Below are 57671 nucleotides of genomic sequence, written 5' to 3' on the forward strand. Positions count from 1 at the left end.
CGGCCTCGCCGTGACCGCGCCCCCGCTCGCCCTCGCCGTGCTGCTGGCCCTGCCGCTGCTGGTGGCCGGCTGCCGCTGGTACTTCAAGCGCGCCCCCTCCGCCTACCGCTCGGAGTCCGCCGGATACGCCGCCGTCGCCGCCGTGCTCGCGGAGACCGTGGACGCCGGCCGCACCGTCGAGGCCCACCGCCTGGGCACCCGCCGCATCGAGCTGTCCGACCAGCGGATCCGCGAGTGGACCGCATGGGAGCGGTACACCCTGTGGCTGCGGTCGGTGCTCTTCCCGGTCCTCAACTTCACCCACGCCACGGTCCTCGGCTCGGTCCTGGTCATCGGCGGGGTGTTCGTCCTCCAGGGCCGGCTCGGGCTCGGCCAGCTGACCACGGGCGCGCTCATCGCCCAGATGCTCGTCGACCCGATCAACCTGATCCTGCGCTGGTACGACGAGCTGCAGGTCGCCGAGGTGTCGCTGGCCCGCCTCGTCGGCGTCCGGGACATCGAGCCGGACGCCGGCGACCCGGAGGTGACCCCCGAGGGTCGCCATGTCCACGCCGATGAGGTGCGCTTCGGGTACCGCGAGGGCGTCGACGTGCTGCGCAAGGTGTCCCTGGAGGTCGCGCCCGGCACCCGGCTCGCACTGGTCGGCCCGTCCGGCGCCGGCAAGTCGACCCTGGGCCGGCTCCTCGCCGGGATCTACGCGCCCCGCGACGGCCGGATCACCCTCGGTGGCGCCGAACTGTCCCGGATGCCCGCCGAGGACGTCCGCTCCCATGTGGCGCTGGTCAACCAGGAACACCATGTGTTCGTCGGCTCCCTGCGCGACAACCTGCTCCTCGCCCGCACGAGTGCCCAGGACGCCGAGCTGTGGGCGGCGCTGGGCGCGGTCGACGCCGATGTCTGGGCGCGGGCGCTGGACGAGGGGCTGGACACCGAGGTCGGCTCCGGCGGCCTCGCGCTCACCCCGGCGCAGGCCCAGCAGATCGCGCTGGCCCGGCTGGTCCTCGCCGACCCGCACACGCTGGTCCTGGACGAGGCGACCTCCCTCCTCGACCCGCGCGCGGCCCGCCATCTGGAACGCTCCCTCGCCCGTGTCCTCGACGGCCGCACCGTCGTCGCCATCGCCCACCGGCTGCACACCGCCCACGACGCCGACGTCATCGCCGTCGTCGAGAAAGGCCGCATCAGCGAACTGGGCAGCCACGACGATCTCGTCGAGGCGGACGGGGCGTACGCGGCCCTGTGGAGGTCCTGGCACGGCTGACCGTGAAGGGGCGCCCTCCGGCCCGCGCCCGGCGGCCCTTGGACCTCTGCCGTTGCGCGGTGCCGAACGCGAGTGGAAGGCTGGTGGTGGGCACTGATTCGGGGGACGCCCGTGAACCGCCCGGTTCACGGGGTTCGGGCCGTCGCCCAGCGGCCCGCGCGTCCACCGTCGCCGAGCGGTGGCACCGGGCCCGTCCCACCACTGGAGGTACCCGTGGACACAGTCGGCGGCTGGGGAGACGACGTCTACCAGCCAGACGGATCCGAGATCCAGGACGACGCGGGGCTGCTGGACGCCGAGGACACCCTGATCACCGACGGCGTGGCCGACCCCCTCGACCGGGGCTGGTCCCCGCCGGAGCGTCCCTGGGCGGTGGAGCACTCCGGGGTGACCGCCGCCGAGCGGTTGCGCGGCGAGACCCTGGATCAGCGCCTCGCCGAGGAGCTTCCGGACATCGCCTACCCCGACGGGGACGGCATCGGCGACTCCCCGGACAGCGACGGAGAACCCCTGGACAACGAGGTGGGCGATCTCCGCTCCGGCCGTCTCGTCGCCCCCGACGAGGGTGCGCACGAGGACGAGGAGAGCGGGCTCATCGCCACCGACGTGGGCATCGACGGGGCCGCCGCCTCCGCCGAGGAGGCGGCCATGCACATCGTGGACGAGGGCTCCCCGTAGGGCAGGCCCCGTCCTGAGGGCCTCAGCCGGTACCGGGGCCGCGAGCCGGGCCAGGGCCGGACGACCGCCACCGAGGCGGCGGTGCCCGCGGCGCGTCAGATGACGTTCAGCGCCGCCGCCGCGCCCACTCCCCCGAGCACCATGAACACCGGCATCAGCACCCGCAGCTCCACCCAGCTGCCGGCCCGGAACCGCATCACCTTCGGCGGGCCCAGCGGGTACCAGCGCTTGCGCCCGATCGGTATCGGCCACAGGATCGGGCAGCCCGACACGGTCAGCGAGTCCCCGATGTCGTGCACCAGCGCGCCGAGCACGATCGGCAGACCGAGCCACAGATACTCCTGGCCCGGCTGGGTGAACAGCCAGTCCGCGCCGTTGCCCGGCTTGTCCAGCACCCCCGCGAGGATCCAGGCACTGGTCGCCGCCAGCAGCCACACCAGTACATCGCTGCTGGAGCCCCGGGCCGCCCGCCACAGCAGTCCTTCGATGGCCAGCACCAGGTGCACGAAGAGGATGGCGAGCACCGCCCAGCGGCCCCCCGTGATGGCGATGGCGGAGGCGCCGGCCCCGAGCAGGGCCGCCCACAGCCAGGTGTGGGTGAGCGTGCGATGCCCGCCCGAGCGGCGCGGGTCGCCCTGCTTCTTCGTCGCCTTGTAGACGGCGTACGAGAGCTTGTCGACGATCTCGCAGACCCAGCGCGACAGCGGACCGAAGGAGCGCGAGATCGTGGCCGCCTTGTGGTCCAGGTCGGGGGCGAGCGCCGCGCCCGCGCAGATCAGCGCGCCGACCAGGAGGACCGGCCAGGGCATCGTGTGCCCGGCGGCGGCCGCCGCCGCCCCTACTCCGAGCCAGGCCGCGGCTCCCGACAGTGAGTGTGCTGGTCCCATCATGGCCGTGCCCCGTCCCATTCCGTTCGTGCCGCTGTCCAGGTGCCTTGTGCCGCTGTCCAGTTGTCCAGGTGCGCTGACGTTCCGTCGGCGCCACAGCGTAGCGTTCGCGATCTTCGGTCCGGCAGCCGATTCCCCCATCGGGTGCGCGGGCAGGCAAGATGGGGGCGTGACCCTCATCGATCAGCTGCCGCGGACCGCCGACCCCGACGCCCTCTACGAAGCCTTCGAGTCGTGGGCCCGGGAACGCGGTCTCACCCTCTATCCCCACCAGGAGGAGGCGCTCATCGAGGTGGTCTCCGGCGCGAACGTGATCGTGTCGACTCCCACCGGCTCCGGCAAGAGCATGATCGCGGCGGGCGCCCACTTCGCGGCCCTCGCCCGTGACGAGGTCACCTTCTACACCGCCCCGATCAAGGCGCTGGTCTCGGAGAAGTTCTTCGAGCTGTGCAAGATCTTCGGCACCGAGAACGTCGGCATGCTCACCGGCGACGCCTCGGTGAACGCCGACGCCCCCGTCATCTGCTGCACCGCCGAGGTCCTGGCCTCCATCGCGCTGCGCGACGGCAAGCACGCCGATGTCGGCCAGGTCGTGATGGACGAGTTCCACTTCTACGCGGAGGCCGACCGCGGCTGGGCGTGGCAGATCCCGATCCTGGAGCTGCCGCAGGCGCAGTTCATCCTGATGTCGGCCACGCTCGGCGACGTCTCGATGTTCGAGCAGGACCTCACGAGGCGCACCGGCCGCCCCACTTCGGTGGTCCGCTCGGCGACCCGCCCGGTGCCGCTCTCCTACGAGTACGTGCTGACCCCGCTGACGGAGACGCTCACGGAGCTGCTCGCCACCAAGCAGGCTCCCGTCTACATCGTGCACTTCACCCAGGCGCAGGCCGTGGAGCGGGCGCAGGCGCTGATGAGCATCAACATGTGCACGCGGGAGGAGAAGGACCAGATCGCCGAGCTGATCGGCAACTTCCGCTTCACCACCAAGTTCGGCCGCAACCTCTCCCGTTACGTGCGGCACGGCATCGGGGTGCACCACGCCGGCATGCTGCCCAAGTACCGGCGGCTGGTGGAGAAGCTGGCCCAGGCCGGTCTGCTGAAGGTCATCTGCGGTACGGACACCCTCGGTGTCGGTGTCAACGTCCCCATCCGTACCGTGCTGTTCACCGCGCTCACCAAGTACGACGGCAACCGGGTACGGACGCTGCGGGCCCGTGAGTTCCACCAGATCGCGGGCCGCGCGGGGCGGGCCGGATTCGACACGGCGGGCTACGTGGTGGGGCAGGCGCCCGAGCACGTCATCGAGAACGAGAAGGCGCTCGCCAAGGCCGGTGACGACCCGAAGAAGCGCCGCAAGGTGGTCCGCAAGAAGGCTCCTGAGGGGTTCGTCGGCTGGAGCGACGGCACGTTCGAAAAGCTCATCGCCTCCGACCCGGAACCGCTCACCTCCCGCTTCCGCGTCACCCACACGATGCTGCTGTCGGTGATCGCCCGGCCGGGCAACGCCTTCGAGGCGATGCGCCATCTGCTGGAGGACAACCACGAGCCGCGCAAGCAGCAGCTGCGGCACATCCGCCGTGCCATCGCGATCTACCGTTCGCTCCTCGACGGCGGCATCGTGGAGAAGCTCGACGAGCCGGACGCCGAGGGCCGTATCGTCCGGCTGACGGTCGACCTCCAGCAGGACTTCGCGCTCAACCAGCCGCTGTCCACCTTCGCGCTGGCCGCGTTCGAACTGCTGGACCCGGAGTCCCCGTCGTACGCCCTCGACATGGTGTCCGTGGTCGAGTCGACGCTCGACGATCCGCGGCAGATCCTCGCCGCCCAGCAGAACAAGGCGCGCGGTGAGGCCGTGGCCGCGATGAAGGCGGACGGCGTCGAGTACGAGGAGCGCATGGAGCGGCTCCAGGACGTCAGCTACCCCAAACCGCTGGAGGAGTTGCTCTTCCACGCGTACAACACGTACCGCAAGAGCCACCCGTGGGTCGGTGACCATCCGCTGTCGCCGAAGTCGGTGATCCGGGACATGTACGAACGGGCCATGTCCTTCACGGAGTTGACCTCGTACTACGAGCTCGCGCGCACCGAGGGCATCGTGCTGCGCTACCTGGCCGGCGCCTTCAAGGCCCTCGATCACACCGTCCCCGACGACCTGAAGTCGGACGATCTGGAGGATCTGATCGCCTGGCTCGGCGAGATGGTGCGCCAGGTGGACTCCAGCCTCCTCGACGAGTGGGAGCAGCTGGCCAATCCCGAGGAGATGACGGCCGAGGAGGCACAGGAGCGGGCCGACCAGGTCAAGCCGGTCACCGCCAACGCACGCGCCTTCCGGGTCCTCGTCCGCAACGCCCTGTTCCGCCGGGTCGAACTCGCCGCCCTCGATCAGGTCGGGGAGCTGGGCGAGATGGACGCCGAGTCCGGCTGGGACGCCGAGCGGTGGGGCGAGGCGATGGACAAGTACTGGGACGAGTACGAGGACCTGGGTACCGGTCCCGACGCCCGCGGTCCGCGGCTGCTGATGATCGAGGAGGAGCCGCAGAACGGGCTGTGGCGCGTCCGGCAGACCTTCGCCGACCCCAACGGCGATCATGACTGGGGCATCAGCGCGGAGATCGACCTGGCGGCCTCCGACACCGAGGGCCGTGCCGTGGTCAAGGTCACCGACGTCGGTCAGCTGTGAGCACAGGAGAGGCCAGCACATGACGACCAACCCCGCCGAGCGGCTCGTCGACCTGCTCGACCTGGAGCAGATCGAGGTCAACATCTTCCGCGGCCGCAGCCCGCAGGAGTCCCTGCAGCGGGTCTTCGGCGGCCAGGTCGCCGGCCAGGCGCTGGTGGCCGCCGGGCGCACCACCGAGGGCGACCGGCCGGTGCACTCACTGCACGCGTACTTCCTGCGTCCGGGCCGTCCGGGCGTGCCGATCGTGTACCAGGTCGAACGGGTCCGCGACGGGCGGTCGTTCACCACGCGCCGGGTCACCGCCGTGCAGCAGGGCCGCACGATCTTCAATCTGACCGCCTCCTTTCACAAGCCTGAAGAGGGGAGCTTCGAGCACCAGCTGCCGCCGGCCCGGAAGGTGCCGGACCCGGAGTCGCTGCCGACGGTGTCGCAGGAGATCACCGAGCATCTCGGCGCGCTCCCGGAGCAGTTGGAGCGCATGGCCCGGCGGCAGCCCTTCGACATCCGGTATGTCGACCGGTTGCGCTGGACCCCCGAGGAGGTCGAGCACGCCGAGCCGCGCAGCGCGGTGTGGATGCGGGCCGTGGGCACCCTGGGGGACGACCCGCTCGTGCACACCTGCGCGTTGACGTACGCCAGCGACATGACTCTGCTGGACGCCGTCCGTATCCCGGTCGAGCCCCTGTGGGGTCCGCGTGGCTTCGACATGGCGTCGCTGGACCACGCCATGTGGTTCCACCGGCCGTTCCGCGCGGACGAGTGGTTCCTGTACGACCAGGAGTCCCCGATCGCGGTGGGCGGTCGCGGACTGGCCCGCGGGCGTATCTACGACCTGGAAGGGCGTCTGCTCGTATCGGTCGTCCAGGAAGGGCTGTTCCGCAAGCTCGGCGCCTGACCGGCGGTCAGCGGTTTCCGCGCCGGAGCCAGCCCAGCAGGCCGCGTCGCCCCTCGGGCGCCGTGCCGGCCGTCGGCCGGGCCTTCCCGGGACGCCGCCCTCCTTGAGGGGGCACGGTGCGCCGGGGCCTCGGGGCGAGCCGGTGGGCACGGGCCTCGGCGAGGAGCTGCCGGAGGTTCGCCGTCAGCCATGCGATCTCATCGGGGTCGTCCGCCGTCATGATCCGCGCGGTGATCTGTGCGGCGGGGGCGTCGGGCGGGCCGTGGTCGGCCCGCGCGGGCAGGTGGCGGTTCAAGTGGGCGCGCTCGTAGGGATCCTGGACGATCTCGGCGACCTGGACCGGATCGAGCAGGGCGGCCGGGGCGGCGGCCCGCTGCCAGGGGTCGTCGGCCTGTCGCAGGAGGATTCCGAGTCGGCGGCCACGCCAGTTCCGGGGGCGCAGGTCCAGCCCGGCGTCCAGCTGACGCCTCAGCTCTTCCGGGACACGGCCGGTCAGCCAGGGTGCGTTCTGCTCGTCGGCCGCGAACTCCCGTAGATCGGCCGCCAGATAGAGCCAGACCACGGCGCGGTAGCGGTTCAGGTAGAACTTGACGGGTGTGACCACCCCCAGGCGTGCGAGCCGCATGAACCGTGAGACCGGTACGCCCAGGATCTCGGCGCTGTCGGCGGAGCCCAGGGCGTCGACGCGTGCGCGCAGTGTCTCGGGGAAGCCCTGCTCGGCGCGGAGCCGGTCGATCTCCGCCTGGGCGACCCGACGGGCTCCCCCTCCGTCGTCGATCACAGTCCGCAGGCAGCCCAGTTGTACGGCGAGGTCGAGTTGGCTTCGTTTCAGGCCCAGCTCCCGGGCGGCGCGGCCGAGCGCGAGCGTACGGCGGGCCGCTCCGGTGCTCGCCCGGAGGCCGCTCGACGGGGTGCGCGGGTCGGGCCGGGTGGCCGTGGCATGGGTGGCGGGTGGTGTGACGGTGTGGTCGGACATGGTGGTCTCCCCCGTGCGGTGCGGTGCTCGCGCCGGACTCGCGCTCGCCTCGGGAAAAACCGTAGCCCGTTCGCCGAAAGTCGGGGCGGGCCTGTGGATAACTCCACCCGCAACCGATGAACCCGCAGGTCAGCGATCCATCACCGCGGAACGTTCGGGCCGGCGGGCGTCGACCCCGAGATGTTCTCCGACGCGGTTCACCAGCAGAGTCATCTCGTAGGCGATCTGACCGATGTCCGCCTCGGCGGCGCTGAGCACGCACAGACAGCTGCCCGGTCCCGCCGCGGTGACGAAGAGCACCGCGTCGTCGAACTCGATCATCGTCTGCCGGACGTCACCGGCGCCGAAGTGGCGGCCCGAGCCCTTGGCCAGGCTGTGCAGCCCCGAGGAGACCGCGGCGAGGTGTTCGGAGTCCTCGCGCCGCAGACCGGTGCTCGCCGCGGTGACGAGTCCGTCGTTGGACAGCACCACGGCGTGCCGTACGGGTTCCACGCGCTCGGTCAGGTCGTCCAGCAGCCAACCGAGTCCCGCGTTCTGAGCCATCGCTCGTACTCCCCGTTGTGTCGTTCTCCCTGGCAAGGAGGATCCGACGATTCAGCCTTCCCCACTGCCGCCGCCGGAGCAAGCAGCAGGGGGACATGGCAGGGAAGATGACCGACAAGGAATGGCGGGCCTTCTTCGCGAAGGGCGACAACGGGGGCTTCCCCACCCGAAACAGCACTGTCAAGGGACGGAAACCGGCCAGGCAGAGGCAGGTTGACGCCGCTTCAGCCCACGGAGTCGAGCAGTCGGGCGGTGTGCATCCGTCCGGCGTATTCGACGAGCCGTATCAGCACTTCCTTCCCGGAGTCGCGGTCCCGGGCGTCGCAGAGGACCACGGGAGTGCCCTGGTCGAGGTCGAGGGCACGGGTGACGTCGGGAACGCCGTAGGCGCGGGCGCCGGTGAAACAGTTGACGGCGACCACGAACGGGATGTGGCGGTGCTCGAAGTAGTCGACGGCCGGGAAGCAGTCCTGGAGTCGCCTCGTGTCCGCGAGGACGACGGCGCCCAACGCCCCCTGCGCCAACTCGTCCCACAGGAACCAGAACCGGTCCTGGCCCGGGGTGCCGAACAGATACAGCGAGAGCCCGGACCTGATGGTGATGCGTCCGAAGTCCATGGCGACGGTGGTGGTGACCTTCTGGTCCACCCCGTCGGTGTCGTCCACGGACTGGCCCACCTCGCTCAGCAGTTCCTCGGTGCGCAGCGGCCTGATCTCGCTGACGGCGCCGACCAGCGTGGTCTTGCCCACGCCGAATCCGCCGGCGACGAGGATCTTCAGTGCCAGGGCGCCCGTGTCGCCGTCTGTCTCATCGGAGTGCTCGGAGACCATCGATCACTTCTCTCGGGAGTGTCGGCCGCGGTCGACATGGGTTCGGCGGTGGGAAGTCAGCATCATGGCAACTGCCACTCGTCCGTGTGGCGTTGGACCGGTTTTTCCTGTCGCTGACCGCTTCGCGCATATTCGGTGCCGGGTTGGATGCGCAAGTCGATACGGGTCGGCCCCATGGGCTTGTTCATCTACAGCGCTCTCAGCCCCTCGATCACCTCGCGCAGGATCCGTTCGTCCGGCAGTTGCGCGGGCGGGACGGGGCGGCTGACGGTGACGCGGCCCAGTTCCAGGAGGTCGCCGAGGAGCACCCGCACCACGCCGACGGGCAGGTCCGCGCCGGCGGCGAGTTCGGCGACCGACTGGGTCTCGGTCCGGCACAGTTCCACGAGCGAACGGTGTTCCGGGCCGAGCGGGGTGTCGTCGCCGGCCCCGGGCGCGCCAGTGTCGAGGGAGACCAGGGCGATCAGGTCGAAGCGGGCACCGCTCGGCCCGGGCCTGGTGCGTCCGCCCGTCATGGCGTAGGGGCGGACGAGGGGCCCGGCCTCGCTGTCGTACCACCGGCTGCCCGACGGCTCGTGCGAGGCGCCTGCGCTGCCCTCGGTCATGAGTGCGACCCGTCCCTGGTTCATCCGGCCGCAGGCGGGCGGGCGCCGGTGCGGGTCGGTGTGAACAGGTGCTCCCCGACGCGCTTCACCAGCCGTGCCATCTCGTAGGCCACCAGGCCGATGTCGGCCGTGACGGAGGTGAGGACGGCCAGGCAGGAGCCGTCTCCCGCGGCGGCCACGAAGAGGAAGCCGTCGTCCATCTCCACCATGGTCTGGCGTACGCCGCCGGCACCGAAGTGACGGCCCGTGCCCTTGGCGAGGCTGTGGAAACCGGAGGCGACAGCGGCGAGGTGCTCGGCGTCCTCGCGCTTGAGGTCGCTGGAGGCACCGACCGCGAGCCCGTCGTTGGACAGCACCACGGCGTGCCGTACCTCGCGCACGCGCAGTACCAAGTCGTCCAGCAGCCAGTCGAGTTCACCGGACCGTTCGGTGGCCCTGGTGCTCGGGTCCTGGATCATGCGGGGTCTCCTTCGCTGCTGTCGCTGCCCGTCACGGGGCCGGGGGTGACGCCTTTGCCGGGTGCCCTGCCGCCGCCTCGGGCCCAGCCGTCGCGGTAGGCCGTCATACGGTCGCGTACGAGTTCCGGGGTGCGTACGTCGTCCGCCGGGGCGGTGGCGGCCTGGGCGGGTTGCCCGGTGTGCTGTTCGCGCAGCTGCGGGGCGAGGTGCGCCTGGCGTACACGGCGCGGCAGTTCGTCGGGGTGTTCCGGTTCGGGCTGGTGTCGGTGGGGTCGCAGGGCGGTGACGCCGGGAGGTGGCTCGGGCGGGCCGTCCGCCGTAGTCCGACCGGGTGTGGTGGAGGCGACGGGGGCCATGAGGGCGCGCCGGTCGGCGGCCCGCTCGACGGGTTCCTGGTGCCCGGCGGCCACGCGCGCGTACGCGCGTTCCTCGCTCCGTGGAGAGGCCTCGGCGGCGGCGCGGGGGGAACGTTCCGGCACGCCGCTGTTCAGCAGGGCGGTGGGCAGGAGGACCACCGCGGTGGTGCCGCCGTAGGGCGAGGTCCGCAGATGGACCTTGACGCCGTGGCGGGCGGAGAGCCTGCTCACCACGAACAGGCCGAGGCGGTCGCTGTCGAACAGGTCGAGGGCCTCGGACTGTTCGATGCGGCGGTTGGCCTCGGTGCGGGTCTCCTTGCCCATGCCGAGCCCGCGGTCCTCGACCTCCACGACGTATCCGTTGCCCACCGGCTCCCCGGTGATCCGCACGCGTGTGTGGGGCGGGGAGAACTGGGCCGCGTTCTCCACCAGTTCCGCCAGGAGGTGGGTGAGGTCGGCGACCGCCGTACCGACGATCTTCGCCTCGGGGAGCTGCCGTACCTCCACGCGCGCGTAGTCCTCGATCTCGGAGACGGCCGCGCGGACCACGTTCGTCAGGGAGACGGGCATGCGCCACGCCCTGCCCGGCGCGGCTCCGGAGAGGATGATCAGGCTCTCCGCGTGGCGCCGCATCCGGGTGGTGAGGTGGTCGAGGCGGAAGAGGTCGCTGAGTTCGTCGGGGTCGTCGGAGCGGCGTTCCATGCTGTCGAGCAGGCTCAGTTGGCGGTGTACGAGGATCTGGCTGCGGCGGGCGAGGTTCACGAAGACGCCGGAGATGCCGCCGGCGAGTTCGGCGCGCTCGACCGCGGCGCGGAGGGCCGCCCGGTGCACGGTGCCGAGGGCCTCGGCGACCTGGCCGGTCTCGTCCTCGGCGGGAGGTCCGGGCGGGGCCTCGGCGTCGACGTCGATCTCCTCACCGGCCCGCAGTCTCCGCATGGCGTGGGGCAGTTTGCGGCGGGCGATCTCCAGGGCGCCGTTGCGCAGGCCGACCAGCTCGACGACGAGCCCTCGTCCGATGCGCACGGAGATGACGAGCGAGGCGACGACGGCGGCGAGACCGAGGAGGACCGCGGCGCCCGCCGGGGTGAGCAGGGCGCGGGTGAACGGGTCGGCCCGGTCGGCGGCTTCGTGTCCGGCGGCGGCCTCGATGCCGCGCATGTCGTCGCGCACGCGCGCGTGGGCGGACGTCCAGGCCGCTTCGGGAGCGGCGCGGAGCGCGCGGACGCCCGGGTGGCTCGTGAGCACCTTGTCCTCGACGGCGCGCAGGTCGGCATAGGCGCTCTCGTGGGCGAGTTCCTGCCAGGCGGCGCGTTCGGGGCCGCGCAGATCCGCACCGGCGGCCTCGGCCAGGGTGCGGCGGGTGTCGACGGCTCCGGTGAACAGGCGCAGCCGCTCACGGTCGAGGGTTCCGGCCAGGCGGGCGCCGGCCAGGAGTGAGTCCTCCTGGGCCAGGGCCTCGCCCGCGCGGGAGAACTCCAGCAGCACGCGCGCGTCGGAGCCGAGGCCGGGGTCCTGGACGCCGGTGAGCGCGCCTCCCACGCCGAAGGCGGTGGAAACGGTCCTGGTGTACCGCTCGTAGGTCTCGGCCCAGCCGCTGCGGTGGTCGAGCACCGAGGTCCGCAGCGCGCGCAGTTGTTCGGCTCCGGTCACGAAGGCGGCGAGGCGTTCGGCCACCGCCGGGGGCAGGTCGGTGCCGTCGGCGATGGTGTGCCGGTCGCCGAGGCGCAGCGCGTCGACCGCCCGTTCGGTGCGCTGGGACAGCCTCCGCAGCGCGCTCTCCCGTTCCGCCGAGGGCGCGGTGGCGTACCGTACGGCGGCCACGCGCTCTTCCTGGAGCGCTTCGACGGCGTCGGCGACCGGGCCGCGCACGGAGGCGTCGACGCGCTGTGTCTGCCGGAAGCCGGCCACGTCCTGGGCGGTGGTGACGGTGGCGTACGCCCACAGGGCGAGCAGGGAGACGACGGGCACCATCAGCAGGCAGACGATCTTGGCCCGGACGGTGCGGGGGCGCAGATGCCATCGCCCCGCGCGCGTGGGCGGCCCGAGGGTCACGGCCTCCGCCTCGTCGGGGTCGAGGCGTTCGTCGGCCGGAGGGCCCGCGTGGGCTCGGCGGCCGCGTATCGCGGGCTGGGACGGCGCCTCGGCGCCGGCTGTCGGGGTCCTGCGGGGTGTACGCATGGCCTCCTCGATCGGAGTGGTTCGGAGCGGTCTCGCAGGCAGCCGCGCACGGCTGACGGACGGAGCTCGGAGAGGACCGCGCGACTAGTGGGCGGCGGCGTTCCCGACCGGCCGCTGGGCCGACGCGGATGCCTCACGTTCCCCGGCCGTGGGTGACAGCGCGACGAACGCCGAGGTGAGGAAGAGGTAGGACCCGAGGCCGACGGCGAGGGGGAAGATGAACTGCATCGCCGTGGCCCCGGGCAGCACCGCCCCCGACGGGGCGACCTCCACCCGCACCGCCCACATCGCGGTGTAGTGCATGCTGCTCACCGCTCCTCCCATGACCAGGGAGGCGGCGGTGACCGCGACGGGCGACTCGATGTTGAGCGCCGCCCAGAGGGCGGCGGTCGCGGCGACCACGGCGATCACGACGGAGAGCGCGACCAGCGCCGGGTCGTAGGTCACGTCGCCGTGCAGGCGTACGGCCGCCATGCCCAGGTAGTGCATGCTGGCGACGCCCAGGCCGGTGGTGAGCCCGCCGAGCAGCAGCGCGCGGGCGCGGTTCGGGCTGTAGCCGACGGCGAAGACCCCGGCGCAGACCACGATCATGGCGACGAGCAGGCTCAGGACGGTCAGCGGCACGTCGTAGCGGATCTCGGTGCCGCTGACACCGAAGCCGAGCATCGCCACGAAGTGCATGGTCCAGATGCCGGTACCGATGGCCGAGGCCGCGGTGACGAGCCAGTTGCGGCGGGACCTCCCGGTGGCGCCGAGCGCGCGGACCGTGCAGCGCAGTCCGAGCGCGGCACCGATGGAGGCCATGACGTACGACAGCACGGGGGTCAGCCAGCCGAAGGTGGCGTGGTCCAGGTGTCCCATGGCTCAGGGACGCTAGTGGGAGCACAGGAGCACACAGGGGGCGCATTTCGAAAGGTTCTGGAATGTGGCGCATATATGCACTGGAACGATCGCCTGCCGCCCGAACATGCGCGTCAGTCCATGCGCCGTTCCGGTGAGGGATCATGCGGAGCATGAGCGACGACCACACACACGTCCAGGAGTTCTTCACGGCGCGGGCCGCGCACTGGGACGCCCGGTTCCCCGACGACGGGCCCGCCTACGCCGCCGCGGTCGCCGAACTCGGTCTGGGCGCGGGTGACCGGGTGCTCGACGCGGGATGCGGCACGGGACGGGCCCTGACACCGTTGCGCGCGGCCGTGGGGCCTGCCGGGGTGGTGCTCGGGGCCGATCTGACACCCGCCATGCTGGAGGCGGCCGCAAGGGCCGGACGGGACGGCGACGGGCAGTTGCTGGTCGCCGACGTGGCCGCGCTGCCGGTGCGGACGGAGTCCCTCGACGCGGTGTTCGCCGCGGGACTCGTGGCGCATCTCCCGAACCCCACCGAGAACCTGCGGGAGCTGGCACGAGTGGTCCGGCCGGGCGGCACACTGGCGCTCTTCCACCCCATCGGCCGGGCCGCGCTCGCCGCGCGGCAGGGACGGCGGCTCACCCCCGGGGACCTGCGAGCAGAGGTGAACCTCGGGCCGCTGCTGGCCGGCGCGGGCTGGCACATGACGTCGTACGCCGACGAGGAGACCCGCTTCCTCGCGCTCGCCGCGCGCGTCGGCTGACCCCCGGCACCGGCCGGGACATGCCGTCCCGAGTCCTGAATGTGCCGTTCGCAGCGCTTCACCCCGCACTCCCCCTTCTGTGGCCGCACCTCGGTCTCTAGGTTGAGAGGACGAGCTGTGACACCGACACGGGGGTAGGTAGCCCATATGTTCGGCAGCGTTCGCAAGTCCTTCGGCAGATTTCTCGACTCGTTGCGCACGGAGACCACCTCGCGGGAGGCCAAGCGCACCCACAACCTGTTCGAGGCGGCCGCCGTCTACATCTCGGCGTGCGCCGACGACGACCAGGAGCAGATCGACGAGGCGGTCACCTGGGTGTCGCCCGAGGCCCTGTCGTTCGGGGTCAGCGAGCTGGCGTGCCGGGCGGTGATCGCACTCGCACGGGAGCGGGACGAGTCTCCGCAGACGGTCGCCCGGTCGCTCCTGGGGCTACCCGCCGCCTGAAGGGGTGAGGGTCTCCGGTCGATTCGCCCTGTCCGCCCGGACATCCGCAGCTCCGCACGGGGTTCACGCTCGTGACAAGGGCCCGTCGGGCGCATTAGGGTGCGCCGACGGACGAGCGAGAGCAATGGGAGGCCGGCATGGCCGGGACGGACGACGATGCCGTCACCGCCGGGGACGACGACGCGCTGTATGTGCTGACGGCGGTACTGCTCACGCCCGCGAACTTCCCGAGCGTGCTGGGCGACGACTACCCGGAGGCCTGCGCGGCCCTCGGCCTCGCCCCGCTCGCCGACGGGTACGGCATCGTCCTGGGCCAGGACGGTGAGGGTGCCCGGTGGACGGTGGCGGTGGACGACGTGTCGCTGGTCGCGGTGGCCATCGCGTCGTGGGACTGCGGTATGGAGTACGACCTGTCGCCCGACGAGGACTCGGTCGTGGCCGCGCTGCCGGGCTGGCCTCTCGCGGTCGCCGTGGCGGCCCCGGGGGTGCCGGCCCCGCACGACCCCGATCCGGAGGTTTCGGACCTGCCCCCGCTGAGCCCGCCGGACACCGGCGTCTGGGGCCCCGCGCAGCGGCGCCTGGGTGCCGACGAGATCGCGCTGCAGTGGGCGATGTGGCGGGAGCAGATCGACGACGACGCCTTCGCCGGACAGGACGGCTCCGGCCGGCCGGCGGCCGGTGACGCCGGGCAGGCCACAGGGGCCTCCGGCTCCGGTCAGAACGAGGGCACGCCTCGCACGGGCATCCGCCGTGTGCTCGCGGAGGCACGCGCCTATGTCGACTCCCCACCGCCCCTTGGCCGGGTCCGCTCCTCGTTCGCGCCGGGAGGTGCCCGGACCCTGCGTGCCGACGGTCCCGGCTGGTCGATGGTGGCCAGGACCGACGACATCGCGTTCGTGCTTCTCGACGAGGAACCCGGCGAGGTGCTGCCCGTGGGCCGGGGACCGGAACTGCCCGGCCTCCTGGAATCCCTCGACAAGATCGCCGTACGCCCGAACTGATCCCTCGGCCCGAGCCTCATGCGCCGCACCGGCCCGCGCCCGCGGGCCGGTGACGGCTCAGCGGCCGAGCTCCTTGCGGCCGACCCCGCGCAGCCTGCGGCGCTGCGAGGGGTCCAGCGCGAGGTACGCGGCCGTGGGGATCCCCAGGACTATCAGGAGATTGGCCCAGAAGGGGAACGGCAGCAGGATCAGCAGGACGATCCCGATGGCCGCACCCCCCGCGACGATCTTCGTGCTCTTCGACATCTCCGTCGCCTCCTTCGCGGCCACTGCCGCTCTCTGTCCTGAAAACGGGAGCGGACCGCCCGCAGTTCCGGACCACGACCCTGACACGTCCCTGAGTCGAACCCCCGTACAACCCTGAGATGCCCCCGCCGCCGAGCGGGAAAAGTGACCCGCGTCACCTCACAGCATGCCCCTCGGAGGTTTGGGATGAGGTACTCTCGGCGATTCTGGCTACGGTAGTCAAATTTGAGGAGTTCAGTATCCCTGTGCCGACGAACCCCGTGCCAACCCCCTCCACCCCGGTGGCGACCCCCTCCGAAGTCTCCGCGCTCGCCGGCTGCCGTGCCGTCTTCGTGGCCGCGGACCCCGCCCGCACCGGCCGTGTCGCCTTCTGGCGGGAGGACGGCGCCTCACCGCCCGAGGTCACCCACGGATCGCCCGGGGAGCTGACGGTCGTGCTGCCCGGGGAGGAAGGCGTCCGGCTGGTGACGGTGCCCGCCGTCTCGCTGCCGGTGCGCGCCGCGCTGCCGGTGCTCACACGCGCGCGTGCCGCCACGGGCGCCCACCGGTCGACGGCGTTCTGGGGGGCGGCCGCCGTACTGGCGCTCCAGTTCGCCGCACGCGGGCTGCTGTTGCCCGGCGTGACAGCGACCGGCCACGACGCCTGGCGGGCCGGCCCACTGCGGGCGGAGGACGTGGACCTGGTGAGGGAACTGGCCGCCGCGATGCCACCCGAGGCACACGCGGTACCGGTGGATCACGACGAGCCGTTGCGGCTGCCCGATCCGGAGCGGCTGCTGCGCGACTTCCTCGACGCCGTCCTGGACGCGTTGCCCCGCTCGCCCGCCGCGGGCGTCGCGGCGGGCGGCCCCGCCTTCGCCGTGCGGGAACCGCACCAGGTGCCCGAGCAGCGCGCCTGGGCCGCCGACGTCGCGGCCGGACACGACGCGGGGGTCCGGGTGTCGCTGCGGATCGAGATCCCCGGACTCGCCTCCGTCGCGGCCGACGAGGGGGACGGGGCGGAGCCGCGGTTCCGTGCCGTCCCGCAGGTGCACAGTGTGAGCGACCCCGCGCTCGTCGCGGACGCGTCCGCCGTGTGGGCCGGTGCCGAGGCGTTCGGCCCGCGCGCGCGGATGGACGCCCTGGTGGCGCTGCGCCGCGCGGCCCGCGCCTGGGCCCCGCTCACCCCACTGCTCTCCGCGGCGGTGCCCGACGCGGTGGAACTCGCGGACGAGGAGGTCACCGAACTGCTCGGCGAGGGCGCCCGGCTGCTGGCTGCGGCCGGCGTCGACGTGCACTGGCCCAGGGAGCTGGCCCGCAAGCTGACGGCCCGCGCGGTGATCGGCCCGCCCGACGACGAGCAGGGCCCCGGCAGAGCCGCGTCGGACACACCCTCGTACCTCTCCTCGGACGCCCTGCTCGCCTTCGACTGGTGGTTCGCCCTGGGCGACCGGCGGCTCACCCGGCAGGAGCTGGACCTGCTCGCGGAGGCGAACCGTCCCATGGTGCGGCTGCGCGACCAGTGGGTGCTGGTGGATCCGGAGGAGATCCACCGCGCGCGTGCCCAGCGCGACCGCAAGGTGTCGCCGGTCGACGCGCTCGGTGCCGCTCTGACGGGCTCGACGGAGGTCGACGGCCGGACCGTCGAGGTGCGGCCGACGGGGTGGCTGGCGACGTTGCGGGAGCGTCTGTCGGACCCCGAGGGGCAGGAGCCGGTGGGGCAACCGGCCGGACTCGCCGCGACCCTGCGGGACTATCAGCTGCGTGGCCTCACCTGGCTGGCCCGGATGACCTCCCTGGGGCTCGGCGGCTGCCTCGCCGACGACATGGGCCTCGGCAAGACGATCACCCTGATCGCCCTGCATCTGCACCGGCAGACCGACGCCGCGTCGGCGGGCCCCACCCTCGTGGTCTGTCCTGCCTCCCTGATGGGCAACTGGCAGCGGGAGATCGAGAAGTTCGCGCCGGGTGTGCCGGTGCGCCGCTTCCACGGGTCCCGACGCGGCCTGGACGATCTCGCCGGCGGAGAGTTCGTCCTGACCACGTACGGCACGATGCGGCTCGACGCGCCGCGGCTCGCGGAGGTGCCGTGGGGCATGGTCGTGGCGGACGAGGCACAGCATGTGAAGAACCCCTACTCGGCCACGGCGAAGGAACTCCGGACGATCGGGGCACGCGCGCGTGTGGCGCTCACCGGCACTCCGGTGGAGAACAACCTCTCCGAACTGTGGGCGATCCTCGACTGGACCACACCGGGTCTCCTCGGCACGCTCGGCGCCTTCCGCAGCCGGTACGCGCAGTTGGTCGAGGGCAGCCGGGATCCGGCCGCGGCGGAGCGGCTGTCCCGTCTCGTCCGGCCGTTCCTGCTGCGCCGTCGCAAGTCCGACCCGGGCATCGCGCCGGAGCTGCCGCCGAAGACCGAGACCGATCGCGCCGTGTCCCTCACCAGGGAACAGGCGGGGCTGTACGAGGCGTTGGTCCGCGAGACCATGGCGGAGATCGCCGCGGCCGACGGCATGGAACGGCGCGGACTGATCGTGAAGCTGCTGACCGGGCTCAAGCAGATCTGCAACCACCCCGCGCAGTTCCTCAAGGAGGAACGGCCCAGGATCGCGGGCAGGTCGGGGAAGTTGGAGCTGCTGGACGAATTGCTGGACACCATCCTCGCCGAGGACGCGAGCGTTCTGGTGTTCACCCAGTACGTCCGGATGGCACGACTCCTGGAACGCCACCTCGCGGCACGCGGCGTGCCCACGCGCTTTCTGCACGGCGGGACACCGGTCCCCGAGCGGGAGGCGATGGTCGAACGCTTCCAGGAGGGGGAAGTGCCCGTCTTCCTGCTGTCGTTGAAGGCCGCCGGCACGGGGCTGAACCTGACCCGTGCCGAGCATGTCGTGCACTACGACCGCTGGTGGAACCCGGCCGTCGAGGCGCAGGCCACGGACCGGGCGTACCGCATCGGTCAGACACGGCCGGTGCAGGTGCACCGGCTGATCGCGGAGGGAACGATCGAGGACCGCATCGCGGACATGCTGCTGCGCAAGCGGGAGCTGGCCGACGCGGTGCTGGGCGCGGGCGACACGGCACTGACCGAGTTGTCCGACGCCGATCTGGCGGACCTGGTGGAACTTCGGGGGGAGGCGCGATGACGGGGCGCACGGGACATGACGAGGAACGGACGTTCGCGGCGTCGGCACCCGCGCACGGGCGGGGTTTCGCGCGGACGTGGTGGGGCCGGGCCTGGCTGAAGGCACTCGAGGACGCGGCGCTCGACGGACAGCAGGTGAAGGCGGGGCGCAGGCTCGCGCGCGCGGGAGCCGTCGGCGCGGTGTCGGTGCGCCCCGGACGTGTCACCGCCGTCGTCCAGGACCGCGACGGCACCGCCCACCGCGCCGACGTGCTGCTGCAGGAGCTGTCCGCCGACCACTGGGACCGCTTCCTGGACATGACGGTCGAGCGGGCCGGGCACATCGCCGCCCTGCTGGACCGTGAGATGCCCACGCATCTGGTCGAGGACGCCGCGACCCACGGAGTGGAACTGCTGCCCGGGCTCGGCGATCTGGAGGCGCGCTGCGACTGCGGCGCCTGGGACCACTGCGGGCACACCGCGGCCCTGTGCTACCAGGTGGCCAGGCTCCTGGACGAGGACCCCTTCGTGCTGCTGCTGATGCGGGGCCGCGCCGAGCGCGCGCTCCTGGACGAACTCCAGGTCCGCAGCGTCGCGCCCGCAGCGGAGGCGGCGCCGGCATGCCTCCAGGACGGCCGCCAGGGCGGTCTGGAGGCCGCCGAGGCGTTCGCGGCGGGCGGGATCCTTCCCCCGCTCCCCGAGCCGCCCCCACCGCCCGTGGAGCCCGGTCTGCCGGCCTCCCTGGACACCGAGGTCCCGCCCGCGCCCGGGGTGGACCCGAGCGCCCTGGAGTTCCTGGCGGCGCAGACGGCACGGGAGGCGCGCCGGATGCTGGCCGACGCCCTCCGTCCCGGACACGAGCGGCAGCCGCTGGAGCAGGAGCCGACGCTCGACCAGGACGCGGTGCGGCTGGCGTCGGGTGATCCGGAGCCGGGCGTCGGGGCACGGCTGGCGCGGGGTTCCGAGCGGGGCCGGGAAGGGCTGGCGCTCGCCGTCCGCGCGTGGCGCTACGGCGGGCCGGCCGCTCTCGCCGTGCTCGACGAGGAATGGCACGTCCAGGCGGAATCGCTCGCCCGCGCGCGTGCCGCCCTGGAGACGGCCTGGGACGACGGCGAGCGGCCCGCCCTGCGGGCCGCGCACAACCGTTGGACGGTGGTCGGCGGCTCGGCCCAGCTGCGGCTGGGGCGGGACGGCCGCTGGTGGCCCTATCGCAAGGAGCGGGGCCGCTGGGCGCCCGCAGGGCCAGCGGCCCACGACCCGGCGACGGCCCTGGCTTCGGTAGACGCCGAGCCCGGCGTCTGAGGCTTGCGGCCCACCGGTGCCGGGTGCGGCGGCCCACCCGTGGCGGGTGCGCGCGCCGCACGCCGGTACGCGCGCGTGGGGCTCCGGGTCCCACCCCTGTGGTGCGGTCGGGTGGTCCTCGTCACCCGGTGTCGTCGGCCGGGGCCGGGAAGAGCGAGTCGAGGCCGCTGGGAAAGCCACTGGGGAGTTCGCTCGGGAAGCCGCTGGGCAGGTCGCTCGGGAACCCCGAGGGAAGCGTCGGAAGGCCGCTGGGCAGCCGGGACGGGAGGCTCAGCGACGGGGTGGGCGAGGGGCTCGTGCTGCCGCCCGGCGGCGCCTCGTCCGGCGATCCCTCATCCCCGGTGGTCACCAGCACCACGGCGAGGACGGCCCCGACGACGAGCACCGCGAGCGCGATGAGCAGAACCTTGCGGCGCCCGCCCGGAGGTGGTCCACCGGGCGGATCGGGTGACTGCCAGCCCCCGCCCTGACCCGGGGGCTGGTAGCCACCACCTCCCCCGGTCGGATCGCCCGGTGGAGGGCCGTGACCCCCTGGAGGGGGGCCGAACCCCGAGCCGTTCGACGGCGGTGTGCCGCCCGGGATCCGAGGCGGCTGGGACGGTGGCGGCGGCATGCCCATACCGTCCAGAGTCGCCGCGAAACGGCCAGGGCGCGAGCCCTGCGCGGGAGTTGATACGGACTCATGCCATGGATCGCACGATTCCGGAGAACTCCGCGCAGGGATCGATCGGGAGAGGCGAAGGAGCCGGCCGAGACGGACATCGGCCGGACGGGGAGCCCCTCCACCGCGCCGGGCGGAAAGGGCCTCCCCCGCGCGCGTGCGTCAGCCGCGCGCGCCCAGCAGGTGGTCCATCGCCAGCTGGTCGAGCTGCTCGAAGGCCATGCCGCGAGCGGCGGCGGCCTCGGCGTCGAACTCCTCGAAGGCCGTACGGTCCGCGAGCAGGGCCTGCAGACCGTCGGCGGCCGTGGCCCGGGCCAGCTGGTCCAGTCGGGCCGCGCGCAGCGCCTCCTGGACCGCCGGGTCCGCGCGGAAGGCGGCCGCGCGCTCCTTGAGGATGAGGTAGTTGCGCATGCAGCCCGCGGCCGACGCCCACACGCCGTCGAAGTCCTCGGTGCGCGGCGGCTTGAAGTCGAAGTGCTTCGGGCCCGCGTAACCGGCGCTCTCCAGCAGGTCGACCAGCCAGAACGCCGAGCGCAGATCGCCCGCGCCGAAGCGGAGGTCCTGGTCGTACTTGATGCCGGACTGGCCGTTGAGGTCGATGTGGAAGAGCTTGCCCGCCCACAGGGCCTGGGCGATGCCGTGCGGGAAGTTGAGCCCGGCCATCTGCTCGTGGCCGACCTCGGGGTTGACGCCGTACAGCTCCGGGCGCTCCAGGCGCTCGATGAAGGCCAGGGCGTGGCCGACTGTGGGGAGCAGGATGTCGCCGCGCGGCTCGTTCGGCTTGGGCTCGATCGCGAACCTCAGGTCGTAGCCCTGTGAGGTCACGTACTCGCCGAGGAGGTCGAAGGCCTCCTTCATCCGGTCGAGCGCGTCCCGGACGTCCTTGGCGGCGCCGGACTCGGCGCCCTCGCGGCCGCCCCAGGCGACGTAGATCTTGGCGCCCAGCTCGACCGCCAGGTCGATGTTGCGGATCGTCTTGCGCAGCGCGTAGCGGCGGACGTCGCGGTCGTTGGCGGTGAACGCGCCGTCCTTGAAGACGGGGTGCGTGAAGAGGTTGGTGGTGGCCATCGGCACGGTCATGCCGGTGGCGTCCAGGGCGGCGCGGAACCGCTTGACGTGCTCCTCGCGCTCGCCGTCCGAGGACCCGAAGGGGATCAGGTCGTCGTCGTGGAACGTCACGCCGTAGGCGCCGAGCTCCGCCAGACGCTGCACCGACTCGACCGGGTCGAGGGCGCGCCGGGTGGCGTCGCCGAACGGGTCCCGTCCCTGCCAGCCGACGGTCCACAGGCCGAAGGTGAACCTGTCGTCGGGGGTGGGCTGGTAGTTCATGCCGCGGCTCCTTGCGCTCCGACTATTTCGTCATGGCGATTTACAAATTAGTATGCGGACGCGTCTCTGGGAAGACAAGATGTCGCCCGACGAGACGTCGGCCGCGTCAGCGGCAGCCACCAGCCGTGTGAGAGGGAGAGCCCGATGTCAGCAGCCGAGGGTCCGCTCGTCGTCGGTGTGGACTCGTCCACACAGTCCACCAAGGCCCTGGTCGTCGACGCGTCGACGGGACGGGTGGTGGCGAGCGGGCAGGCGCCGCACACCGTGTCCTCCGGTGCCGGGCGGGAGAGCGATCCCCGCCAGTGGTGGGACGCGCTGTGCGAGGCCCTGCGGCAGTGCGGGGAGGCGGCACGCGAGGCCTCGGCGGTCTCGATCGGCGGCCAGCAGCACGGCCTCGTCACCCTCGACGCCCGGGGCGAGCCGGTCCGTCCGGCGCTGCTGTGGAACGACGTGCGTTCGGCGCCGCAGGCCGCCCGTCTGGTGGAGGAGCTGGGCGGCGCGAAGGCCTGGGCGGAGCGCGCCGGCAGTGTGCCGGGCCCGTCCTTCACCGTCACGAAATGGGCCTGGCTGGCCGAGCACGAGCCCGAGGCCGTCCGCGCGACCGCCGCCGTACGCCTGCCGCACGACTACCTCACCGAACGCCTCACCGGTCAGGGCACGACCGACCGCGGCGACGCCTCCGGCACCGGATGGTGGGCGTCGGCCACCGAGGCGTACGACGCGGAGGTCCTCGCCCATGTGGGGCTGGACCCGGCGCTGCTGCCCCGTGTGGTCCGGCCGGGCGAGGTCGCCGGAACCGTACGGGACGCCCATGAGCTGCCGTTCGCCAAGGGCACCCTGGTCGCCGCCGGTACGGGGGACAACGCGGCCGCCGCCATGGGGCTCGGTCTGCGCCCCGGGACCCCGGTGCTGAGCCTCGGCACCTCCGGCACGGTGTACGCGGTCTCCCGGCACCGGCCCGCGGACCCGACCGGCACGGTGGCCGGCTTCGCCGACGCGCACGGGGACTGGCTGCCGCTGGCCTGCACGCTGAACTGCACCCAGGCCGTCGACCGGGTCGCCGCGCTGCTGGGCCTGGACCGTGAGGCCGTGGAGCCCGGCACGGGCGTCACCCTCCTGCCCTACCTGGACGGCGAGCGCACCCCGGCCCTGCCGCACGCCTCGGGCCTGCTGCACGGACTGCGTCACGACACGACCGGCGGTCAGCTGCTCCAGGCCGCGTACGACGGCGCCGTCCACTCGCTGCTCGGCGCCCTGGATCTGGTGCTCGACGCGGACGCGGACACCTCCGCTCCGCTGCTGCTCATCGGCGGGGGCGCACGGGGCACGGCCTGGCAGGAGACCGTACGGCGGCTGTCCGGGCGGGCCGTACAGGTCCCCGAGGCCAAGGAGCTGGTCGCGCTGGGCGCCGCCGCGCAGGCCGCCGGGCTGCTCACCGGCGAGGACCCGGCCGCGGTCGCCCGCCGCTGGGACACCACCCGGGGGCCGGTGCTGGAGGCCGTGGAGCGGGACGAGGAGACGCTCGGCAGGATCTCCGGGGTGCTGGCCGACGCGGCACCGCTCCTCGAGCGCGGACCGGACGCCGGCTGAACCCGGGGCCGCCGGTCGGGGCCGCCGATCAGGACCGGGGACCGGACCCGGGACCGGAGCGGGTACCGGACCGGGGACAGGACCGGGGTGCCCGACGTGGGAAAATCCGATTCCGGCATGATCTACATGGGTCATGATCTGCACAGGTCGCAGGAGACACCCACCAGGAAATCCGCCAGGCCACACCGACGGGAGTCGAGGGAGGCATGACCGCAGCACCGCACGAGACCCACACGGGCGGCTCCGGCCGTCGTGTGCCCGACAACCAGCAGGGCATGCGCCGCCGCAACCTCTCCCGGGTCCTGCACAGCGTCAACGCCGAGGGGCCGCTGTCCCGGGCCGCCGTCGCCTCGCGCATCGGCCTGACCCGGGCCGCCGTGTCGACGTTGGTGGACGAGCTGATCCGCTCCGGGCTCCTGGAGGAACTGGGCCCCGAGCGACCCGGCCGGGTCGGGCGGCCCGGCTCGGCGCTCGCCCTCAGCGGTCGCGGGCCCGCCGGGATCGGCGCGGAGATCGGCGTCGACCATCTCGCGGTCTGCGCCGTGGACCTGCGCGGTGAGGTGCGGGCCAGGGCGGTGCGGCACGGCACCAATCGCGGCCGGGCGGCGGAGCCGGTCATCGACGAGCTGACCGAGCTGGTCCGTCGGGTGGTCGCGGAGGCGGAGGGCGAGGGCCTGTGGCCCGCGGGGCTGGCGGTCGCCGTGCCCGGCCTGGTGGCCGGTGACGCCCGGACCGTGGTCCGCGCCCCGAACCTCGACTGGCACGACACGGACCTGGGCGCCCTCCTGCCGGGCGGACTGCCGGTGACCGTGGACAACGAGGCCAACTTCGGCGGTCTCGCCGAACTCTGGCTCGGCGAGGGCACACCGTCCGACTTCCTGCACGTCTCCGCGGAGATCGGTATCGGCGGCGCGGTCGTCGTGGACGGCCGGCTGCTCCGCGGCACCCAGGGATTCGCGGGCGAGCTGGGGCATGTCCCCGTGCGCCCCGAGGGCCCCGACTGCGCGTGCGGCGGACGCGGCTGTCTGGAGCAGTACGCCGGTGAGGAGGCTGTGCTGCGGGCGGCCGGACTGGAACCGGGAGAACACCGCGTCGAGTTCCTCGCCGAGCGGGCCGCCGCCGGTGACAAGGACGTGCACCGGGCCCTGCGCGGCGCCGGCACGGCGCTCGGCATCGCGCTGACCGGCGCCGTCAATCTGCTGGACCCGGAGACCGTGGTGCTGGGCGGCGCCCTGGCCGCGCTCGCGCCCTGGCTGCTGCCCTCGCTGGAGCGGGAGTTGGCACGGCGGACGGCCGGTCCGGCCTGTGCCGTGACCGTGTCCCGCCTGGGCTCCGAGGGACCGTTGCTGGGTGCGGCCCACTCGGTGGTGCGGAGTGTGCTGGACGATCCGGCGACGGCCGGGGTAAGGCCGTAACGCGGTCGGCCTGCCTCGCCGTGCACGGGCCTGTCGTGTCGGCCACCCGCACCCCTGGCCACTTCCCCCCTGACCACTTCCCCTGGCCACACCCCTCGTGACCCCTCGTGTGAGTGACGAAGTTATCCACAACTCGCCGCTTTTCCACCGTTTTCCACATGCTCGATCACCCCGACCCCCAATCGCCGTACCGTGATCCACGTGAGGCGCAGTCATTCGACCCGTGGACGCGTCTTCGACCACGACCCCTGAGAGGCGGAACCAGATGGAGCGAGCCAGGCCGTCGCCCAGCAGGCGGCGGCTGCTGCAGGGCACCGCCCTCGCCGCGATCCCCTACGCGTTGCTCCCGACCCCCCGGGCCGACGCCCGGTCACCGGCCCTCGACCACACACCCGCCCGCTGGGACCCGGCGAGCCCGGCCAACTACACCGCGGCCGACCGCCCGGCCGGCCGGCCGATCGACCTGGTGATCATCCATGTGACACAGACGACGTACAAGAACACCCTGCCGGTCTTCTGGAACCCGGCGAAGCAGGTCTCCGCGCACTATGTGCTCAGGTCGGCCGACGGGCGGGTCACCCAGTGCGTCCGTGAGCGGGACATCGCCTGGCACGCGGGCAATTGGGACTACAACGCGCGGAGCATAGGCATCGAGCACGAGGGCTGGGTGGACCGGCCCGAGTACTTCACCGCCGCCATGTACGAGCAGTCGGCGGCCCTCACCTCGGCGGTCTGCGACCGGTACGGCATACCGAAGGACCGCGCCCACATCATCGGCCACCACGAGGTGCCGGGCACCGACCACACCGATCCGGGGCCGCACTGGGACTGGGACCACTACATACGCCTGGTGGACGCCGGCTGAGGTTGCGGCGGGCGCGCGGCTTGTCGGGGCGTGGGTCCTGCGGTGACGATGGGTGCAGCCGTGAGCGCTTTTCCGGGAGGCCGAGTTGACCGATCCATGGGTGGCTCTGGAGCCGGGAGCCGACCCCGTCGAGCGGGTGCGGGTGCTGCGCCGCGCCCATGAGACGTTCACGCAGCAGGGCACGGTGGTACGGCCGGTGCGTTCGGTGGTCGCGGACTCGTGGCGGCGTTCGGCGAGGGCGGGCGTCGGGCCGGAGGGCACCGCGCGGGTGGAGCTGACGGACGGCGACCTCGGTTCCTACCGTGCGGAGCATCCGCTGGCCCGGGTGATGCCGCTGGTCCGGGAGTTGCTGGGCACGTTCGCGTCGGACGGCGAGCATCTGCTGGCGGTGTGCGACGCGCAGGGCAGACTGCTGTGGGTGGAGGGGGACGCGGCGACCAGGCGGCGGGCGGACCGGATGAACTTCGTACCGGGGGCGCGCTGGGCGGAGTCCGCGGTGGGGACGAACGCTCCGGGTACGGCGGTCGCCGTGGACCGGCCGGTGCAGGTGTTCGCGGCCGAGCACTTCATCCGGCGGGTACAGCCGTGGACGTGCGCGGCGGCGCCGGTGCACGATCCGCGCACCGGACGGGTGCTCGGCGCGATCGACATCACCGGCGGCGACGGCCTGGCGCATCCGCACAGCCTCGGCTTCGTCCGGGCGGTGGCCAGGGCCGCCGAGTCCCAACTCGCCCTGCTCGCCCCGCCCGGGGCCGCGGCCGACGCGCTCGACCTGGCGGCTCTGGGCCGCGACGAGGCCCAACTCGTCGTCGGGGGACGGAAGATCCGGCTCAGTCGGCGGCACAGCGAGATCCTGGTGCTGCTCGCCCGGCACCCGGAGGGACTCTCCGGTGACGAACTGCTCTGCGCGCTGTACGAGGACGAGTCGGTGACGCCGGTGACGCTGCGGGCCGAGCTGGCCCGGCTGCGCCGGCTGCTCGGGCCGGGGCTGCTGGGGTCGCGGCCGTACCGGCTGACGGTTCCGGTCGAGTCCGACGCGGCGGCCGTGGAGCGGTGGCTGGAGACGGGTGCGGTGACGGCTGCCGCGTCGGCCTACGCGGGTCCGCTGCTGCCGGGTTCCCGGGCGCCGGCGGTCGTACGGCTGCGGCACCGGCTCGCCGACGGGCTGCGCAGCGCCCTGACAGCCCGCCGCGACCCCGATCTCCTGGCGGACTGGGCGCACTCCCCCTGGGGCGAGGACGACCTGGAGGTGTGGCGGGCGCTCGCGACCGTACGGCCCGCACCGGCCGTACGGGCCCGGCTGCGCGAGTTGGAGGCGGAGCTGTCGGCACCACCGGGGTGGGGGCGCCTTCGGAGTCCGTGAGGGATGCCTCGGGCGCCCTTTCCCGCGTCTAGAAGAAGCCGAGCTTCTTCGGCGAGTACGACACGAGGAGGTTCTTGGTCTGCTGGTAGTGGTCCAGCATCATCTTGTGGGTCTCGCGGCCGATGCCCGAGCCCTTGTAGCCGCCGAACGCGGCGTGGGCCGGGTAGGCGTGGTAGCAGTTGGTCCAGACGCGGCCCGCCTGGATGGAACGGCCCGCGCGGTAGGCGGTGTTGGTGTCCCGCGTCCAGACGCCGGCGCCCAGACCGTACAGCGTGTCGTTGGCGATCTTGATGGCGTCGTCGAAGTCGTCGAAGGAGGTCACGGAGACCACGGGGCCGAAGATCTCCTCCTGGAAGATCCGCATGCGGTTGTCGCCCTCGAAGATCGTCGGCTGGACGTAGTAGCCGCCCTTCAACTCGCCGTCGTGTTCGATGCGTTCACCACCGGTGAGGATCTTGGCTCCCTCCTGTCGGCCGATGTCCAGGTAGGAGAGGATCTTCTCCAGCTGGTCGTTGGAGGCTTGGGCGCCGATCATGGTGTCGGTGTCCAGCGGGTGCCCGGTCTTGATCTGCTCGGTGCGGGCGACGGCCGCCTCCATGAACTCGGCGTAGTTGCCGCGCTGCACCAGCGCCCGCGACGGGCAGGTGCACACCTCGCCCTGGTTGAGGGCGAACATGGTGAAGCCCTCGAGGGCCTTGTCGCGGAAGTCGTCGTTCGCGGACCACACGTCGTCGAAGAAGATGTTGGGCGACTTGCCGCCGAGTTCGAGGGTCACCGGGGTGATGTTCTCCGAGGCGTACTGCATGATCAGCCGCCCGGTCGTCGTCTCGCCCGTGAACGCCACCTTCGCCACCCGCGGACTCGACGCCAGCGGCTTGCCGGCCTCCACCCCGAAGCCGTTGACGATGTTCACCACGCCCGGCGGCAGCAGGTCGGCCACCAGGCTCATCCAGACATGGATGGACGCCGGGGTCTGCTCGGCCGGCTTGAGCACGACCGCGTTGCCCGCCGCCAGCGCGGGTGCGAGCTTCCAGGTCGCCATCAGGATCGGGAAGTTCCACGGGATGATCTGGGCGACCACACCCAACGGCTCGTGGAAGTGGTACGCGACCGTGTCGTCGTCCAGCTCCGCCAGCGAACCCTCCTGCGCGCGGATCGCCCCCGCGAAGTACCGGAAGTGGTCGATGGCGAGCGGGATGTCGGCGGCCAGGGTCTCCCGTACCGGTTTGCCGTTCTCCCAGCTCTCCGCGACCGCCAGCCTCTCCAGATTCGCCTCCATCCGGTCGGCGATCTTCCGCAGGACGTCCGAGCGCTCGGTCACGGACGTACGCCCCCAGCCGGGCGCGGCCGCGTGCGCCGCGTCCAGGGCGCGCTCCACGTCCTCGCTGGTACCGCGCGCGATCTCGGTGAACGGCAGCCCGTTCACCGGACTCGGGTTCTCGAAGTACAGCCCGCGCGCCGGCGGCACGTACTCGCCGCCGATGAAGTGGTCGTAACGCGCCTCGTAGGAGACGACCGCGCCGTCCGTGCCGGGCGCTGCGAAACGGGTCATGAGTACCTGCCTCCCGAGAAGCGCCACCCGCCGTTGGGCGGCTCTCGCAGGCAGGCTAGGAACCGGAATGTTGCAACGACGTTGCGCGATCGCGCGCATGATCCCGGTTCTAGGACTTCTAGGACTCCTTGGGCTTCTAGGACTCCTTGGGCTTCTCGGAGTTCTTGGGCTTCTCGGGGATCTCGCAGGTGATTTCGTCGCGAGGGGTGTAGTGGGTGTGGAACGGCTCCCGCCGCACTTCCCTGCCGCCGTCGTAGAAGACCCGTTCCACGGTGACGTCGAAGCCCTCCAGCGGGGTCTGGGGTACGCACTTCTCGTCGGTGCTCACCTTCTTCGCCGGGGGTTCGACGTGGGTCCGGGGGCCCTTCACCGACTTGATCTCGTCGTAGCGCTTGGTGCCGATGAAGGTGACGGTCACCGATGTGTCGGTGGACTCGGCCTTGATGTACATGGCGTGGCCCGAGTCGTTGGCGAACCTGAGGTCGAGGCTGCCCCAGGCGACCGTCGCCTCACGGCCCTCGGGGTAGCGCTCGATGTAGAAGGAGTGGGCGCCGTGCTCCACCGGCTCGACCCCGGCGAAGAACATCGCGTTGTACACGGTCGTGGCCAGGGCGGAGACCCCGCCGCCGGACGCCTTGGTGAACTGGTCGTCGAGGATCATGATGCCTTCGACGAAGCCGTTGGCCTCGGTGCGCTGCCCCACGGTCCGGTTGAAGCTCCAGGTCTTGTCGGGCATGACGACGGAGCCGTTGATGAGCTGCGCGGCCCGGCCGATGTTCTTCGTGCGGTACGCGGCCGGTTCGAAGTTGACGGTGAAGGAGGACATCTTCTCCGTCAGGCCCAGGCCCGCAGCGTTCTCACGGGTCACCTCCGGCTGGATCCGTCGCACGGCCACGTCCCCGGTACGGGCCGCCGCGTCCGCCCCGGTGAGCAGCGGGAGTACGGCCTCGCTCAGCGCCGTGTCGGTGACCTCGACGCCGGTCCGGGCGTCGTGGGTCACCACGGCCCGGTCGCCGTCCACATCCAGTCCGGCGTTCTCGGCCGTGGCGGTGACACCGGCCAGGGGGCGGGCGGCCTCGGGGGCGGAGCGCAGTCCCTTGCCGTCCAGCTTCGGGGTCAGTCGGCCGGAGGCGTCCGGCCGCATCGTCAGGTGTTCGCCCAGCACGTCCGGGCCGAGCGTGAACCGTCTGCCGTCGGCGGTGAGGGTGACGGGCGCCGACATGGCCGGCCGGGCGAACTCGCGCACCGCCCGTCGTACCTCCTCGGCCGCCACCTTCGGCTCGGCGTCGCGGGTGGGCAGGGCCGTGACCGTGTCCGCCGTGGTGTGCAGGAAGGAGGTCCGGAGGGTGTCGACGGCGGCGTCCACGTCCAGTGCGTAGCCCCGGCGCGGAGCGACCTGTTCGACATGGCCGTGCTCGAAGGTCACGGCTCCGTCGCGGACCTTCTGGTCGAGGTCGCGCGCCAGTTTTCCGAGGACGGTGCGGGCCTTGTCCTCGTCGACGTGTACGACCGGCTCGACGGCGCCCCCCGAGCGGAAGAACGCGCCGAGCACGCCGGCCGGATCGGAGGCCGTGCGCGTCGCCCGGTCGACGGTCCGCTCGGCGTCGAAGCTGAGTCCGGCCTGCCGCGGGTCGACGGTCCCGGCGCGGTCGCCGACCTTCACGGCCAGCTCCCGCGAGGCGGCCACCGTCAGGTGTTCGTCCAGCTTGCGGATGGCTTCGGTGCGGCTGAGGCCCCCGATGTCCACCCCGTCCACGGTCGTACCGGATTCGATCTCACCGCCCGTGACGAGCAGCCCCGTCAGATAGAGGCCGCCGAGGCCGACGGTCAGCGCACCGCCCGTCAGGGCGAGGGGTCGCACGGAGGCTATTCGAGGGCGCATGGGTCTCCCGGGCCGGGGATCGGTGGGCGGTGCGTTCGACGACGCGGCGCCACGGGCGGGGCGAGCACCTCAAGCTACCCATAACGGGTGACATGGTGATATGTCGCAGATCACTTGCCCTGCGGGAGCGCCCTGCGCGAGCGGCATCGGCACCTCGCAGCGTGACCGCCCGTGACAGCCGGCCACCTTCGGTGACATCCGGTCGTCCCCACGCGAAAGGGCGCCTGGCCCGGGTGGATACCCGGGCCAGGCGCCCTTCGATGCCTAGATGCCTAGATGCCTAGATGCCTACCGGTGAGGATCAGCCGGTCACGGGCTCGAGCTTGGCGCGGAAGTGCCTCAGGATCGGCGACTGCTCGAAGATGCGGTAGCCGTGGACGGAGTCGGCGTCCTTGGCGATGCGCTCCAGGGTCCTGCCGACGTGGTCGTAGTGGCTGCGGGTGTAGACGCGGCGCGGCAGTGCGAGCCGGACCAGCTCGTAGGGAGCGCTCTTGGTGGGGTTGCCGTCCTCGTCCTCCTCGCCGAGGTACAGGGAACCGAGCTCGGCCGAGCGGATGCCGCCTTCGAGGTAGAGGCGGCAGGCGAGGGCGTGACCCGGGTAGTGGTGGGGCGGTATGTGCGGGAGCAGACGGCCCGCGTTGAGGTAGAGGGCGTGCAGGCCCGGGGGTTCGAGGATGTCGACGCCCGCCGAGCGGACCCGGTCGGCGAGGTGGGAGGCGACGTCGGCCCGTTCCGCGAGGTACGCGGGCTCGGTCACCTCCAGCAGACCGGTGGCCATCATGTCGAGGTCGCGGCCCGCGAGTCCGCCGTAGGTGGCGAAGCCCTCGGTGGCGATGAGGAGCCGTTCGCACTTCTCGGCGAGTTCGGGGTCGTTGAGGCCGATGAAGCCGCCGATGTGGACGATGCCGTCCTTCTTGGCGCTCATGACACAGCCGTCGGCCAGCCGGAACGCTTCTTCGGCGACCTGGCGCGGGGTGCGGTCGCGGTAGCCCTCCTCGTGGCGGGTCACGAGCCAGGCGTTCTCGGCGAACCGGGCGGCGTCCAGGATCATCGGGACGCCGTGGCGGCGGCAGATCTCGGCGGTCTGTTTCAGGTTCTCCATGGAGACGGGCTGGCCACCGCCGCCGTTGTTGGTGATCGTCATGATCACCACGCGGACACGGGAGCCGTCCGGGCCTTCGAGCGTGGCGCGGAGCCTGTCCAGGTCGATGTTGCCCTTGAAGGGCAGCTCGCTGTCGAGGTCGCGCGCCTCGGCGCATGGGATGTCATGGGCCTGACACCCGGAAAGTTCCACGTTGGCACGCGTGGTGTCGAAGTGGGTGTTGGCCAGGACGATGCCGCCCGGTTCGAGCAGCGTGTTGAACAGGATGCGCTCGGCGGCGCGTCCCTGATGCGCCGGCAGGATGTGCCGGTAGCCGGTCAGTTCGGTCACGGTCTCGTGGAAGCGGTAGAACGAGCGCGAGCCCGCGTAGGACTCGTCCCCCTCCATGCCCGCCGCGAGTTGCGCGGCGGAGATGGCGCCGGTGCCCGAGTCGCTGAGCAGATCGATGGTCACCTCCTCGGCGCGCAGGTCGAAGAGGTTGTAGTGCACCCGCTCCAGCGCCGCCTCGCGCTGTTCCCGGGTGGTGAGCGCGATGGGCTCGACGACCTTGATGCGGTAGGGCTCCATACAGATCCTTGCTCCTGACGTACTGCGGATTGCTTCGCCGCCGATGGGCCGGCGATCTGGCTCGTGCGGGATGTTCGGGGGCCGGACCTCGTAGGCCTCCGACGAGATGTACGTGGTCACCCGGGGCGGTCGCTCGTGTTCGTGGACCAGTGCCACGTACGCGATGAGCCCGACACCGTCCCGCGGCGGCCGTGAGGTGACGGTCTCCAGCGACCGGCCGAGGGAACCGGTGGGCAGCCCCTGGCGGCCGAGGACGGTCCGGGCCCGCCGGAGCGCCTCCTCGTCGTCCCGGGCGTAGTCCCTGACGGGGACGTGGACGGTGAACCCGGTGGGGCCACCGGTGGTCCTGGTGAAGGAGTGGCAGGTGAGGACGGGCCGCCGGTCGAAGCGGGCCACCGGGTCGGGCGGGTGCCCCGCCGTGCCGTCGAAACCGCCCACGGTACGGAGGAACTCCTCCAGCAGCGCGCCGTCGGGGCGGTTCTCCGTCCGGCACAGTTCACCGGCGGCCGTCACCGGGAGCCCGTGATGCGTGGCGTAGATCTTCACCCGGGGCGCCGCCCAGTCGCCCAGGTCGAGTGCGAAGAACGGATAGGCGTCGGCCGGCGGCAGCGCGTCGAAGGCGTGCCGGTGGCCCAGTCGGTCCAGTGCCTCCCGTATCGTTTCGGCGGCTCTCGAAGCGCCGGCCGCGGCCGGGTTGAGATACACCTTGACCTTGGGCACACCGCCGGGGCGCAACTCCAGCGCGACCCAGAGGGCCAGGGGCCCCTGGGGGTCCGCGGGGAAGAACAGGTCCTCCAGTGCGTCGAGCCGATCGGTGGCGAAGCCCCAGCGCCGGGCCATCGACCGGACGGCGTCCAGGCCGACGCGGCCGTTCTCCCGAAGGTCGTCGGCCCCGTATCCCGGTTCCAGCAGCACACGTACCGCCGGTGGCGCGTCCGGTGTGAAGGAGAGCGAGAACTCCACCGGGGTGGAGTCGTCCGACAGGAACGTCCGCGAGGGGGGCGGGAGTTCGAGGGGCCGCTCGGCCACCGCGCCCAGGGAGTCGGTCAGTAGACGCGCGTAGGTCTCGGCGTCGGAGCGGGTGAGACCCGACTCCTGGCAGAGCCGCAGCAGTTGGCCGCTGACGAGGTCGCCGAGCGTCCGGTCCTCCCGGGTCCTCCCGGTGCCGGACCCGGTGGCGCTCACCGGTGCTCCCGCCGCTGCTCGCCGTGCGAGGGCGGGACGGGGGGCGGGGCCGGGGGCGAGGATCCCGCCCCGGGGGTGCCGAGCGTGCGAGAGGACACAGAAAGATACCCGCCGACCTCGGCGGGTATCTCGTCTCGCGGCGACTGATGGCGGGTCACGCCCCTGGTGGCCACCGCGTGGGGTAAGGCGGCGTCTCGTCGGGAGCGGCGGGAAATGTCCGGATGTCGAGCAGAAGCGGCGCCGGTGGATATGTGGTCCACGACACCTCCCTTTGTTCGTTGGTCACCACGAATGCCGCCGCGTTACTACCCCTTTGGTTGAATACTCATGCAGTGCGTTCTGTTACAGAGTGTTGCGTGCGTCACCCCTTCAACCAGGACAGGAAGGAGCCCCACACACCTCGCTCCGCCTTGCGGCCCGCCGGAGCGCTCTCGCCTCGCGCCGAAGGCTCCGTCATACGGGGCGCGTTCGGCCGCTGGACGACCTGCGGGGTGAAGCGGCAGGGCAGCGCGGCCAGCGCGCGGTGGAAGGGGCCCGGACGCCACGTCAGGCTGTCCTCGGGCACCGCGAGTTCGATGTCGTGCAGCCGGTTGAGCAGGTTCTCGATGGCCACCATCGTGACGAGCCGGGCGAGTTCCTTGGAGGGGCAGGCGTGCGGGCCGGCGCTCCAGGACAGATGGGCGCGACCGCCGCCGGCCCGACGGGCGGCCGCCAGTGCCGGGTCGGTGTTCGCGGCCGTCATGCTGACGAGGACCAGGTCACCGGCCCGCAGCTTGGTGCCGCCGAACTCCATGTCGGCCGCGGGGTAGTGCGGCGCGTAGTTCGCCATGGGCGGGTTGTCCCACAGCGTGTCGTCGATGGCCTCCTCGATCAGACCGCCGTCGGCGTACCGGTCCTCCAGGAGCAGCCGGTGCAGGGTGTTGCCGATGAGGTTGCGCAGCGGTTCGGCGCCCGCGCCGAGGAGCAGGATCAGCTGGTGGACGAGCTCCTCGTCCGTCAGCCGTGCCTCGTGCCGCATCAGATAGGAGGTGACGTCGTCGGCGGGCCTGGCCCGCTTCAGCGCCACCAGCTCGAACACGGCCTGGCCCAGCACCGCGTTGGCCTTCTCGGCGTTGACGCCCTCGAAGACTCCGGAGATGCCGAAGACGACCCGGTCGCCGACGTCCGCCGGGCAGCCGAACAGCTCGTTGAAGACGAGCAGCGGCAGCTGCTTGACGTAGTCGTTCATCAGGTCGACCGAACCACGGGCCGCGACCTGGGCGATGAGGTAGTCGGAGGCCCGCTTGGTCATGTCGCTCAGCCGGCGGGAGTCGACCTTGGCGAGGCTCTCGGTGATGGCCTGGCGCAGCCGCGCGTGCTCGGCGCCGTCGGTGAACATGGCGTTGGGCCGGTAGCCCAGCATCGGGACGACCGGGCTGTCCGGGCCGACCTTGCCCTCGGCGACGTCGCGCCAACGACGGGCGTCCTTGCGGAAGTTGCCGGAGTCCTGGAGCAGCTTCAGGGCGGTGGCGTGGTCGGTGACGAGGGTCGCGTCCACGCCGGGCGCGATCTCGACCGGGGCGGTGGGACCGTAGTGCCGCATGTGCGCGTAGTACGCCTGCGGATCGGCCGCGAACTCCGAGCCGTACAGCGGGACCCGCAGTCCGCTGTCGTGGGCCGGGCAGCCGGGTGGTGGGGCGGGAAAGGCGGAATCCGATGTCATGTCTGCTCTGCTCCTAACGGGCGCGGTCCATCAAGTAGCGCACGAGCGTGATCAGTGCTTCGGCCGACGACCGTTCGTCCCGCGCGTCGCAGGTCACGATGGGGGTGTCGTCCAGCAGATCAAGCGCTTCGCGCAGCGCCCTGGCGTCACGTATCGACGTACCGTCGAAATGGTTGACCGCGATCGCGTAGTCGAGTCCGTACTGCTCGATCAGGTCGATCACGGCGAACGAGTCGGCCAGGCGCTCGGGGTCGACCAGCACGAGCGCCCCGAGGGCGCCGCGTGCCATGTCCTCCCACATCTGTACGAAGCGCTGCTGGCCGGGGGTGCCGAAGAGGTACAGGACGACGCGGTCGCTGACGGTGAGGCGGCCGAAGTCCATGGCGACCGTGGTGGTGGTCTTGCCCTGGACGCCCTTGAGGTCGTCGATCGCCTCGCCGGCCTGGGTCATCGTCTCCTCGGTGGAGAGCGGCGAGATCTCGGAGATCGACCCGATGAACGTGGTCTTGCCCACCGCGAAGTGCCCGACCACCAGGATCTTCACGGCGGTCTGTGTCTCTCCGCCGGGGACGTACGCCCGCTCATCCAAACTTGGACTGGAGACCATTGAGCACCTCCTCGAGAATCTTCAGGTTGGCGACGGGAGCACGGGTCTCCGGCGGGCGGGTGACGAGATAGCCGGCCTCGGAGAGGGCGGCCAGCAGGATCTTCACCACACCCACCGGCAGGCGGAGGTGCCCCGAGATCTCGGCGACGGAGAGATAGCCGCCGACGCACATCCGCAGCAGGTTCTGCTCCTCGGGCGAGAGGCGGGCAGGCCGCTGCTGCTGATCGGCGACCGCCGTGACCAGCGTGATCAGGGAGAACTGGCTCTCGCCGGGCAGGCTGCGGCCACCGGTGATGACGTACGGCCGCACTAATTCGGCGGCTTCGTGCTCCTGCTTGTCGGAATCGGTCATGGCCCTACCACGCTGCTCTCCCTGGGTGGAGCGGTCATGACCTTGCCCAGCTGGCCGACGAGCTGCTGCATCCGGAAGGTGATGTCCGCCATGTCGACGTCGGAGGAGGCCGACACCGCGAGGTAGGCGCCGTCACCGGCCGAGATGAGGAAGATCCAGCCGCCGTCGAACTCGACCAGGGTCTGCTGCCAGCGCAGGTCCGACCGGGAGCAGAAGAACGCCAGCGACCGGCTGAGGGACTGCATACCGCTCATCGCGGCGGCGGCCTTGTCCGCGTCGTCCTTGTCCACGTCCTTCGAACGGGCCCTCAGGAGCCCGTCGGAGGAGACGAGGACGGCGTGGAGCGCTCCGGGGATCTCCAGGGCGCTGTCGAGCATCCAGGAAAGATCGTTGTTCATGGGACGTCGTGTCCTTCGCTGCTTGCGTCACGGGTACCGCCCGGACGCTCCCCCGCCTCGGGATGGGTGGCGCGGCCCGCGTCCGTGCCCTGCTTGAAGGCGGCCATGATCGCGGCCGTGTCCTCGCTGCGCCGCTTGGGTGCGGGCGAGGCGGAGGGGCCGGTCGAGACCAGGGCCATCGGGCGCTTGCGGCGCCGCTTGGGCAGACCGTCCTCGGTGGTGCCGACGGGCAGCGAGGGCTCGGGGTCGGCCGTGAACGCCGACAGGCCCGTCTCCACGGCCACCGGCTCCTGCCGGGACGCGATGGGTTCCATCGACGCCTCGGGCTGCCGGGGCTCCGGCATGCTGGTGAGCAGCTCGTCGGGGAGCAGCACGACCGCCCGCACACCTCCGTAGGGGGAGGTGGAGTCCACCGACACCGTGAAGCCGAACCGCTCGCAGAGGACACCGATCACCGCGAAGCCGAACTGCGGCGGGTTGCCGAGGCCGGAGACGCCCGTGGCCCGCTCGCTGGTGAGCAGCTTCTCGGCCCTGGCCTTCTCCTCCTCGTTCATACCGACGCCGGCGTCGTCGACGATGATGCAGACGCCCTTGGGCACGGAGCGGACGTTGATCTCGACCACGGTGTCCGGGCTGGAGTAGCTGGTCGCGTTGTCGAGCAGTTCCGCGAGGGCCAGCGCCACCGGTTCGACGGCCCGGCTGGTGACGCCGAAGTCGACCTTGGACAGGATGTGTGCCCGCTGGAAGTGGCGGATCCTGCCCTGGGCGCTGCGGACCACGTCGTAGACCGAGGCCACGTCACGGTGCCGGCCGAGCCAGCCCTCGCACAGCACGGCGATGGACTGCGCGCGCCGGCCGAACTGCGCGTTCATGTGGTCGATCTCCAGGAGGTCCTGGAGCATGACGGAATCGCCGTACTTGCGCTGCAGCCCCGAGATGATGCGCTGCTGCTCCGCGGCGAGACCCTGGAGGGTCCGCATGGCGGACTTCAGGGCGGTCCTCGTCTCCCCCTCGGCCTCCTGCTGGGCCGAGCGAACGGATTCCGAGTATTGGCTCTCCAACTCACCGTAGTGGTTTCGAAGCCCTGCGATCTCCTGCCGTAATCTGCGCGCCGCCCGTCGCTGACGAACAATGAGGGCGACGGCGACAAGGGTTACGACAAGAAGTGCCCAGAGCGCCGGATTTTGTATGTATTGCGTCATGAGACCCTCTTCAGGCGGCTGAGAGCCAGCTACTGAATTCCTGTCAATTCACACATACCGAAGGTCAGCCATTCCAGGGTTGCCACGAGGAATTCACCAAAGACGATGGATGCCTCTTTTGCACCCATCCGTCCACTCGGTAAGTGCGGTGATCGTATCATCACTCAAGCGCATGACAGGTCGTCAACAGAGGCGGTCCTCGCGACAGTTGAGCCGAACCGGAACATCCCGTACACGACCCCGCGCCATGGCCGAATCCGACCGACCGACAGGTATCCGCTCCGGGGCGGTGCGTCAGCGCTCATCGGCCCTGATTCCAGCCACAGTTGGCGGTCCCGACCGTCGCGCGACGGCGTTCCGCGAGCCATGATGGGCCGTAAGCGGAACTTCGGGGGGAGAACGCTGTGGGAGGGGACCACCGACCCTGCTCCGGACTCGGGGCAGGGTATTCGTGCGCGCACGCACCACTGACGGTCGGCATCGGCCCGCACGGCTCGCCCAGCTGATCCCGCCCCAGGAGCACGACGAACCAGCGGCGGCGCGCCGACGCTCCGCCGCGTCCACATCACGGAGACTGGCATGTCACACCAAGCGCACGGAGCCGTCAACAGGCGTCAGTTCCTCACCCGGTTCGCGGCCGGGACCATCGCCCTCGTGGCCGGTTTCGACCTCGTCACCCGGCAGTGGGTGACCGAGGCCGCGGCGGCGGACAGCACGTCCTTCGCCGCGTCGCCGTCCCTCGACGGCAGCCTCGTCTTCGACGCTGCGTCCCTCACGGCGAACGGGCACGACCAGGGCAACATCGTGTTCAGAAGACCCAGCGCGGTGCTCCGGCCCGGTTCGGTCCAGGACATCAGAAAGATGGTCGGCTTCTGCGCCGACCACGGCATCGAGGTCGCACCGGCCGGCGCGCACCACGCGATGTACGGGCAGCCGCTCGTCAGCCGGGGCCTCGTCATCGAGATGCGGTCGCTGGACACCATCCACTCGATCGGCACGGACGGCGCCGACGTCGACGCCGGAGTGCTGTGGAAGGACCTGATCGTCGCCGCGTACGCGCAGGGCCTCACCCCGGCGTCCATCACCAGCTACCTCGGCACGACGGTCGGCGGGACCCTGTCCATCGGCGGCATCGGGATGATGTCCGCCTACCGGGCCGGGGCCCAGGTCGACCATGCCCGGCGGCTCCAGGTGGTCACCGGCGAGGGCCGGATGAAGTGGTGCTCCGACAGCCAGAACAGCGACCTGTTCGAGGCGGCGCTCGCCGGACTCGGGCAGTGCGGGGTGATCACCCGGGCGACCGTCGACCTGGTCCCGGCCAAGCAGTTGGCCCGTACGTACCGGATCGGGTACACCGACATCCCGACGTTCTTCCGGGACATCCGTGTCCTGGCGAACCGGGGCGAGTTCGACTCGCTCGGCAGCATCCCCCAGCCGGGCACCGCACAGCCCCTGACGCTGTGGGCGACCGTCTTCCACAACCCGGGCGAGACACCCGACGGATCGCACCTGCTGCGCGGGCTCAGCCCGGCGGCGGACTCGGCGGCCTTCGAAGACGCCCCCTACCTCGACTACATCTCCCTCGTCACGAACATGTACGACTCCTTCACGGCCAACCTGGACTGGGACGCGAAGGTCAAGCCCTGGTCGGACCTGTTCCTGCCGGACGGCGCCGTCGAGGAGTACGTCGAGTCGGTGTTCTCGTCACTGACCCCCGAGGACCTCGGGCCGACCGGCTTCGGCCTGGTCTTCCCGATGCTGCGGTCGAGCTACGGCCGGCCGCTGCTCAGGCTCCCCGACGACGGCAGCGGCCCCTGGGTCTGGCTCGTCAGCGTGCTGACCGACTCGGCGGCGTCCGGCCCCGACCCCGACTTCGCGGCACGGATGACCGCCCGCAACTACCGCTACTACCAGGACGCCGCCGCGGTCGGCGGCGTCCGCTACCCGCACGGCCCGTGCCCCTTCACGGCAGCCGACTGGCAGGCGCACTACGGCTCGATGTGGACGCAGTTCGCCTCGTGGAAGACCCAGTACGACCCGTGCGGCATCCTGACGCCCGGGCCGGGGATCTTCTGAGCCGCCGGTCCCCGGGCCGCGCCGCAGATCACGCGGCCCGGGGACCGCACGGCTTCACTCTTTCGGTCCCTCTCTCCGGCCGGGTGCGCCCGGCCGGAGAGAGGGCCGCAACGCGGCCGATGTCAGGTGGGGCGGGAGGGACAGGAGTCGTCCCCCGTGACGGTTCGCCGGAACCCGCGCCCCGATGCTGCGGATCCACCGGGTCCCGCGGCCGGTTCGCGCCTATCGTGGAACGGCACACCGACGCTCGGCGCCAAGGCAGGCTGGACATGAGGGAACCGCATATCGACTATGCGGAGGTGTTCCGGGCCCTGCCCGGCATGGTGGCGCTGCTCACGCCCGAACTGGTGTACGTCGACGCCAACGACGACTTCGCTCGGCTGGCCGGGCGCAGCCGGGAGCAGCTGCTGGGCCGGTACATCTTCGACGTCTTCCCCGAGAACCCGAACGAACCGGCCGCGGCCGGTATGCGGGAGACCCGGGAGTCGATGCTGCGCGCGGTGGCCACCGGCGAGCGCGACACGATGGCGCTGCTCCGGTACGACATCGAGGACCCCCAGCGCCCCGGCCTCTGGCAGGAGCACTACTGGAGCCCGGTCAACGCCCCCGTCCTCGGCCCGGACGGCAAGGTCGCCCTGATCATCCACCGGGTGGAGGAGGTCACCGAGCTCATCCGCGCCCGGGGCGGCCCCGGCGGGGACACCGGGGGCGCCCCCGGGGGCGACAGCCGGGCCCGGGTGCTGGAGGCCGAGCTGTACACCCGAGCCCGGGAGCTGCAGGAGGTCAACGAACGGCTGCGGACCGCCCACGCCCATGAGCGCGAGGTGGCGCTGGCGCTCCAGGCGGCGATGCTGCCCCCGCCCGGCCCGACCGCACCGCACGACGCGGCGGTCAGATACCGCCCGGCCATCGGCGCGCTGAACGTGTGCGGCGACTGGTACGACCTGGTCGGGCTGCCCGGCCAGGGCCTCGCGGTGGCCGTGGGCGACGTCGTGGGCCACGGTCTGGCGGCGGCCTGTGTCATGGGGCAGCTGCGCAGTGCGCTGAGCGGCGCCACCCGGGTCGCGGAGGGTCCGGCCCAGGCCCTGGAGGCCCTCGACCGCTACGCCCGCTCCGTGGAGGGCGCCGAGTCGACCACCTGTGTGACGACCTTCATCGACTGGGACAGCCACACCATCACCTACAGCTGCGCGGGCCATCCGCCGCCCGCGCTGGTGCACCCCGACGGCACCGTCACCTTCCTCGACGGCGCCACCGACCCGCCGCTCGCCGCCCGCCCCGTCGAGGCGGTCCGTCCCCAGATCCGGACGCCCTTCGTCGAGGACTCCACGCTGGTGCTGTACACGGACGGGTTGATCGAGCGCCGTACCGAGGGCATCGACACCGGTCTGGGGCGCCTCGCGGACTCCCTGGCCCACCACCGCAAGCAGGACCCCGAGACCCTGGCCGACGCCCTCCTCGCCGATCTGCTGCCGCCCTCCGGCAACACCGACGACACCGCGCTGATCGTCCTGCGGCTGTGACCGGCGGGGCCGGCCGAACCGCTGCGGGCCCGCAGGGACTCACTTGCCCCAGATCTTCCGGTACCCCTCCTCGTAGCCCGAGGGGTCCCAGCTCGTCGCGCCTTCGCTGTTGTCGGCCGTGCTGATGTGGACGGGGGCCACATAGCCGCTGGCCGGGCGGTCGGAGAAGGCGCGGTTGAACTCGTCGACGATCTGCCAGCCCTGCAGGGAGAGCGGTTCGGGGACCGTGGCCGCCTGGTACTGACCGCTGTTGACACGCTGGAAGGCCGAGGGGTCGCCGTCCCCCGCGCCGATGTTGAAGGGCGGTCCGGAGCCGTCCTTCCCGGCCGCGCGGAAGGCGGGCGCGGCGTCGGCGAAGTACAGGTCGTTGATGGCGACGGAGTGCGTCCAGCGGCTCTGGAAGCGGGAGAGCAGCGAGGAGACCTCGCGGGGGGTGCGGCTGGCGGCGTCGGAGATCGGGATGTTCTCGTACGACAGGAGGTCCACGCCCGCGCAGCCGGCGAGTTCCTCTCTGATCAGGTCGGACTTGTTCTTGGCGAAGGGGATCGAGGCGTCGGTGAAGATCACGACGCCGGCGTCGCCGCCCGAGGTCGAGATGACCCATTGGGCGCTGATCCTGGCCACGTCCTCGACCTGGGTGGTGACGTTGGTGAAGAGGGCGGGGCGCCTGCTGGGGCCGGGGGTGGCGACCGCGTGCCAGCCGATGAGGGGGATGCCCGCCCGCTCGGCGCGGGCGAGCTGCTGCGAGACCGAGTTGGGGTCGAAACCCCCGATGACGATGCCGGAGGGGCGGAGGGTCACGGCCTCGCTCATCGCCGCCTGGATTCCGGCGGGGGTGCCGCCGCCGTCGATCACCCGGACGTTCCATCCGATGACCCGCGCGGCCTCCCGAACGCCCTGGGCGGCGCCCGCGACTCCGGGGTTGGTCATGGTCTGGGCGACGTAGACGATGGTCCGGCCGGTCACGGCCTCGGGGCCGGTGCTGGGGCCGTTCCAGGGGACGTCGGTCCGCTCGGCCCGGCCGACGGCGGCCCTGGCCTCGGTGTACGCCTCGGGGCAGCCGCCCGTGCCCGTGCCGGTGGGGTCCGGCCCGCTCGACGACCCGCGTTCGCAGCCGGCGAGGAGGGCGGTGGTCACGGTCAGCGTCAGCAGGGCGGTCGCCGCGCACCGGGCCGGGGACGCGCCGGAGTGGGTCTTGCGGGTGTGGTGCACGGATGGCTCCTCGCGGAGGGACGAGCGGGAGAAGGCGGCCGGGACGCGGCGGCGGTGCGCGCGGTCGAGGTCACGTCGAGGTCATGTCGGGCTCTTGCGCCGTCTCCCGCCGCCGAGGCGGGTCATGCGGTGGCTCCGGCCGGTGGAGGCGGGTCGGGCGGTGGCTCCGACGGCACGGCGGGCGCGTCACGGGCCGAGAAGGCACCGGTGCGCATACGGCGACGGGCGGCCCAGCCGGCCAGCCCGACGGCGAGGAGCAGGGTGCCGCCGTGGAACAGGGGCACGGTCCAGAAGTCGGCGCCCAGCTGGGCGATGCCGGTGAGGCCGACGGCGAGGACGGCGACGGCGACGAGGGTGCCCAGGGCGTTGGGGCGGCCGGGTTTGATCGCGGTGGAGCCGAGGAGGGCGCCCACGAAGGCGGGCAGCAGATAGTCGAGGCCGACGCTCGGATTGCCGATCTGCTGCTGGGCCGCGAGCAGCACCCCGGCGAGGCCGACGATCAGGCCCGACGCGGCGAACGCGCAGACCGTGTACCTGCGGACGGGGATGCCCACCAGGTCGGCGGCGCGCGGGTTCGACCCGACGACGTACAGGTAGCGGCCGATCGGCAGCCGCTCCAGCACCAGCCAGAGGACGACGGCGAGCGCCAGCACGTAGAAGGCGGGGACCGGGAGGCCGAGGAACGTGGAGGTGTAGAGGTCGGTGAAGGCCGGCGGGAGACCCTGCGGGCCGGGGACGATCCGGCCGCCGTCGGTGATCCAGCCGGTCATGGCGAACATCATGCTGCCGGTGCCGAGGGTGGCGATGAAGGAGTCGATCCTGCCGAACTCGACGACGACGCCGTTGAGGACGCCGACGACCAGACCCCCGGCGGTCACGGCAAGACAGGCGAGCGGCCAGGGCCAGCCCTCCTCGACGATGAGGTACAGCACCATGACGTGGGCCAGCCCGAGGCCGTAGCCGATGGAGAGGTCGAACGCGCCGGTCACGATGGGGACCATGGCGGCGAGCGCGAGGACGGCCGGGATCGACTGGGTGGAGAGGATCGAGTCGAGGGTGTCCAGGGTGGGGAAGGTGCGCGGCAGGGCCAGGGAGAAGACCAGGACGAGCAGGGCGGTGAGGACGAGGAGGCCGTAGGCGCCGATGAAGTGTCCGCCGGACCGGGCACGCAGGCCGGGGCTCCGGGTGCGCCGGCGGTGCGGTGGCCGGGCGGGCGGGGCCGTCACGGGGTCGTCGCGGTGCCGGCGGGGGGCATGGCCGAGGCCGCCCGGGTCAGTCCCGCGACCGTGAGGGCCGGACCGCTCAGCTCGGCCGCCACCGCTCCCCGGACGAAGACCAGGGCCCGCCCGCACACCCCCGCGACCTCTTCGAAGTCGGTGGAGACGAGGAGGATCGCGAGGCCCCGGGCCCGCGCCTCGTCGAGCAGGCGGTGGAGGGCCGCCTTGGCGCCGATGTCCACGCTCGCCGTCGGTTCCTCAAGGACCAGCAGCCGCAGTCCGGTCCGCAGCCAGCGGCCGATGACGACCTTCTGCTGGTTGCCGCCGGACAGGGTGGCGAGGGGGGCCTCGCTGTCGGGGGGCCGCACCGAGAACCGTTCGATCAGGGCGGTCGCCTCGGCGCGTTCCCGGCGGGGCGCGATCCAGCGCGGTGCCGGACCGTCCCCGGCGCGCGGGTTGGCCAGCAGGTTCTCCCGGACGGTCAGGTCGGCGAGGCAGCTCTCCCGCTGCCGGTCGCCGGGGACGAGGGCGACCCCGTGGGCGACGGCGTCGGCGACGGTACGGGGGCGGTAGGGGACGCCGTCGAGGAGGGCCCGTCCGCCGAGGAGGGGCCGGGCGCCGGCGAGGGCCCGGCCCAGCTCCGTGTGTCCGGCACCGGAGAGTCCGACCAGGCCGACGGCCTCCCCGGCTCTCAGTTCCAGTCCGACCGGTCCCGCGCCGGAGGTCCGTACGCCGTCGAGGGCGAGGACCACCGGGCCGCCGGACCGGGCGACGGCGAGGCGGCGGGCCGCTGGTCCCGCGGTGGGGGGACCTAGGCCGGCAGGTGCGGTGGGGGGACCGGCCGGGCCGGCCGGTTCCTCACCGGTGATGTCGCGCACCAGGCGGAGGGGGTGGTGCCCGGCCGTGGAGCCGTGGCTGACGAGACGGCCGTCGCGCAGGACGGCGAAGGCGTCGGCGACCTCGTACACCTCGTCGAGGCGGTGACTGACGTAGAGGATGCCGTGGCCGCGGTCGCGCAGGGTGTGCAGGACGCGGAAGAGGCGGGCGCAGTCGGCGGCGGGGAGGCGGGCGGTCGGTTCGTCGAGGACGATGAGCCGCGCCCGGGTGGCCAGGGCGCGGGCGATCGCGACGAGGGACCGTTCGGCGGGGGCGAGCCGGGCCATCGGGGCGTCGGGATCGATCCGGCCGCCGACGAGCGCCAGGGCCTCGGTGCAGCGGTCCCGGGTGCGCCCCCAGGAGATGAGTCCGGCGCGGCGCGCGTACCCGGTGCTCAGGGCGATGTTCTCGGCGACCGTCATCCACTCCACGAGCCCGAGGTCCTGGTGGATGAAGGACATGAGGTGGGTGGTGGGGCGGCTCCCGAGCGGCTGTCCGGCCACGGTGATCAGGCCCGCGTCGGCGTGGTGGACACCGGCGAGGATCTTGATGAGGGTGGACTTTCCGGCGCCGTTGGGGCCGAGGAGCGCCAGCACGCTGCCCGCGTGGACGTCGAGGTCGACACCGGCCAGGGCGAGGGTGCCGCCGAATCGTTTGGTGAGGCCGCGGACACGGACCAGCGGTTCCGGCCCGCTGAGCGGGTCCGGCCGCGCCGAGGTGTCGTGAGCGTCGTGCACGGACGGCTCCGGGGGTCGGCCTGGCGAGTACTTCCCGAGTTCGGCTTGCGCCAGCGATGCTAACCGCCCATATCACTTCATTTACGGCATTTAGCCACCCACTGTGACCCCAACGGGTCAGTGCCCGGCACGCGGTACCGGTCCCGTCAGCCGCCGTCGAGCCCGCACTCGGCCCAGATGACCTTGCCCTCCGGGGTGTAGCGGGTGCCCCAGCTCTGGGAGAGCTGGGCGACTAGGAACAGACCTCGGCCGCCCTCGTCGGTGGTGGCCGCCCGCCGCAGATGCGGGGCGGTGCTGCTGGTGTCGGCGACCTCGCAGATCAGGGAGCGGTCGCGGAGCAGCCGTACCCGGATGGGACCGGTGCCGTGCCGGACGGCGTTGGTGACCAGTTCGCTGAGCATCAGCTCGGCGGCGAACGCGGCCTCGTCGAGCCCCCAGTCGGCCAGTTGCCGCATGGCGGCGGCGCGGACCTCGCTGACCCGGGCCGGGTCGGCGGGCAGCTCCCAGCTGGCGACGCGTCCCGGGTCGAGGGCGTGGGTGCGGGCGACGAGCAGGGCGATGTCGTCGCAGGGGTGGGCGGACGCCACGGTGTCCAGGACGACGCGGCAGGTCTCCTCCGGGGTGTGCTCGGGGTGGGCGAGGGCCGTGCGCAGCTGGTCGAGGACCACGTCGACGTCCCGTTCGCGGTCCTCGATGAGTCCGTCGGTGTAGAGGACCAGCCGGCTGCCCTCGGGCATGTGGATGTCGACGGATTCGAAGGGCAGGCCGCCGAGCCCGAGCGGGGGTCCCGCGGGCAGTTCGGGGAACGACACGGTGCCGTCGGGGTGGACCAGTGCGGGCGGCGGATGGCCGGCGCGGGCCAGGGTGCACTGCTGGGAGGTCGGGTCGTAGACGGCGTACAGACAGGTCGCGCCGATGATGCCGCCGCCGTCGGAGACGGGGTCCTCCCGGTCCAGCCGTCCCACGAGGTTGTCGAGGTGGGTGAGGACCTCGTCCGGCGGAAAGTCGAGCTCGGCGAAGCTGCGGGCGGCGGTGCGGACACGGCCCATGGTGGCGGCGGAGAGCATGCCGTGGCCGACGACGTCGCCGACGAAGAGGCCGACGCGGGTGCCGGAGAGCGGGATGACGTCGTACCAGTCGCCGCCGACGTCGGACTCGGCGGGCAGATAGCGGTGGGCGACCTCGACGGAGTCCTGGTCGGGGAGCCCTTGCGGGAGCAGGCTGCGCTGGAGGGCGAGGACCATGGTGCGTTCACGGGTGTAGCGGCGGGCGTTGTCGATGGACAGGGCGGCCCGGCTGGCGAGTTCACGGGCCAGCGAGCGGTCGTCGTCGCCGAAGGGGGCGGGGTCCTGGGCGCGGTAGAAGGCCGCCACGCCGAGGACGACGCCGCGGGCGACCAGGGGGACCGCGATGAGGGAGTGGACGTGGCTGAGCAGCCGGTCGGTGTGCTCGGGGTCCTGGGCGAGCCAGCCCGCCGCCGTCTTCAGGTCGGGCTCCAGCACCGCCTCCCCGCTGGTCAGCGAGCGCAGCTGGGGGACGTTCGGGCCGTAGTCGACCTGTTTGCCGACCGGGCTGAAGGGGAGGTCGTCGCGGATGCCGTGGACGACGGTGCGGCGCAGATCGCTGCGCGGGTCGGCGGCCTCCTCGCCGCGCAGCACGGGCTCGGCGAGGTCGATGGTGACGTAGTCGGCGAGGCGCGGCACGGCGGTCTCGGCGAGTTCCTGGGCGGTGCGGCGCACGTCCAGGGTGGTGCCGATCCTGGCGCTGGCCTCGGACAGCAGCTCCAGCCGGCGGCGCGCCGCCAGGGCGTAGGAGCCGACATGGGGCTCCCCCACCATCAGGAGGCCTCTCTCGGGGGGCGCGGAGTCGGGAGGGCCGTCCGGCGGGCCGCCGGGGGCGACCGGCCGTGGGCCTTCGGCGTGCGGGGCGACCGGCCGTGGGCCTTGAGCGTGCGGCGGGACGCCGTCGGGGGTGCGGGCACCGGCCCCGACGCCGTCGACGCCCGCGATGATCCTGCCGGGGGACTCGGCCTCGCGCAGATGACCGGGGGCCGGGACGGCCGGGAGCGGGCCGGTGGCCACGGCGAGGGGGCTTCCTCGGAAGTGCCGGGCGGCCCGGGTGTCGGTGGGCGCGAGGGGAAGCGCGGGCCCGGCGGGGACGCTCAGCAGCTGTCCGGCGGGCTGGGGGGCGGCCAGGGGCTCGTGCCGGGACAGGCCGGGCAGCACGGCTTCGACGGCGATCCCCTCCACTCCGGAGGCACTGGTCATCGGGCGGCTCACGAGGGTGACCCGGCGGCCGTCCGTCAGGGGGACGTCGACGGCGGCCCGCTGGGCGCGGGAGATCAGCTCGGCGGCCTTCTCCAGGAGGGTGGCCCGGTCCACCGGGCGCAGTCCGAGGGCCAGTTCGTCGACGCCGACGCCGTGCTGCGGGCCCGCGCCGGCCTCGGCCCCGGCGTCCAGGTACGCCCGCAGCAGGGAACGCTCGCGCACGGAGCTCTGGCCCAGCAGCCGCCGCTCGATGGCCGCGCCCGCCTTACGGATCACCGCGTCGAGGGCCGGGTTCTCGAAGCCGCGCGGATAGCCGAAGCACAGGACCCCTTCGATCCGGCCGCTGAGCGGGTCGCGCACGGGAAGCGCGCGGCAGGCGCTGGCCTGGGAGCGTTCGGCGAAGTGCTCGGCGCCGTAGACCCGGATCGGCCGGCGTTCCGCGAGGGCGAGACCGATGCCGTTGGTGCCGGCGAACCGCTCGGCGAAGACGAAGCCGGGGACGGTCTGGATGTCCGGGAGCCCGCCGGCCAGGGACGCGTCACCGAAGCGGCGTAGCAGCACGGTGCCGGCCGCGTCGGCGACGGAGATGTTCATCGCGCTGCCCGCGAACCTGGACTGCAGCCGGTCGAGCACCGGTACGGCGGCGCGGGCGATCCGGTCGTCCCGGTCGAAGTCGTCCCGGAAAGGGAGGTCGGACCGGTCCGGCGACAGCCCCAGGGACCGGCATCGCCGCCAGGAGCTGAGGATGGACGTGCGCACGCCCGTCTCCAACGGCTCACCCTGCAGAAACCGCTCACGGAAAAGCGTGGGGCCCGTGCCGTCTGTCGCACGTCCCGTGAGTATCGGCTCGTCGTCGGACCGCACCACGCTGGCCTCACTCGCGCCCTGGACAATCCGCTTATCGGAAATATCTGGCATTGACGAGGATACGGGCATCAGCAACACGAGTCACGGTTCGGGGGTTTCGTCACGCGCGGTAACCACGTCGGGGCGGACGCCCGGGAGCCCGGGGCGGGCGGCTGCGCGACGACCCGCGGACGGGGAACCCGGGCCTCACAGCACCGCGACCGGGTTGACGGGCGAGCCCGTCCCGCCCGGGACGTTCAGGGGGGCCACGACGAGCAGGAACGTGTGACGTCCCGCCTCGGCGGTCGCGTCGGCGAGCGCCTCCAGGTCGAGGTTGTCGAGCAGCGGCACACCCATCGCGGTCACCGCGAGGGCGTGCACCGGGGAGTGCACGCCCTCCACGGGCGAGGGCCGCACATCGCTGTCGCCGTCGCCGCCGAGCAGCGCGATGCCCCGTTCGGCCAGCAGGGGTACGGCGTCCACATGGAGGCCCGCGCTCGCCGTGTCGGGGTCCCAGGCGCCGAGTTCCCGGCGGCGGCGGACGTGCCCGGAGCGCAGCAGCACCGCGTCGCCCTCGCCGATCGTCACCCCGAGCGCCTCCTCGGCGGCGAGGAGGTCCCCGGCCCGCACCGCGCGCCCCGGCTCCAGCCAGGGGACGCCGAGGACGGCGGGCAGGTCGAGGAGCACACCCCTGGTGACGAGGGGGCCGAGTGCGGAGACCGCGCCGAAGCGGGCCCCGGCGGCGCCCACGGCATCGCGGGCCGGGCGGCCGTCGTAGAGCAGCCCCCGGTAGGCGATGTGGCTCAGGGCGTCGAGATGGGTGACGCCCTTGCCGTGGTAGTCGGCGGCGATGAAGTCCTTGTGGGTCGTGGGCTCCGGGCTCTCCACGTCCCCGAGGTCGGTCATGTGGTGCAGGGCGGGCTTGCGGTTGTCCGGGCCCGGCCGGGTGTTCCACGGCAGCGCCATCGGTACGACCGTCCCCGACCGCACGCTCCCCGCGGCCCGCCGCACATGCTCGGCGGTGACCCGGTTCCAGGCCCCGCGATCGGCCACCGCCCGGTCCCAGCGCCCCCACGCACGGACCGCCTCGAAGAGCGCGTCGAACTCGGCCCGGGAGACGGCGGGGCCGTTGTCGACACCCGGAGGCGGGCCGGGGGGCGGGACATCTGCGGGATTCGCGTTCATCCGTGCTCACCCTCACCGTTCGCGTTCGGTGCCGCATCAGGCAGGGGAACTGCCCGAAAAGCACCTTATGCCGCCCGCGACATCGGCACTTCCGCCGGGGAATTCGAGCACACTGCAAATTTTACCCAGCGCAATGATTCATTCGGCGATCCCGTCCGTACCCCCTGGCGACCGACTCCCCTGCCAGGAGGTTCCCTTTCATGCGTCGCACATGGAGCATCGGAACGATCTTCGTGAGCGGTGGTCTGCTGATGACCGTCGCCGCGCTCGCCTACCCCGCCATGGTCGGCGTCGAGAAGACCGTCGCCGGACCGGACCGGATCATCGCCAACACCCAGTACGGCCCCCTCACGGAGGCGGACCGGGACTTCGTCGTCAAGGTGCGTGCCGCCGGCCTGTGGGAGTACCCGCTCGGCGAGATGGCCATGGAGCGCGGTACGACGACGGAGATGAAGGAGGCCGGCAAGCACCTCGTCGTCGGGCACGCGGGCCTCGACGAGCTGTGCCGCAAGATCGCGCCCGAACTGGGCATCACCCTCAACAACCAGGCCAGCCCGCAACAGCAGCAGTTCGTGGCGACGGCCGATGCCGCCACCGGGAAGGAGTTCGACTCGACCGCGGTCACCATCATGCGGGTCACCCACGGCCAGATCTTCCCGACCATCGCCAAGATCCGTGCCAGCACCCGGAACACGATGGTGCGTCAGCTGGCGGACCTGGCCAACGACACCGTGCTCGACCACATCACCGTGCTGGAGAAGACCGGCCTGGTCAACCACGACCAGGTCAACTACCAGCAGACCAACCCGCCGAAGCTGCCCTCGGAACAGGCCACCCCGCCCGTGCCCCAGCCGGGGGCGCCGATGGTCGTCCTGACCCCCCGCCCGGATCTGAACATCAAGACCAGCGCCCCGTCACCCACCCCGCCGGGCGGCACGACGGAGTGAGGGGCCGGGGCCCGGCCGGCGGGACGTGACGGGCTCGGACCCGGCCGGGCAACGCGCCGCGATACGCCTCGGGTGATGCGCCTCGTGCGGTGTGCGTCGGCGGTGCGCCTCAGGCGCCCCGGCCCACCCAGGTGTCGACCCAGCCGAGGGGGTAGGTCTCCGTGTCGTCCGGCGCCGGGGCCACGGGCTCCCCGCCCGCCGCGTTGAACGCGGTCAACGCGTCGATGAGCGCCGCCCGTTGACGCGGCGCGAGGCGTTCGACGACCGTGGCGAGTTCGGTGCGCCGGCGGGCCATGACCTCCTCGACGGCACGCAGGCCCTCGTCGGTGAGCCGCAGCAGGGTCTCGCGGCGGTTGTCGGGATTGGTCTGCCGGTCGGCGAGCCCGGCGGCGATCAGCCGGTCGACCATGCGCATCGCGGTGGACGGGGCCACCTGGAGCTGGTCGGCGAGCACGACGAGCTTCGTGGCACCCCGCATGGACAGCACCACCAGCATCCGGAACTGCGGCAGCGTCACCCGCTCCCCGACGGCGGCGAGTGACCGTGCGGAGATCGCGACCAACAGCCGCGACGCGGTGAGCACCGCGCGCGTCACCTCATCGACGTCGTCCACGTCACTTGCCAGACCATCGCGTTCAGTCATGGTCCCTTTCTATCCCGCCGCCTCCTCCCGACCAGCAGCGGATCCGTACAGATTTTCCTTACCCATGACCGAACGCCCGGGCGGAGCGTCGAAGCCGACCGGCAGCGCGTGCCCTTCCACCGGCAGAGTCGCCCGCGGCATACGGTCCGGGGCGGTCCGGAGAGGGCTTGAGGAGGTGGACAGTAAACGCTTACCGCATTCGCTTGCCTCGCACCCCGCCCCGCACCGGACTCTTGAATGCTTGATTCAGCAGCTCTAGCCTCATCCGATGGCTTCAATCACCCCCCTTCCCCGGGGCCCCAGACGCCGCCGACTGCGCCGGGCCCTGCTGCTGGCCCTGGCCCTGAGCCTTCCCTCTCTCCCGTCGGCCGCCGCCGCACCGGCCGTCCCCACCGCACCCGCCGTCCCCGAGGTGTGGCCCACACCGCGGCACATCGAGGGCGGGCGCCATCAACTCACCGTTCCCGACCGGGTGGTGGAGGTGGTCGGGGAGAAGACCGACCCCGCCGCCCGCCGGGTCGTCGAGGCCGCGCTGCGGTCGGCCGGGGCCGACCGGATCGTCACCGTGCCGGCCGGGAAGCGCCCGCCCGCCGCCGGGCTCACCGTGTACGTCGGCGGGCCCGGTGAGAACCCGGCCACCGCGGGCGCTTTGAGGCGGCTGGGCGCCAAGTCGCCGTCCGGGCTGCCCCCGGAGGGGTACGTCCTGGCTTCCGGACGACAGCCGGGACACCCCGGACGCGCCCTGCTCGCCCTCTCCGGCACCGACACCACCGGCACCTTCTACGCCGCCCAGACCCTCCGCCAGCTCCTCACCGGCAGGCGCCTGCCCGAGGTGACCGTCCGCGACTGGCCCACGGCGAAGCTGCGCGGCACCATCGAGGGCTTCTACGGCACCCCGTGGACCCACGCCGAGCGGCTGAGCCAGCTCGACTTCTACGGCCGCACCAAGCAGAACGTGTACGTCTACTCCCCCAAGGACGACCCCTATCTGCGGGAGCGGTGGCGCGACGAGTACCCGGCCGCCCAGCTGGACCCGTTGCGCGAACTGGTCGACCGGGCCGCCGCCAACCACGTCCGCTTCACCTACGCCCTCTCCCCCGGCCTCTCGGTCTGCTACTCCTCCGGCGACGACATCACCGCGCTGGTCCGCAAGTTCGCCTCGCTGTACGACATCGGGGTGCGTTCCTTCGCGATCCCGCTGGACGACATCAGCTACACGAAGTGGAACTGCGCGGCGGACGAGGAGGAGTTCGGCACCGGGGGCGGGGCCGCCGGCGCCGCTCAGGCGCGGCTGCTGAACAGGGCGTGGGAGGAGTTCTCCGCCGGGCGCACCGGGCTCGACCCGCTGGAGATGGTCCCCACCGAGTACTCCGACCTCGCGGACACCCCGTACAAGAAGGCGCTGCGCGAGAAGCTGGACCCGGACACGGTGGTGGAGTGGACCGGGGTCGGGGTGATCGCGCCGACCATCACCGCCGCGCAGCTGCGGCAGGCGCGTGAGGTGTACGGGCATCCGATCCTGGTGTGGGACAACTACCCGGTCAACGACTACGTCACCAGCCGTCTGCTGCTCGGCCCGTACACGGGCCGCGAGGCCGGTGTGGCGCGTGAGTCGGTCGGTGTCACCGCCAACCCGATGGTCCAGGCGGAGGCGAGCAAGCTGGCGCTGTTCACGTCGGCGGCCTATCTGTGGAACGCGGACGCCTATGACCCCCGTGCCGCCTTCCTCGCCTCCGTCCGGGATCTGGCGGCGGGGCCGGGCGCCGCGAAATGGCTGCGGATCTTCGCCGAGAACAGCTACTCCTCCCAGCTCGACACCACCGAGTCCCCTACGCTCGGCAAACTCGTCGCCGCGTTCCAGAGGGCGTACGACGAGGACAACGGACTCGACCGGGCGGCCACCGCGCTGCGGTCGTACTTCACCGACATGGCCGCCACGCCCGCCGAGCTGCGGGCGCGTCTCGCCAACCCCGGGTTCCTGAAGGAGACTTCGCCCTGGCTGGACAAGACCGGCGCGTACGGCACCGCCGGACTGACCGCCGTGGATCTGCTGCTGGCGGGCAAGCGGGGTGACGCCGAGGCCGTGTCGACGTACTGGAACCGGCTGCGGGGCGAACGGAAGGCGCTGGACGCGATTCCGCAGCAGGTGTCGCCCGGGGTGATGGACCAGTTCCTCTACACGGCGATGCTCCGGCACGCCCCCGATCCCGGGGTCGACGCCTCCTTCGCGCCCGGCTCGCTCTCCCTGAAGCCCGGGGCCTCCAGGGCGGTGACCCTGCGTTTCTCCTCGGCCTCCGAGGCACGGACGGTCACCTGGAAGCTGGATGTGCCGGACGGGGTCACCGCCTCGCCGGGCGAGGGCAGCGTGACCGTTCCGGCCGGGGGCGATGTCTCGGCCGAGGTCACCCTGACCGGGGTCACCGAGGGCGTGCACTCTGTGGTGGTGTCCGGCTCGGGTGTCCTCGACCGGGCGATCCCGGTCCAGGTCACCGAGGGGAAGGGGGCGTCGAGGGCGCTGACGGCCAACTTCAGTGGCGCGTCGGTCAGTTCGATCGACCTCTCGTCCGGGAAGAGCACGGACGTCGCCGTGGGCGCCAACCCCGGTGAAGTGGTCGTGAGCGCGGACGGCCGGACCGCCTACGCCGCGAACCAGGGTTCCGACTCGGTCAGTGTCATCGACGTGTCGAGCGGCGAGGTCACCGGCACGGTGGGCGTGGGCCGGGTGCCCGCCGGGCTCGCGCTGACGCCGGACGGGGGCACGCTGTGGGTCGCCAACTACACGGACGGCACGGTGCAGCCGGTGGACACCGGCACCCTGAAGGCGGGCGCGGCCGTCACGGTGGGGGCGGGGCCGGAGAACATGGCGGTCACCCCGGACGGCCGGACGCTGTACGTGGCGAACATCCACGACAACACCGTCTCGCCCGTCGATCTGGGCACCGGGAAGGCCGGGGCGGCGATTCCGGTCGGCCCCCGTCCGTTCAATGTCGTCGCCGCGCCGGACGGGAGGACGGTGTACGTGTCCAACTCCGGCGGGTCGACGGTCACTCCGATCGACACCGCGAGCAACGACACCGAGCCGACGCTGCTCGTCTCCGGTCAGGCGTACGGGCTCGGGCTGTCACCGGACGGGCGGACGCTGTGGGTGAGCCCGAGCACCGGGGACTACGTCACACCGGTCGACACGGTGACCGGTGCGCCCGGTGAGCGGATCACCGTCGGCAGGTCCGCGTTCGACGTGGGCCTCGACTGGGACGGCGGCACGGCGTACGTGACCACGGCCGACGGGAACGGGCTGGTGCCGGTCGACACCGCGTCCGGGGCCGCCGGGGCGCCGCTGGCGACCGGCGCCTATCCGCTGGCGGTGGCGCTGACGCCCGTACCGATTCCCTAGACGTCCGGGGATGATCAGCTGGCGGTGCGCCGGATGCGTCCGGCGTACCGCTTCTCCAGTTCCAGGTTGCCCTCGAAGCCGCCGGGGACGTTGGCGGAGACATAGACCGGAGGGCGGTCGCCGGTGGCGAGGAGCTGGGCGCTGGCCTCGGCGATCGTCATCTGGACGAGCATGACGCCGGTCAGGGTGGACAGGGCGCAGACCGCGCCGCCGCCCGGCAGTTCCAGCAGGGCGTCGCCGCGCGGGGCCGCGTTGTCGAGGACGACGTCGGCGAGGTCGGCGAGCTTCTTGCCGCTGGGGTGGGTGGCGGGCACGGAGCGGGTGTGGGCGAGGGAGGTGATCGCGAGGAGGCGGTGGCCGCGTTCCTTGGCGTGCAGGGCCATCTCGACGATGACGTTGTTGACGCCGGAGTTGGAGATCACGACGAAGAGGTCCTGGGGACGGGGGCCGGCCAGCTCGTAGAGGCGGACTGCTATGCCGGGCTCGCGCTCCAGCAGCGGATCGTCGAGGCCGCTGGGGTGGTCGCCGCCGAAGAGGACGAGGTCGGCCATCTGGATCCGGTTGGTGGGCACGAAACCGCCGGCGCGCCCGGCGAGTTCCAGGACCATGGCCTGGGAGTGACCGGTGCCGAAGGCCTGGACGACGCCGTCCCGCCGGACGCAGTCGGCGATCAGCGCGGCGGCGGCGTCCACGTCGGCGCGCGCGGACTCGGTGAGGCGGTGCAGGACGGCCAGGCCCTCGCGCGCGAAAAGGTCGGCGCTCACGGGCTCGGTCACGGACTCGCTGGCGGACTCGACGGACACCTGAGACTCCCCACTGGTGGATTGAACCACCCCGTACACACCTATCAGTGAATCACTGAATCACAGGCGGCGCATGGAGGGCAATGGCGCAGTTCATCCGTGGGACCGCCCCGAGTGCGGGAGCAAAGCCCGGTCCTGGTATTCAGCCGCCGTGTCATCGGGTGGCTGATACCTTCTCTGCATGCCCTCGACCGATGTCACCACCCTGATCCGCACCGAGCTGCCCCGGCTGGCCGGCTCCCTGCGGAAGGTCGGCGAGCTGATCCTGGAGGATCCGGCCGCCGTCACCCACTGCTCGGCCGCCGAGCTGGGCCGTCGCACCGGCACCTCGCAGGCCACGGTCACCCGGTTCTGCCGGGCCATCGGCCTCGACTCGTACCAGCATCTGCTGATCGAGCTGGCCCAGGAGCGGGGCCGGGGCGAGTCCTCCGAGTGGGGCAACACCGAGATCGGGCCGGACATCTCCCCCGACGACAGCCTGGAGCGGGTCGTACAGGTGGTGGGCACCGCCGATCTGCGGGCCATCCAGCAGACGATCGACCGGATCGACCTGGACTCGGTCGAGCGCGCGGCGCAGGCCGTGGCCCGCGCGCGGCGCGTGGACGTGTACGGGGTCGGCGGCAGCGGCGCGGTCGCGCAGGAGACGGAGACCCGGCTGTTCCGCATCGGCTGCGCGGTGCGCGGCTGGACCGAGGTGCACGCGGCGACCACCTCGGCCGCGCTGCTCACCCCGGCGGACGTGGCGATCGGCATCTCCCACTCGGGCGCCACCCGGGAGGTGATCGAGCCGTTCGAGCTGGCCAAGGAGCGCGGTGCCACGACCGTCGCGCTGACCGCCGACCCCCGTTCGCCGCTGGCCCGCGCCGCCGACATCCGGCTGATCTCCTCCTCCTCGGAGACCAGCTTCCGCACCGGCAGCATCGGCGCCCGGCACTCCGTGCTGATGCTCATCGACTGCCTCTACGTCCGGGTCGGCCAGCTCTCCTACCAGCGGGCGAGCGCCTCGCTGGCGCTGACCGACCACATCGCGGGGGCACACGCGGTGAAGTCGCGGCGCCCGCGCTGACGAGGGCGGGCGGCACACGCCGAACCTCTCGGCTGTGCATGGATGAATCAACCAATATTCCGATGCATGGTTGATTGAACCACCCCACACTGCCAGGATGGGGCTCCGCCGAGCACTCGTAGGAGCCCCATGCGCCTCATCTCTGTCGAGTCGACCGAGCTCTTCGCCGGGACGGAGGACCAGCCGCACCAGGTGGTCGCCGTGACCCTCGCGCACGACGCGGGCCGGCCGGTCCGGCTGACCCTGACGGGCCCGGACGTCCGCGCCGTCGGGGAGACCGTGGTCACCACCGGCGAGGACGGCACCGTACGCGCCGAGATACCCGTGGCCGTGGACGGCCTCTCCCCCGGCGACCGCCGCGAGATCACCGTGACCGCCGCCGACGGGGACCGGGTGGCGCGGGACACCGCCGGGTTCACGGTCGCCGAGCCGGGCTGGACCATGTTCATGGTCAGCCACTTCCACTACGACCCCGTCTGGTGGAACACCCAGGCCGCCTACACCGAGACCTGGGACGTCGCCGACGACCCCGGCCGCACCGGACTGCCCGCGCGGACCTTCGACTCGCGCGGCCAGAGCGGGATGAGCCTGGTGCGGGCCCACTGCGACCTCGCCCGGCGCGACCCGGCGTACACCTTCGTGCTCGCCGAGGTCGACTACCTCAAGCCGTACTGGGACGCCTTCCCGGAGGAACGGTCCTTCCTGCGGCAGCTGATCCGCACCGGCCGTGTCGAGATCATGGGCGGCACCTACAACGAGCCCAACACCAACCTCACCGGCGCCGAGGCGACCATCCGCAACGCGCTGTACGGCGACGGCTTCCAGCGCGGCATCATCGGGGCGTCGCCGGAGACGGCCTGGCAACTGGACGCGTTCGGGCACGACCCGCAGTTCCCCGGGCTGATGGCGGACGCGGGGGTGACGTCCAGCTCGTGGGCGCGCGGGCCCTTCCACCAGTGGGGGCCGACCCTGTCGGTGTTCGGCGAGGAGCCGCGCGACCCGGAGCGGATGCAGTTCCCGGCCGAGTTCAGCTGGATCGCGCCGA

45 protein-coding genes (2 of these 45 only partly in view) are annotated in these 57671 nt (G+C 72.2%); 19 read left to right on the plus strand and 26 right to left on the minus strand.

Annotation, left to right across the window (positions count from 1 at the left end; all coding sequences use genetic code 11):
- Together J8M51_RS09940 and J8M51_RS09945 are read left to right on the plus strand one after the other, a co-directional pair.
- Positions 1 to 1261 carry the 3' portion of an ABC transporter ATP-binding protein gene (locus J8M51_RS09940; RefSeq protein WP_267299113.1) on the plus strand. 521 nt of this gene lie to the left of the window's left edge, so the window shows 1261 of its 1782 coding nt (coding positions 522-1782); its start codon lies beyond the left edge, outside the window; its stop codon occupies positions 1259 to 1261.
- Between the two features lie 213 nt (positions 1262 to 1474).
- On the plus strand, positions 1475 to 1939 hold the full coding sequence (locus tag J8M51_RS09945; RefSeq protein ID WP_086754837.1) for a DUF5709 domain-containing protein: 465 nt from the start codon (positions 1475 to 1477) through the stop codon (positions 1937 to 1939).
- 95 nt (positions 1940 to 2034) lie between these two features.
- On the opposite strand, the gene J8M51_RS09950 is transcribed toward J8M51_RS09945, so the two are convergent.
- Complete coding sequence (locus tag J8M51_RS09950; protein WP_086754839.1) at positions 2035 to 2829, minus strand: metal-dependent hydrolase; 795 nt, start codon at positions 2827 to 2829, stop codon at positions 2035 to 2037.
- Positions 2830 to 2995: 166 nt separating this feature from the next.
- Here J8M51_RS09950 and J8M51_RS09955 point away from each other — a divergent pair, with 166 nt between their 5' ends.
- Both J8M51_RS09955 and J8M51_RS09960 read left to right on the plus strand, forming a co-directional pair.
- Positions 2996 to 5509 (plus strand): DEAD/DEAH box helicase, encoded by a 2514-nt coding sequence (locus J8M51_RS09955; RefSeq protein ID WP_086754836.1) that lies wholly within the window; start codon positions 2996 to 2998, stop codon positions 5507 to 5509.
- Positions 5510 to 5528: 19 nt separating this feature from the next.
- On the plus strand, positions 5529 to 6404 hold the full coding sequence (locus tag J8M51_RS09960; RefSeq protein WP_086754835.1) for an acyl-CoA thioesterase: 876 nt from the start codon (positions 5529 to 5531) through the stop codon (positions 6402 to 6404).
- Between the two features lie 7 nt (positions 6405 to 6411).
- On the opposite strand, the gene J8M51_RS09965 is transcribed toward J8M51_RS09960, so the two are convergent.
- The 7 genes from J8M51_RS09965 to J8M51_RS09995 all read right to left on the minus strand — a co-directional run bounded on the left by J8M51_RS09965 (position 6412) and on the right by J8M51_RS09995 (position 13211).
- Complete coding sequence (locus J8M51_RS09965) at positions 6412 to 7380, minus strand: DUF6397 family protein (RefSeq protein WP_086754834.1); 969 nt, start codon at positions 7378 to 7380, stop codon at positions 6412 to 6414.
- Positions 7381 to 7509: 129 nt separating this feature from the next.
- Positions 7510 to 7923: a roadblock/LC7 domain-containing protein gene (locus J8M51_RS09970; RefSeq protein ID WP_086754833.1), complete on the minus strand. Its 414-nt coding sequence runs from the start codon at positions 7921 to 7923 to the stop codon at positions 7510 to 7512.
- Positions 7924 to 8147: 224 nt separating this feature from the next.
- On the minus strand, positions 8148 to 8753 hold the full coding sequence (locus J8M51_RS09975) for a GTP-binding protein (RefSeq protein ID WP_086754832.1): 606 nt from the start codon (positions 8751 to 8753) through the stop codon (positions 8148 to 8150).
- A gap of 188 nt (positions 8754 to 8941) precedes the next feature.
- Positions 8942 to 9358: a DUF742 domain-containing protein gene (locus J8M51_RS09980; protein ID WP_086754831.1), complete on the minus strand. Its 417-nt coding sequence runs from the start codon at positions 9356 to 9358 to the stop codon at positions 8942 to 8944.
- Between the two features lie 20 nt (positions 9359 to 9378).
- On the minus strand, positions 9379 to 9816 hold the full coding sequence (locus J8M51_RS09985) for a roadblock/LC7 domain-containing protein (protein ID WP_086754830.1): 438 nt from the start codon (positions 9814 to 9816) through the stop codon (positions 9379 to 9381).
- Positions 9813 to 12350 carry a sensor histidine kinase gene (locus J8M51_RS09990; RefSeq protein ID WP_086754829.1) on the minus strand — a complete coding sequence of 846 codons (2538 nt, stop codon included), beginning with the start codon at positions 12348 to 12350 and terminating at the stop codon, positions 9813 to 9815. Before J8M51_RS09990 ends, J8M51_RS09985 begins: the two co-directional genes overlap by 4 nt.
- Before the next feature lie 84 nt (positions 12351 to 12434).
- Positions 12435 to 13211, minus strand: a complete 777-nt coding sequence (locus J8M51_RS09995; RefSeq protein ID WP_086754828.1) for an MHYT domain-containing protein — start codon at positions 13209 to 13211, stop codon at positions 12435 to 12437.
- A gap of 143 nt (positions 13212 to 13354) precedes the next feature.
- Between J8M51_RS09995 and J8M51_RS10000 the strand changes: the two genes are divergently transcribed.
- The 3 genes from J8M51_RS10000 (at position 13355) to J8M51_RS10010 (ending at position 15408) form a co-directional block, all read left to right on the plus strand.
- Positions 13355 to 13963, plus strand: a complete 609-nt coding sequence (locus J8M51_RS10000) for a class I SAM-dependent methyltransferase (protein WP_179203009.1) — start codon at positions 13355 to 13357, stop codon at positions 13961 to 13963.
- 147 nt (positions 13964 to 14110) lie between these two features.
- Complete coding sequence (locus J8M51_RS10005) at positions 14111 to 14407, plus strand: hypothetical protein (protein WP_086754826.1); 297 nt, start codon at positions 14111 to 14113, stop codon at positions 14405 to 14407.
- Positions 14408 to 14544: 137 nt separating this feature from the next.
- A complete protein-coding gene (locus tag J8M51_RS10010; RefSeq protein ID WP_086754825.1) occupies positions 14545 to 15408 on the plus strand; it encodes a hypothetical protein in 864 nt (287 codons plus the stop codon).
- Between the two features lie 57 nt (positions 15409 to 15465).
- Here the strand turns inward: J8M51_RS10010 and J8M51_RS10015 are convergent, their stop codons facing one another.
- Positions 15466 to 15678, minus strand: a complete 213-nt coding sequence (locus J8M51_RS10015; protein WP_107473691.1) for a hypothetical protein — start codon at positions 15676 to 15678, stop codon at positions 15466 to 15468.
- A gap of 95 nt (positions 15679 to 15773) precedes the next feature.
- On the opposite strand from J8M51_RS10015, the gene J8M51_RS10020 reads away from it, so the two are divergent.
- The gene (locus tag J8M51_RS10020; RefSeq protein ID WP_086754824.1) at positions 15774 to 18782 is read left to right on the plus strand and encodes a DEAD/DEAH box helicase; all 3009 of its coding nucleotides are present in this window, start codon (positions 15774 to 15776) and stop codon (positions 18780 to 18782) included.
- On the plus strand, positions 18779 to 20062 hold the full coding sequence (locus J8M51_RS10025; protein WP_267299114.1) for an SWF or SNF family helicase: 1284 nt from the start codon (positions 18779 to 18781) through the stop codon (positions 20060 to 20062). Before J8M51_RS10020 ends, J8M51_RS10025 begins: the two co-directional genes overlap by 4 nt.
- Positions 20063 to 20183: 121 nt before the next feature.
- Here J8M51_RS10025 and J8M51_RS10030 read toward each other — a convergent pair whose 3' ends face one another.
- Together J8M51_RS10030 and xylA are read right to left on the minus strand one after the other, a co-directional pair.
- Positions 20184 to 20447 (minus strand): hypothetical protein, encoded by a 264-nt coding sequence (locus tag J8M51_RS10030; RefSeq protein WP_256966362.1) that lies wholly within the window; start codon positions 20445 to 20447, stop codon positions 20184 to 20186.
- Positions 20448 to 20885: 438 nt separating this feature from the next.
- On the minus strand, positions 20886 to 22052 hold the full coding sequence (xylA, locus tag J8M51_RS10035; protein ID WP_086764457.1) for a xylose isomerase: 1167 nt from the start codon (positions 22050 to 22052) through the stop codon (positions 20886 to 20888).
- Positions 22053 to 22196: 144 nt separating this feature from the next.
- On the opposite strand from xylA, the gene xylB reads away from it, so the two are divergent.
- The 4 genes from xylB (at position 22197) to J8M51_RS10055 (ending at position 27285) form a co-directional block, all read left to right on the plus strand.
- Positions 22197 to 23642 carry a xylulokinase gene (gene xylB, locus J8M51_RS10040; protein WP_086764460.1) on the plus strand — a complete coding sequence of 482 codons (1446 nt, stop codon included), beginning with the start codon at positions 22197 to 22199 and terminating at the stop codon, positions 23640 to 23642.
- 206 nt (positions 23643 to 23848) lie between these two features.
- On the plus strand, positions 23849 to 25057 hold the full coding sequence (locus J8M51_RS10045) for an ROK family transcriptional regulator (protein WP_086764463.1): 1209 nt from the start codon (positions 23849 to 23851) through the stop codon (positions 25055 to 25057).
- Positions 25058 to 25322: 265 nt separating this feature from the next.
- Entirely contained in the window at positions 25323 to 25922 is a 600-nt protein-coding gene (locus J8M51_RS10050) for an N-acetylmuramoyl-L-alanine amidase (protein ID WP_086764466.1), read from the plus strand.
- A gap of 85 nt (positions 25923 to 26007) precedes the next feature.
- A complete protein-coding gene (locus J8M51_RS10055) occupies positions 26008 to 27285 on the plus strand; it encodes a GAF domain-containing protein (protein WP_216587130.1) in 1278 nt (425 codons plus the stop codon).
- A 28-nt stretch (positions 27286 to 27313) separates the two neighbouring features.
- Here the strand turns inward: J8M51_RS10055 and exaC are convergent, their stop codons facing one another.
- From exaC to J8M51_RS10095, 8 genes are all read right to left on the minus strand, one after another.
- Positions 27314 to 28837 carry an acetaldehyde dehydrogenase ExaC gene (gene exaC, locus J8M51_RS10060; RefSeq protein WP_086758344.1) on the minus strand — a complete coding sequence of 508 codons (1524 nt, stop codon included), beginning with the start codon at positions 28835 to 28837 and terminating at the stop codon, positions 27314 to 27316.
- 136 nt (positions 28838 to 28973) lie between these two features.
- Positions 28974 to 30719 (minus strand): VanW family protein, encoded by a 1746-nt coding sequence (locus J8M51_RS10065; protein ID WP_086758346.1) that lies wholly within the window; start codon positions 30717 to 30719, stop codon positions 28974 to 28976.
- A gap of 301 nt (positions 30720 to 31020) precedes the next feature.
- On the minus strand, positions 31021 to 33573 hold the full coding sequence (locus J8M51_RS10070; protein WP_267299115.1) for a tryptophanase: 2553 nt from the start codon (positions 33571 to 33573) through the stop codon (positions 31021 to 31023).
- A 361-nt stretch (positions 33574 to 33934) separates the two neighbouring features.
- On the minus strand, positions 33935 to 35275 hold the full coding sequence (locus tag J8M51_RS10075) for a cytochrome P450 (protein WP_216587126.1): 1341 nt from the start codon (positions 35273 to 35275) through the stop codon (positions 33935 to 33937).
- A 13-nt stretch (positions 35276 to 35288) separates the two neighbouring features.
- Positions 35289 to 35882: a GTP-binding protein gene (locus J8M51_RS10080; RefSeq protein WP_013005331.1), complete on the minus strand. Its 594-nt coding sequence runs from the start codon at positions 35880 to 35882 to the stop codon at positions 35289 to 35291.
- Complete coding sequence (locus J8M51_RS10085) at positions 35857 to 36234, minus strand: DUF742 domain-containing protein (RefSeq protein ID WP_086760746.1); 378 nt, start codon at positions 36232 to 36234, stop codon at positions 35857 to 35859. Before J8M51_RS10085 ends, J8M51_RS10080 begins: the two co-directional genes overlap by 26 nt.
- The gene (locus tag J8M51_RS10090; protein WP_086760748.1) at positions 36231 to 36632 is read right to left on the minus strand and encodes a roadblock/LC7 domain-containing protein; all 402 of its coding nucleotides are present in this window, start codon (positions 36630 to 36632) and stop codon (positions 36231 to 36233) included. Before J8M51_RS10090 ends, J8M51_RS10085 begins: the two co-directional genes overlap by 4 nt.
- Positions 36629 to 37834, minus strand: coding sequence for a sensor histidine kinase (locus J8M51_RS10095; RefSeq protein ID WP_086760750.1), 1206 nt, complete (start codon positions 37832 to 37834; stop codon positions 36629 to 36631). The genes J8M51_RS10090 and J8M51_RS10095 overlap by 4 nt, the downstream gene beginning before the upstream one ends.
- 579 nt (positions 37835 to 38413) lie before the next feature.
- Between J8M51_RS10095 and J8M51_RS10100 the strand changes: the two genes are divergently transcribed.
- Both J8M51_RS10100 and J8M51_RS10105 read left to right on the plus strand, forming a co-directional pair.
- On the plus strand, positions 38414 to 39910 hold the full coding sequence (locus J8M51_RS10100; protein WP_086760751.1) for an FAD-binding protein: 1497 nt from the start codon (positions 38414 to 38416) through the stop codon (positions 39908 to 39910).
- A 269-nt stretch (positions 39911 to 40179) separates the two neighbouring features.
- Positions 40180 to 41433, plus strand: coding sequence for a PP2C family protein-serine/threonine phosphatase (locus J8M51_RS10105; protein WP_086760753.1), 1254 nt, complete (start codon positions 40180 to 40182; stop codon positions 41431 to 41433).
- Between the two features lie 39 nt (positions 41434 to 41472).
- Here the strand turns inward: J8M51_RS10105 and J8M51_RS10110 are convergent, their stop codons facing one another.
- From J8M51_RS10110 to J8M51_RS10130, 5 genes are all read right to left on the minus strand, one after another.
- Positions 41473 to 42645: a substrate-binding domain-containing protein gene (locus J8M51_RS10110; RefSeq protein WP_267299116.1), complete on the minus strand. Its 1173-nt coding sequence runs from the start codon at positions 42643 to 42645 to the stop codon at positions 41473 to 41475.
- 122 nt (positions 42646 to 42767) lie between these two features.
- On the minus strand, positions 42768 to 43871 hold the full coding sequence (locus J8M51_RS10115; protein WP_086763979.1) for an ABC transporter permease: 1104 nt from the start codon (positions 43869 to 43871) through the stop codon (positions 42768 to 42770).
- Positions 43868 to 45475, minus strand: coding sequence for a sugar ABC transporter ATP-binding protein (locus J8M51_RS10120; protein ID WP_086763972.1), 1608 nt, complete (start codon positions 45473 to 45475; stop codon positions 43868 to 43870). The genes J8M51_RS10115 and J8M51_RS10120 overlap by 4 nt, the downstream gene beginning before the upstream one ends.
- A gap of 146 nt (positions 45476 to 45621) precedes the next feature.
- Positions 45622 to 48609, minus strand: a complete 2988-nt coding sequence (locus J8M51_RS10125) for a SpoIIE family protein phosphatase (RefSeq protein ID WP_267299117.1) — start codon at positions 48607 to 48609, stop codon at positions 45622 to 45624.
- Positions 48610 to 48795: 186 nt separating this feature from the next.
- Positions 48796 to 49773, minus strand: a complete 978-nt coding sequence (locus tag J8M51_RS10130; protein ID WP_086759015.1) for a cyclase family protein — start codon at positions 49771 to 49773, stop codon at positions 48796 to 48798.
- A 200-nt stretch (positions 49774 to 49973) separates the two neighbouring features.
- Here J8M51_RS10130 and J8M51_RS10135 point away from each other — a divergent pair, with 200 nt between their 5' ends.
- On the plus strand, positions 49974 to 50720 hold the full coding sequence (locus J8M51_RS10135; RefSeq protein ID WP_086759014.1) for a DUF4142 domain-containing protein: 747 nt from the start codon (positions 49974 to 49976) through the stop codon (positions 50718 to 50720).
- A 109-nt stretch (positions 50721 to 50829) separates the two neighbouring features.
- On the opposite strand, the gene J8M51_RS10140 is transcribed toward J8M51_RS10135, so the two are convergent.
- The gene (locus J8M51_RS10140; protein WP_086759012.1) at positions 50830 to 51363 is read right to left on the minus strand and encodes a MarR family winged helix-turn-helix transcriptional regulator; all 534 of its coding nucleotides are present in this window, start codon (positions 51361 to 51363) and stop codon (positions 50830 to 50832) included.
- 268 nt (positions 51364 to 51631) lie between these two features.
- Here J8M51_RS10140 and J8M51_RS10145 point away from each other — a divergent pair, with 268 nt between their 5' ends.
- Complete coding sequence (locus tag J8M51_RS10145; protein ID WP_086759011.1) at positions 51632 to 54757, plus strand: beta-N-acetylglucosaminidase domain-containing protein; 3126 nt, start codon at positions 51632 to 51634, stop codon at positions 54755 to 54757.
- A gap of 14 nt (positions 54758 to 54771) precedes the next feature.
- Here the strand turns inward: J8M51_RS10145 and J8M51_RS10150 are convergent, their stop codons facing one another.
- The gene (locus J8M51_RS10150; protein WP_086759009.1) at positions 54772 to 55560 is read right to left on the minus strand and encodes a sugar isomerase domain-containing protein; all 789 of its coding nucleotides are present in this window, start codon (positions 55558 to 55560) and stop codon (positions 54772 to 54774) included.
- A gap of 181 nt (positions 55561 to 55741) precedes the next feature.
- On the opposite strand from J8M51_RS10150, the gene J8M51_RS10155 reads away from it, so the two are divergent.
- Both J8M51_RS10155 and J8M51_RS10160 read left to right on the plus strand, forming a co-directional pair.
- On the plus strand, positions 55742 to 56626 hold the full coding sequence (locus J8M51_RS10155; protein WP_086759007.1) for a MurR/RpiR family transcriptional regulator: 885 nt from the start codon (positions 55742 to 55744) through the stop codon (positions 56624 to 56626).
- Between the two features lie 129 nt (positions 56627 to 56755).
- Positions 56756 to 57671: the start of a glycoside hydrolase family 38 N-terminal domain-containing protein gene (locus J8M51_RS10160; RefSeq protein ID WP_086759006.1), read on the plus strand. The gene runs 3470 nt beyond the window's last position; 916 of the gene's 4386 nt are visible here — the first part of the coding sequence; its start codon is at positions 56756 to 56758; the stop codon falls past the right edge of the window.

Origin of the sequence: Streptomyces griseiscabiei, from assembly GCF_020010925.1 — a bacterium.
Classification (GTDB): domain Bacteria; phylum Actinomycetota; class Actinomycetes; order Streptomycetales; family Streptomycetaceae; genus Streptomyces; species Streptomyces griseiscabiei.

Bases quoted from the DNA above. Each gene is read 5' to 3' on its own strand.
- J8M51_RS10065 (WP_086758346.1), bottom strand. From the start codon at position 30,719: ATGCGCCCTCGAATAGCCTCCGTGCGACCCCTCGCCCTGACGGGCGGT.
- J8M51_RS10155 (WP_086759007.1), top strand. From the start codon at position 55,742: ATGCCCTCGACCGATGTCACCACCCTGATCCGCACCGAGCTGCCCCGG.
- J8M51_RS09965 (WP_086754834.1), bottom strand. From the start codon at position 7,380: ATGTCCGACCACACCGTCACACCACCCGCCACCCATGCCACGGCCACC.
- J8M51_RS10090 (WP_086760748.1), bottom strand. From the start codon at position 36,632: ATGAACAACGATCTTTCCTGGATGCTCGACAGCGCCCTGGAGATCCCC.
- J8M51_RS10140 (WP_086759012.1), bottom strand. From the start codon at position 51,363: ATGACTGAACGCGATGGTCTGGCAAGTGACGTGGACGACGTCGATGAG.
- J8M51_RS10020 (WP_086754824.1), top strand. From the start codon at position 15,774: ATGCCCCCGCCGCCGAGCGGGAAAAGTGACCCGCGTCACCTCACAGCA.
- J8M51_RS09980 (WP_086754831.1), bottom strand. From the start codon at position 9,358: ATGACCGAGGGCAGCGCAGGCGCCTCGCACGAGCCGTCGGGCAGCCGG.
- J8M51_RS10080 (WP_013005331.1), bottom strand. From the start codon at position 35,882: ATGGTCTCCAGTCCAAGTTTGGATGAGCGGGCGTACGTCCCCGGCGGA.
- J8M51_RS09995 (WP_086754828.1), bottom strand. From the start codon at position 13,211: ATGGGACACCTGGACCACGCCACCTTCGGCTGGCTGACCCCCGTGCTG.
- J8M51_RS09985 (WP_086754830.1), bottom strand. From the start codon at position 9,816: ATGATCCAGGACCCGAGCACCAGGGCCACCGAACGGTCCGGTGAACTC.
- J8M51_RS10095 (WP_086760750.1), bottom strand. From the start codon at position 37,834: ATGACGCAATACATACAAAATCCGGCGCTCTGGGCACTTCTTGTCGTA.
- xylB (WP_086764460.1), top strand. From the start codon at position 22,197: ATGTCAGCAGCCGAGGGTCCGCTCGTCGTCGGTGTGGACTCGTCCACA.
- exaC (WP_086758344.1), bottom strand. From the start codon at position 28,837: ATGACCCGTTTCGCAGCGCCCGGCACGGACGGCGCGGTCGTCTCCTAC.
- J8M51_RS10130 (WP_086759015.1), bottom strand. From the start codon at position 49,773: ATGAACGCGAATCCCGCAGATGTCCCGCCCCCCGGCCCGCCTCCGGGT.
- xylA (WP_086764457.1), bottom strand. From the start codon at position 22,052: ATGAACTACCAGCCCACCCCCGACGACAGGTTCACCTTCGGCCTGTGG.
- J8M51_RS10135 (WP_086759014.1), top strand. From the start codon at position 49,974: ATGCGTCGCACATGGAGCATCGGAACGATCTTCGTGAGCGGTGGTCTG.
- J8M51_RS09970 (WP_086754833.1), bottom strand. From the start codon at position 7,923: ATGGCTCAGAACGCGGGACTCGGTTGGCTGCTGGACGACCTGACCGAG.
- J8M51_RS10145 (WP_086759011.1), top strand. From the start codon at position 51,632: ATGGCTTCAATCACCCCCCTTCCCCGGGGCCCCAGACGCCGCCGACTG.
- J8M51_RS10045 (WP_086764463.1), top strand. From the start codon at position 23,849: ATGACCGCAGCACCGCACGAGACCCACACGGGCGGCTCCGGCCGTCGT.
- J8M51_RS10100 (WP_086760751.1), top strand. From the start codon at position 38,414: ATGTCACACCAAGCGCACGGAGCCGTCAACAGGCGTCAGTTCCTCACC.
- J8M51_RS09950 (WP_086754839.1), bottom strand. From the start codon at position 2,829: ATGATGGGACCAGCACACTCACTGTCGGGAGCCGCGGCCTGGCTCGGA.
- J8M51_RS09960 (WP_086754835.1), top strand. From the start codon at position 5,529: ATGACGACCAACCCCGCCGAGCGGCTCGTCGACCTGCTCGACCTGGAG.
- J8M51_RS10000 (WP_179203009.1), top strand. From the start codon at position 13,355: ATGCGGAGCATGAGCGACGACCACACACACGTCCAGGAGTTCTTCACG.
- J8M51_RS09975 (WP_086754832.1), bottom strand. From the start codon at position 8,753: ATGGTCTCCGAGCACTCCGATGAGACAGACGGCGACACGGGCGCCCTG.
- J8M51_RS10025 (WP_267299114.1), top strand. From the start codon at position 18,779: ATGACGGGGCGCACGGGACATGACGAGGAACGGACGTTCGCGGCGTCG.
- J8M51_RS10085 (WP_086760746.1), bottom strand. From the start codon at position 36,234: ATGACCGATTCCGACAAGCAGGAGCACGAAGCCGCCGAATTAGTGCGG.
- J8M51_RS10005 (WP_086754826.1), top strand. From the start codon at position 14,111: ATGTTCGGCAGCGTTCGCAAGTCCTTCGGCAGATTTCTCGACTCGTTG.
- J8M51_RS10050 (WP_086764466.1), top strand. From the start codon at position 25,323: ATGGAGCGAGCCAGGCCGTCGCCCAGCAGGCGGCGGCTGCTGCAGGGC.
- J8M51_RS09990 (WP_086754829.1), bottom strand. From the start codon at position 12,350: ATGCGTACACCCCGCAGGACCCCGACAGCCGGCGCCGAGGCGCCGTCC.
- J8M51_RS10075 (WP_216587126.1), bottom strand. From the start codon at position 35,275: ATGACATCGGATTCCGCCTTTCCCGCCCCACCACCCGGCTGCCCGGCC.
- J8M51_RS10010 (WP_086754825.1), top strand. From the start codon at position 14,545: ATGGCCGGGACGGACGACGATGCCGTCACCGCCGGGGACGACGACGCG.
- J8M51_RS10105 (WP_086760753.1), top strand. From the start codon at position 40,180: ATGAGGGAACCGCATATCGACTATGCGGAGGTGTTCCGGGCCCTGCCC.